Raw genomic sequence first — 57671 nt, forward strand, 5'->3', positions numbered from 1 at the left:
ATGGGCCGATTATCCCAACGCTTCCTCGTTCAGCTTCTTTGCATACATGCCTTATTCTGCCGCAGCTACGCTGACAAAGACCCTCGACGGCACCTGCACAATAGCCTTTCCATTCTCTATGGAGAACGCAACGGCGCCCGTAATATTCGACACTAAGGCAGCGCCCATTATCTGCGCTCTACCCATCAACAAGGCAGGAATAGATGTGGAGAATGTAGACCGCTTGGTCGACTTGAAGTTCGACCAGACCCTTACAGGCTACAACCTGTCCTTCCGACTCGATGCTAAGATGAACGCCATACGACATTTCCGCATACATAGCGTCTCGCTCTCGGGCTATCTCGCCACATCGTGTACCATCGCACGCTCTTACACATGGAACAACGGCACCAAAAGCTGGACTGCCTCAGCCATAAAATGGAATGACGTAAATCGTGCGACGTTCGTCGATACGCCCATCCCTTACAAGAGCTACGACGACAGCAAGGTGTACGACGATGCCACACAGAGTGCCATCGTAAACTCCACAGGCTATACACAATGGGGCGCCAACTTCTACACCATACCCGACAACGCCTTCACTCCCGAAATAAAGGTGACATACGACGTGGAGATGATAGCCGAGGACGGCTCTACGGTGGTGACACGAAAGGACGTAACATCCAAGATAACCCTTAACAAAGACAACTTCGGCAACCTGACAACGGGCAAGACAGCTATGCTCAACCCCATACGCATCCTCATACAGCCACGCTATCTGTATGTAATGGCAGACCAGGATGCCTATACTGGACATCTGCTGATAGACTGATTTAGAACATAGAAAACAGTTAAAACTTCAATATAAGTACTTGAAAATGAACTTACATTTATCAAATTGCATATATCGTAAACTATTCTTTCTACTTACCCTCCTGCTTGTCGGCACCCAAATGGTGTTGGCGCAGCAGGACTCCACTGTCGACACCGAACCTAAAGTGTATGGCAACGTGTATGACGGCACACCCTACTATGCCGACAGCTACGAGCCTTATACAGACGGCACTCAAGGCGACGGCTCTAAGAACAAGCCGTTCCTTATAAGCAACGACATGCAGCTGGCAAAGCTTGCACACGATGTAAACAACGGCAAGTCGTTCTCAGGCAAATACTTCAAGCTTACCAAGGACATCGACCTTGGCAAGGCGTTGTGGACTCCTATTGGCTCATGGAATCCAAAGACACCTAATTTCTTTGCCGGTAAGTTTGACGGTGACGGCCATAAGATAAGCAACATGCACATCTGCTGGACCAATGCAGACGGTCAGGAGGCTTCATGGGGTCTCTTCTCACGTCTGGCAGGATCAGCTGCCAACGAAGCTGGCTTCGCCTGCGTCACCAACCTGGTAATCGAGAAAGCCTGCGTGGAGAAGACAAAGGGTTATCGCCCCGTGGGCAGCGGTACCATAAAGCTTGGCGTCGTAGCCGCCGACCTTACCAAGAACGCCGAGATAAGCAACATCATCATACGCAACTCAAAGGTTACGGACAACGAGGAAGCGTATGACGCTAACGGCGTATACCGTATAGGCGGTATCGTGGGCTACATCAACGGCGGTTATCACCGCATCTTCAACATCTCTGCCGACGTAAGCATGAATATGCACAAGAACGCCAAATGCAAGAACGCGGTAACCATATCTGGCGGTATTGGTTGTGCCACCAGCTTCTCGTCAAACTCTTACACCATTCTCCCCACCAACATCTATGTGCATGGTCCGGGCATCATAACAAACGGCAGCAATAGTAAGGGAAGCGTCATTGCCTTCTATGGCAGCTCGTACCAGAAGATTTTTCCAGCATCCAATAAGGCTACATTATATTACTCTCATGCCAATGCTGTATCAGGTTCTACCAACTACAGCGACGGAACGGAGCACGAACCCACCGACACCGACCCCACAACGGGCAAGACATTCGGCAAGACCTTTACCGAAATAGCCAACGCTTACATCAACGACAAGAAGCTCGACCGCAAGACATGGGCTTTCTCCGCCACATCCAACAGCTTCGCTTTCAGCTCCATAGCTCTGAAGATGAAGCGTGGCAAAGAGGACGTGCTCACCGTTGTAGACGAGGAGGGCAATGCCATGACTGACGTTTACGACTGGTATGTCTCGCACGGCAATGCCAATCCGGTTAAGGTTAATACCGACAAGCTCAATCCCTTCACCCTACAACGTCAGACATACGTACAGTCTGTGTATGCCACCGACGGCAACTCCACCACTAATACTGTCATCGTAAACCCCATCACGCTTACGGCAAGTCTTACGACAAGCAAGCGCGAGTTCACTGTCAACGTCTCCAACGACTCGGAGGACGGGCTTACCAACGACGAGCTCGGTCTCGACATAACCTACGAATGGTACAACGGTACGGAGAGACTAAGCTCTATCCCTACTTCGCAGAACATCGTAACGCGCCCTACTGACAGTTCCAAAGGACGAAAGTATTACTGTAAGGTTACGGTCAAGAGCGGCTCATCTGTATTGCTTGAAAAGACGGTGAGCGTATCGGTGGTGGTTTATCTCTGCCCCGCCGGTGTAACCACGTCTGACGGCAAGACATACGCCAAAGGAACAGACAATCTTACGGACGACTCATGGGGCTACACTCCCGACAAGCCTATGCTTACATGGAAGGGAGCCTACAGCAAGCTGTCAGCCAAAGGCTCGTGGGACGAGAACACCATTGTGCTTATGGGCACCAGTTCGCCGGACGTCACCTATGTCGGATTCTGCCTCACCCCCAACTATCAGGGCGAGAACCTTCTTACCTACAACGATTGGGCAGGAGCTAAAAGCAACAATCCACAGCTCTTCCGCAACACCACCATTACAGGCGAATGGGATAAGGACTATAACGGCTGCATAGAGATAAAGGGTTCGTCGAGAGGTCTGCCTATATGGGGAGACACACGCTTCGAGAATCTTACATTCAACAAGAACAGTATAGAATCCTATAACATCATCTTCTGCCAGTACAACAACATCATCATGGATAAGGGCATCAAGATGACAGGCTTTGATGTCAACTCACCCGACTACGGCACCATCGACGGCGCCGTAACCAACGCCCTGCACATCTTCGGCGGCATCAACAACGACGGTCGCTTCTATCCGCTCAACAATCCGGACAGCATCGCAGCCTACAACAAGGCCATGCCTCATGGCAAGGAGGGATTCAGCATCATCGTCAAGTCGGGCTTCTATTCGTGTATCAGTGCCGGCGGTCGTCAGACGGCAAAACCAGAATTAGACGGCGCACCACCCAAGCAGAACGGCATCATGGGTACCCCCCAACAGCCCATAAAGTGTACCATCGACATCGACATCGACCGTACTTGGAACGACCTCCACAACAAAGAACGTGAGGTGAAGATGAACGACGGCACCATAAAGCCGAGCGCCAACGACTATGATGCAGGCGTTATACTTGCCGGCAACCACGAGGGCGCCATGTATGCCGATGTCAACATCATCATCAGAAGCGGCTATGTGGCTCGTGTTGTCAACGGAACATTGGGTGCCCAGACCGAGCTGACGCTGCCATACGGGGACTATACGTACAACGTGCCCTGCAATACGTTTATGGGTAGAGCCAACATCACGCTCGACCCGGCATCGTCTGTCAACAACAAGGACGAATACTTAGACAAGCGTGTCATCGTAACCGAGCTTTATGGTGGCAGTACAGGTCGTGGACATACGGGCGACGTTGTAGTCAACAATCCCTTCTATGGCATCAGCACCGTAACCATCAACGGCGGCACCTTCCGGGTTCTGCCTGAGAAAAACGACAAGAAGGACAACATCCTATGCGGCATCTTCGGAGCCGGAGCGGGCGGTATGAACGGCATCGGATATGGCGACGACACTGCCGACACCCACACGCCAGACGACCGCATACCTTACTGGAACGACTCTAAGGACGTGATGCTCTACGGACCTTACAGCACAGCCAAGGACCGTCTGGTGACATACCACTGCTACAACGCTGACACTCAGGACTTCAAAGAAATCAGTCCGAAGGACACCCGTTCCGTTATTGTAATCAATGGCGGCGAGTTTGGTTACGCTTCAGCTCCCATTGACGGCATCTACGGCGGCGGCAGCGGCTTTATGAGCAAGAGTCTGTGGACCAAGAGTACAGCCACACCGAGCCAGTACGGCGGCAACGTGTATGGCAATGGTGAGACTTCTAACGTCGTAACATCGCTTACCATCAATGGCGGTGAGTTCTATTGCCAAAAGGGAGTGTTCGCAGGAGGACGCGGCACCAACTACTTCTTCTCCACTAACGCGTACGGTGGCTACAGCAGCAACTATAAGGAATTAGGCAAGACCTACGGCAACGTGCAGCTTAACATTAATGGCGGCATCTTCCACTGTCCCGTCTTCGGTGGCGGCTATGGTGTAGCAGATGCCAAGCAGCTTAGCTCTAACAACGTGGAGACCCTCTCGCGTATGGCTCGTGTCTATGGCAAGGCGAGCGTGAACATCCAGGGCGGCGTCTTCTTTGACAACGTATACGGTGGCGGCGACATGGCTGTGGTGGAGAACCGCGGTGATGCCACCAACGTCGTTATCGGCAACAATGCCGACATCCGCGGCTCCGTGTTTGCAGGTGGCAACGGTCGTCGTCGTCGTCCTGACAAACAGACATTCGCTGCGGACGACAATATGACGCAGTATCCCGACTCGGTTGGCTTGGTTATTGGCAATACCAACCTCAGTCTCACCGGCTCGGCAGAGCAGGCACCATACGTATATGGCGACATCTTCGGTGGCGGCAATCTGGCTCAGGTCAGCGCCAACACAAACGTAAGCGTCTTCGCTGGCAACATGGCAGGTCAGATATTCGGCGGCGGCAACGGCTACATCAACGGCAACACCATCACCTCTGCCGACGTTCTCGGCAACACCAACGTTATGTTGGCGCAGGACGAAGGCGGTATGAGCGGCGAGGGCGGAGACAATAAGAATAACGAGTTCTCCATCAATGTGATATGGAACCGCAAGTGGGATGCCACGAATAACCTCTTCTACGTGTGGGATTCGGGCATCAACGATTCCTCAGACGAGCCTGCCATTGAGGGAGCTGTATACAAGAAGGACGAGTTCTTTGCCAACGGCAAGTTCCTCAATCCTCATAACATCTACGGCGGCGGCAACCTTGCCTGCAACGTCGGCACTTATACCAATGCCAGCAACATTCCTGCCGAGAGCACCGGACACGCCACCGTACTGGTGCAGAAGGGTACTACTCCATACGAACTGCTCAAGACAGACGAATGGAAGAAGGCTTATACGGACAATGACAATCCCCACTTCAGCGTATTCGGCGGCGGTTACGGTGCTCTGACGAAGGTGGGCAGCACCGACGTTACCGTCAACGTGGACGGCGACTACAGCAAGTACGACACTAATGTGGACACCAACAGGCAGCTCGTCAATAAGAAGAATCAGGGTACATTGCCTGTGTTCGACAGCTCAATGGGCATCCCTAACTTCACAGTTTGGGGCGTGCTTGGAGGCGGTTATGCAGGCACCGTGGCAGACAGCACCAAGGTTACGGTAGACGGCAACACCTTCGTACACCGTGTGTTTGGCGGTGGCTTCGGCGACCCTACATCCACAGAGGACAACACCACAGGACAGATTGGCGGCAACACGGAGGTATATGTACGCGGCGCACGCACACACGGCGACGTGTTTGGCGGTGGTGCAGGTCTTAAGCCGGCATCAGCCTCATCCGTACACTTCGTCAATGTGGCTCGCGTTGTAGGCACCACCAAGGTTGACATCTCTAACGATGCCATTATTTACGGCAATGTGTATGGCGGTGGCGACAACGCCAACGTGGGCGAATACGTCTCAACCAAGCCTGCCACATATTACTCTACCGACTCGCTTCGCAGCATAACAACGCTCAATCAGACCGACGGCACATTCGTCAGCTATAAGGCTGTGGGTTACCGCTCGTTCGTCAACATCTCCGGCGGCTCCGTATTCGGCAATGTGTATGGCGGTGGCAAGGGTCTGACGAAGGCAGAGGCTGACCATTATGAAAACGTAGGACGCGTCAACGGCAACACCCTTGTACACATCACCGACAGCAAGCCAGGCAACTATACAGACAAGGACAACATCGTGCCCTACGTATGGAGCAACATCTACGGCGGCTGTGCCTACGGCACGGTTGACGGCAACACGCTCGTACACGTCGAGGGCGGTCTGCTCGGCAACAGCGTATACGGTGGCGGATACGGCGACGTGCGCATCGACAACGAGCAGGACGCAACAGACGAGGTGCTCGGACGCAAGGACACAGACGGCAATGGCACCTATGCCAACATCCTTGGCAACACTAAGGTGCAGATGGACGGAGGCTCGTGGATATGGAACCGCAAAGCCGACATCCACGGCAACATAACCACATGGACCTCGGCAGACGCTGACAGCAAACGCGTATGCAGCAATAAGGAAGAGTTTTCGCATCTCGTCTTTACAATGGTTGCAGCCGCATCGCTCGACAGTATAACCGATACTGCCACCAAGGAGGTGATAAGCCGAATAAGGAACGACAAGAACACGAGCCTCTTCTTCGATTTGGACAGACGCTCCTTCATCAACAACCATAACATCTTCGGCGGCGGAAACCGTGCCTGCAAGGCGGGCATCGACGCCGATGCCAACACGGGCAAGGCTGTGGTCATCGTCAATCATTCGCCACTTGAGGACATTAAGGACTCGAAGGGAAAGACCATAAGCTTGTTCGACATAACCTCGCTTCAAGGCATGTGCTGGTACTTATGCGGGGCGGATGCCTCACGTCCACAGTTCTCTGTGTTCGGTGCAGGATATGGCGCCAACACAGAAGTAGGCAAAACGGAGGTGTATGCACAGCCTGGAACCAAGGTAGACGACAGTGGCGTTCTTACCATTGACGGCATCAAGTATCGTTATCTCAATCAGAACAAGGACTTTCAGACATATCTGAATTTAGAGTATTCCATGCTTGAGGACTTCCAGAAAGTGTCGAAGGAAGACAAGAAGCTCTATTACGGCAGCTATGACGGCAGCGACAGCGATCCTAATACGTTCCGCCGCTACCATGCCAGTCGTCTGGCATGGATGACAGGCGCAAGCGGACTGACCTTGCTTCAGATAAACGGCGGCGGTTTTGCCGGCTATGTAAGCGGCGACACCTACGTCGAGACCGACTGTCAGCTCACTGCCCATGACATATATGGAGCCGGATTGGGCGCCCTTCCTTACGGCAACTATACCGACGGCAGCACCTACGACTTCGGTACTGTTAATGGAAAGTCTACAGTTTTCGTCAAGGCTGGCACCTTCGAAGGCAACATCTATGGAGGCGGAGCCGGCATAGAGTCGGTATTTAAGAACGGCGCTTACGTCGACTTCCCCAATATGGCACACGTGGAGAAGACGGAGGTGCATCTTTACGGCAAGATGTTCACATACAATGGCACGAAGAGCCGCATTGACCGTACATTGGTGTTAGGCAGCGTTTATGGCGGTGGCGACGTGGCTAACGTAGGCTCGGCGAAGGCAGATGCTGCCACATTCTCACGCGACACCTATGCCAACCCGTCTAACCGCACCACCCTTCTCAACATCCGTGGCGGCTCAGTAATGGACGGCGTGTTCGCGGGAGGCAAGGGACGTTCCGTCTCGAAGTGTGCCAACTACAAGAGTCTTGGCGGCATCTACGGCAACACCTGCCTCATCATCGACCGCCCAGCAATGCACTATCCCTACTGGGACGACACGAAGAAGCAATATCTCTCGCCCTCGGACGATGCCAACATGGCTCATCCTGAGGACGACAACAACATGGATGTCTATTCCTTTTTTATGGAGCGCATTTATGGAGGCTGTCAGAACGGCACCGTCTATGGCAACACTCTAATGACACTCTACTACGGTTCCATCGGACATGGCATCTATGGAGGCGGCTTAGGCAGCACCGACACCGCCGAAGTGGAGGGCAAGAGCGTTCTAACCACCACATCAGCCGACGTCACCGGCAACACCAACGTGTTCATTCTCGGTGGCGAAGCCCTTATACATTCGTACTGGCGACCACGCACTCGCTCTTGGGAGCCAGCCAGCATCATTGACGGTGTGACCTACTCTCCACAGTACGACCACGAGAAGCTGAAGTTCAAGATAAACCATAACATCTATGCCGGCGGCAACGTGGCATGCAAGGTGGGCGGCAACACGTACCTCACCATGACAAAAGGATTGCTCCATAATTACACCGAAATGGTGTCTGGAAGAGACACGGGCAAAAACTTCTTTGAGAGCAACGAGTGGAGAGAGATTTACGAGAAGGTGGGATCGCCCCACTTCTGCGTCTTCGGCGGCGGCTATGGCGACAGCGCCATCGTCGTAGGCGATACTTACGTGAACGTGGATATGGGGAGTCGCGGAAACAACCACAGCGGCATCGACGTCTTAGAGGGTGAAGAATACAAGCACTTCCTTAGCGGCTATTCGGTTATGGACATCGTGGGTGGCGGCTATTCGGGCAAGGTCATTGGCGACACCCACATCATTGGTTCCGGCGGCGTGTTCTGCCGTCGTATATTCGGCGGTGGCTCGTACAGCTCGGTACGTTCTACAGACGTGGAGATAAAGGCTGTGGACTGCCATGATATCTTCGGTGGCGGCTTAATGGGCGACGTGCTTAAGAGCACCACGGTGCGCATAGGCACCAACACGCCCGACGCCACGTCGACGTTAAACAATTCGGACATCTACATCCATGGCAACATATACGGCGGCAACGACGTGTCGGGATATGTCAATATAGGCCTCAACAAGGACGGCTACTTCAAGGACAACGGCGGCAGCGGCACCAGCATCAGCATCTACGGAGGCCACATCTATGGCGACGTTTACGGTGCCGGCAACGGCAACTACCTGTACGCCAACGACCGCAACGGCAACCATAAGGTAACCGTGAACGAATATTATCCGCTCAATCCGGACGACCCTAAGTCGGAAACCGTACCCCTTGTATATACTGTGCCGATACGAAGCACCATGCCTTCGCTCAGAGCAGCGACCGATGCGGTTAAGATAGTGAACATCAACTCGTGGCGTCCGCTTACCAATAAGGTTAGCATCCACATCAACGGTACATCCGCCAAGGACACCATCTGCATTGACGGCAACGTGTATGGCGGTGGCAATTCGGCTACCGTGCAGAAGGTATTGGCACCCGACGAGGAAGACAGCACAGAGGTTTCGGACGAGATGGTTGGCGACGTGAGCGTCAACATAGGCAGTCATGTACGCATCGGTGGCGTGTTTATGGGTTGCAACGGCGACGATATGTTTGTCACGTCGGAGGACAACGACTTCATGAACATGTTCCAGAAGCTTAACGGCGACGTGGACGACCACTCTAAGGAGCTGAACCTTGCCGACTCCATCGACTGGAACAACGACCCTGCCAACATGGACATAAGCACCGTATATCTGCCTACGGAGACCAGCAAGCGCCCTCTTGTATATCCGCACCTCATCGACCTCTACTTCCAGCCTGTGGAGACCGATATCCAGGGCAGCCTGACATGGAACGGAAGCGTGGACGGCAAGGGACTTGAGGACTGCATTATAGGCACATTCTGCTGCGGCGGAAACCGTGGCAACATGAACGTTATGCCTTTGACAGCAGCCGACAACGACAGAAAGATAGGCAATGTGGTAGACTATACCTTCCCAGAAGGGCTCACCATCACGGAGAAGATAGTGGGCGGATGCAACAATGCCAACTACGACTATAAGGGCAAGGCGTTCCATGAGGGCGGCTATCTGCTCGGCATAGCCCACTCCATCTACCCTTTCATCAACCTCAACATACGCAACCGCTTCCAGCCTAAGGAGAAAAACGGGGCTTACGTGGGCGGCAACGTGTATGGCGGTTGCTTCAAGAGTGGCACCATCAAGGGCGACGTAACCATCAACATGCAGAGCGACATGTTGGAAGGCAAGGATAAGGCGAAGCTTGAGAAGTCAAACAGTCTGCTCACAAAGGACGCGGAGTATTCTGCCCTTAACGTGTATGGCGCCGGCTATGGTATGGAGAGCTACGTATACGGCAACACCGAGATAAGCTTCGGCGATGACGTTAAGTGCTCTGACCCAAAGATGAACGGCGGCAAGTTCCTGCCGTGCGGCGTTTCAGCCAACTTCGTATACGGCGGCGGTCAGCAGGGTAATGTCATCGGCGTGACCAACGTGGACATCCTCAACGGCCATGTCTTCCGTGCCGTTACGGGAGGATCGTATTCGGGCTACGTGTTCGGTTCCACTCAGGTGAAGGTGGGTTATCCTACCTACTATCATGTCAACTCAAACAACAATGTCAGCGGCAGATACGTGCTCAACCGCACAGACCAGAAGAATCTGCATCTGGAGAACAACAACGGCACGGAGACATCGCCCACCATCAAGCAGAACATCTGGCTGCTTACGGACGAACTGGTGTCGCAGGGCACTTACGAGGACATTGTAGCCATCGACAACGGCAAGCGCGACACGATAACCGAGGCTGACAAGGAACGTTACTTCACGAAGGTCACTCCCGAAGAACCGTCTGTGGGATGGGACAACGTGCATATCAACATTGACGAAGCTGTGTATGGCGGTGGATATTCCATCGCCCAGGGATCGTCTGTCCTTGCCAACAACACCACGGTGCTGAAGTTCACGGACGTGTATAACGCTGACAAATCCTTCACTTCCGAAGACGAGCTGGAGGAACTGAAGCACCTGCCTAATGGCACTACTGCTGGCTTCGGCGGCAACACGCTCATCCTCATCGGCGACAATAAGAACCACGAGCACATCACCATCTCACGTCAGGAGATGAAGGCGGTGACATTGCCTGAGGGCACAGACCTCTACGGCTATTACTATAAGCATTACGACAACGACGAGGCAGTGGCTAACGACGTATATACGTATCGCTACATATCGTTGCAGGACAAGTATTTCTATAAAGGTGGCAGTACGCCTCCCGCCGGACTTAACGGCATCCGTGAGAACGTCTTCTACGAGTATGACAGCGAGGGCGGCATCTTCGGCGACGGCCACCTCTCGTATGCGCAGGGATTCCGTAGCGCTGACGTGACGGGATATGGCTTTGCCGAACACACCATCGACAATCCGAAGATTCTGAATACGTTCCAGCGTCTGGACATCATACGCCTGGAGGACAACTGCTTCTCGCTGCTCGGCGCACGCGACTATACCGTCAACGAGATAAACAAGACGCCCTACTCCATCTCTCGTGTGGGCGAGATAAAGATGGTGGCTGACAACATCCGTCTGGACAGCAACGGCAACTTGGAGGCAAAGGCTAAGGCTGACAACGACGAGACGTTCAAGTACAGCCCCAAGGCACGCAACTACATGGGATTCTCCAACAACATCCATTATGTGGGTGCCGTTACGTCCAACGTCAGCTTCGATAAGGAGAAGTGGCACAACCGCAAGGGAGAGCTTGCCTCTGCCACGAACGAGGAGGACAAGGCGTTCGCAGGAATGTCTTATCAGGACGTGAAGCAGAAATACATCGACGAATATCAACAGAATAAGGACAAGCAGGACGCTAACGACCCGTTGGGCCAATTCCAGAAGCGCAACGACGGTACGGCGAAGAACATGATTGGCATCGCCTCGGGCTACGCCATGAAGATTCAGCTCTGCCAGGACACTTACGACGAGGACTATAAGAAGGTGGTGGAGAAAGAACATTACGGTCCGATTGTCGGCGTGGTGGAGATGAATCTGATAAACGTTCGTCAGGATGAGGGTGGCGGCTACGTGTATGCCGACAACAATCACAAGCGTCATGAGGGCGATTCGCACAAGGAGGACTTCCTCGAAACCACGGGCAACTTCGTCTTCCCCTATCATGAGGGACGCTACATCGTGGACGACTGTTTCCCGACGGGATATTATTCTGCTAAGAATGTGGAGGACGTCAAGGTGCACTACTGGTATGTCACGGGTTTCCACTATTATTATAATGTGAACATAACGGGCTATACTTACCAGTCGTCGAAGGACCATCCGCTCGAGTTCGACAGCGACAACAAGGACGGTCTGACGGTGCTCTCGGGTCTGAAGAGCGGACAGAAGGTGCGCATCCAGACATGGAAGATGCGCAGCGGACACCCGGCGGACAAGGATGCCTACTCAAGCGACCTCGAATACAGAAACTATCTTACGGGCAAGGAGACCGACGAGACGGACAGAAAGTATTACTCGGACAAGGTGACGGACGGCTATCGCCTCTATGTGGGCGGTGCTGCCACCAACTCATTCACCGGCGCTCGCACGGAAGATGACAAGGACAAGGAGACGAAAGGTTTTGCCGCACAGCTCTCGATGAGGGAAAAGGGAAAGAACGAGACCACGCTCTTCAACAATACGCTCCCTGCAGGTCTGAAGGAGGATGCCAAGATAGCGTTCAAATTAGTGGACATGGTGGATAACACCAACTACGTGGAGCCTGACTACTTCGACAAGCACCTCTCAAAGAAGAGCTTGGCTACGCTCGTGATAAAGGCTCCTGCCTACGAAGAGTATGTCAGCGACACCAACAACAAGCCCATCTATGCCAACACGGGCAAGCTGTATAAGAAGACAGCAGACGGTTACGAGGAGGTGACATCGGGCAAGCTGGACGCTGACAAAACCTACTATCAGCCACAGACGGAGGAGTTTGTCAAGATTGACAGCCTCTTCCAGTACGACATCAACAGCAAGAAGTACGAGAAGGTGAGCAACATCTCTGACATCACCATAGACAAGAACAATCCTACTGCGTACTACGTTCCGCGCGAATATACCTACACCATCTATCTCACCATCGAGTATGTACAAGGCCCGACGGTAAGCGGACACATCAACGTAGGCAACTGTGTGCTGCCGGGCGAGATGATACGCGTAACCAAGGACGACCTCGTGGTCAATGCCGACCAGTCGTTTGCTGTAAGCGGCTACTACTGGCGCATCGGCAAGCGTGTCAAGGCGGAGGACGGAACTTGGCACTTCGCCGATACCACTCCGTGGACAAAGGAGAACATCAAGGACGCCGTGGCTAAGGGATACGACACCTTCAACCAGGCTGACGAGAAGGGCAGCGGCCTGTTTACGGGATGTCATTACGACAAGACGGACGACTATCTCGACATACCGGCATACTACTATATGAACGGATACGGCATACAGCTCGGCGTTGCCATTACGGGCGTGAACGACATCATGCAGATAAATATGCAGGAGGGCGACCGCCTGACCGTACACAACTATCACCGCATGGATCCTCACAAGGCTGGCATCAACCTCCACCTTGCCGAAGCCATAAAGCGTGCTAAGGACGAAGGCTCCACCTTCGCCGAGCCTCGCATCTACATAGCCGACCAAAGCGACCTTACGGCGTTCGCCGCCTTTGTCGACTCCATTGGCAATGGTGGCACAGCACCACGCTATGGTGCCAATGCCCAGTTTGTGCTGCAAGACAATCTCGACTTGGCAGCCACGCCAAAGAACGGTGCTTACATATCCGAGTTTGCCGGAACCCTGCATGGCAACGGACACATCATCAACGCAGTGGGCTATAACAATGCTCTCTTCGGTAAGGTGACGGGCAACATCTACAACCTCGGTCTTTCCTCTGGACTACTGTCCGGCACGACTGGCGAGGGCAGTAAGCCCAACTATCATTGCTGCTTCGAGTATGCTCCAAGCGGCAGCGGCTCAACACCTGTGGTGTATCGTTGGGACGGCAGCGCCTACAAGGGATATACGCACGACGACTTCCGTCTCGGCAGAGTGGCGTACGACCTCAACGAGTATTATCTGCTTGCTCGCAACAATGCCGACAAGGACGTTCTGAAATACGTGGCCGACTATTATGCCAACGGCGATTATCAGTATGCTTGCCGTACTGATGCCATAACGGGCAAGAACACAGGCATTACCTATCTGCGCATAGGCAAGCTGAGCGACATACCCAACTATGAGCAGGTGGAGACACGTCACGACAAGACGCACCCCGTGGACGCTCCCCGCTTAGTTACTGAGGACGGAGCTACACACTACGTGCCGCTCTTTAACGACAACAAGAAAGGAGCCGAACTGATGAACGACTACCTCTTCTGGGGACAGTCGCTGCAGTCGAAACCGGATGATATGCCTAACGAGATAGCCTCTCACCAGCTATCGTTTATGAGCAACCGCGTGTATCGCACGGCGGCTTATTATGGCAGTACGGCGATGGACGCCTTCCACTACAATGCCTACAGCCAAGGCTCCAGCACCTGGTATACGTACGTGCTTGATCCTAAGACAACGGCTATCGACTTCACTTGCAAGGACGACCTTGTCGCAGCAACGGGCATGACAGAGCGCGGCATCTTCTATCCGCCGGTGAACGACAACGCCACTGCCTTCAGCGACTTCCGTGTAAAGGATGATGCCGGCATTACGCAGAACCTCCTCGTATACACGGCAGCCGACAACACGACAGCCGACAATGAGGCTTACGACGTTGTGGAGAACACGCTCGGTTATGACGCCACCAAGAGAGAGGCACTGATAAAGGGCCATCACGTGGTTAAGACTGCGGACGACAGCTACGCTACGTCGCTCCTCCACCTCGTCGAACGCACCTCCGACAATACGAACAGCGAGGGAGAGCAGTGTCTTAACAACGACCTCTGTGTGCCAATAGCCTTCAACGTAACCGACCGTGCTTGGTATGTGCGCAAGCCGATGGCATACGCAGAGGACTATTACGGAGCGTGGGAAGGCATCTGCCTGCCGTTTACGGCAGACAAAGTGGAGGCTTCGCTTAACGGTGAGATAACCCACTTCTATGGTTCGCCTTCAGCCGAGGAAACGGCAGACCCAAAGCAGAACATCCACACACTGCATCACGAGTACTGGCTGCGCAGCCTTACGTCGGTAGGAAAGGAGAACGGTGTGCCGGCGGCTGTGTTCCAGCGACCGGACAACGATGTCGCAAACGGCGTGAACTATAAGTTCAACAATAGGTTCTTCATCGACAACTACAGTGGCTGGCTCTACAATAAGGACGCTAACCCATACTATGCCGAGGAGCACGAATATCCTGAATATCCGCGCCTTGCAGCCGAGAAGCCTTACATTGTGCGCTTCCCCGGCGAACGCTATTACGAGTTCGACCTCTCAAGCGCGTTCTACAACAAGCTGTTGGGCGAGATGGAGGATGCTCAGACCATAGCCTTCAACGCTTACGGCAAGACCCAGGGCGGCAACACCTCGTACGGCACAGTAAGCGTTCCGGTAACCAAGACCATGCAGACCGCCGTCAAGGACGGCTATGCGCACAACGGAACATTCGCCGCCATGGATGTAAGCCAGGGCAAGGTGTACGGCATCAACAAGGGCGGCACTGCGTTTGACGACGCTTCTGCCTTGTCTACAGTTATGCCGTTCCGCACATATATGTCGGCAACAGCAGCTGGGGCTATGCCAAGTCCAGCCTACAGCCAACTGATAAACATATCGGAACTGAAGGGTGGAGCCATCAGTCCGGACACCATGGACGACGAAGACAACGCTCAGAACGACGGCATCATCGTACGTTCCATCGGCGCACAGCGTGTACGCGTGGAGAGTACGGTAAGCACAAGGCTGTACGTGGTGACGGCGGTGGGACAACTCTATCGCATACTTGACGTACAGCCGGGCGTCGCTACGTACAGCGGCTTCCAGCCCGGACTCTACATCTTCGGCAAAACAAAGCTTATAGTAAAATAAACATCTCATACATATTACATATATTATGGTAAAGACGGTCTTATCTTATAATAATACATTGCGTGCCTTGACGCTGCTGCTGCTCTCTGTCTGTGCCTTGCATGGTGCATGGGCGGAAGACAAACTGACACAGGACCCACTCGGCACCGTAGTGTTCCACATACCGGAGGGCATGGTGAACGGGGCTTCGGCAGCCACAAACGGCTCTTACAGCATCACGCCTTCGAAGCAGAGCGGCGTGCGCTCCTTCGTCATACCCACCAACTACACGTTCTTCAGAAACATGGACAAGGACGGATATGCCTCAACGCTGCAATACTGGGTGGAGGAGAATAGCGATAGCACCATGCATTACGTGCCGGGATATAGCTACACGTTTGCTTCAGAAGGTCAGACGCTGACGCTCGTTCCGGTCTTTAAGGACAATCCTGCTTCGGCGGTTAACCGCACAAAGGTTACTATTATGCGCTTCGACTTTACGCGCAAGCTGCACGATTATGACACCCCTGAAACCAATCAGCGCCGTCAGGTATGTGCCCCGCCAGTTAACTTTGGTAGCGGAAAGAAGCCTTTCTGGACCACGAAGGTGCACGTGAATGTCATCGAGAACGGTGAAGACAAGTCGCATGATCGCGACGTGGCGTTATGGTGCGACACGGGCAAGAATGGATATATACGCAACACGGCTCTCGAAGAATGGTGCGCCTTTGGTCCCGGCACGACGTTCTGGGTGCCGGGTGGTGTGGGAACAACCATATCTATGCTCACCTACTCGAAGATTTCGTCCACCACATTCGACGGCGTTGTGCCCAAGCTGGACGAGGAACAAACCCAAAAGGAACGTGAGAAAGCCGGACACAACAAGGTATACGTATACACCTACACCACCAACAACCCCAACAAGCGTGTGCCTATCGTTATCGGCGAGGACGACTATTCGTACTATCATTGGATAGAGGTACGCACAATGCCTGCCAATATGGTGGAGCTGCACGCCGAGATTGACAACCCCGAGCACGGAGTAGTAACCAATGCAGAGTCGGCTTCGGGCAAGTTTGAGGTTAAGAAGCTTGAGGATGGAGGCTATGCCTTCAAGAAAGGCGACCACGTCCGCCTCACCCTTAACAGACGATTCGGCTACGAACTCGACCGCATTGTTGACCTTGACCGTACCGACAATGACGGCAATAAGCTAACCATTGTGAAGAAGAACAACGACGGAACGTGGGAATACGACCAGACGGAGTTTACGCTGAAGGAGACTGCGCCTACTAAGGAGGAGTTGGCAGATAGCCTTTACACACGTTATGAGCTGGAGTTTAACATCACCGACCACCGCAACTTTATGGTTTACTTCAAGGAGAAAGCCACTTACTACGTCACATACAACGGCGGAAAGGTGGCGATGGGTACGCCTCCCGTAGCTGAGCTTGTGGAGGAGGGTGACGCCTTTGTCATCCCCACCAACCGCACGCTATTCTATAAAGGCAACACGCTGGACCATTGGGAGGACGAGGTAGGCAACATTTATAACATCGACAGTACATACATAGCCACAGCGAGCGACCTGCGCCTGTTGCCTGTGTTCAAGCCTAACAAGTTTAACCGCCTGGACGTGACTCAGGAGGTTACCGCCACATGGCACTTTGCCACCAAAGACGGAGCACCTACCATAGACCTTGAAAAGGCGAAGGGCATCCTCGTAACACAGCTTAAGTGGAACAACCAAGCCATAGACATAAAGATTGACCTTGACGCCACGAAGGGACGATTCACCAATATGAACGAGAAATACCCTGAGCGCATGCAGATTACGGCTGGTGCCGTAATCGTGTTCCCTGCCACAGCGGGGTGCTTGGCAAAGCTAACGCTTACGGAGAAGATAAAGAAGGGCGACAAGACAGTGAAGATTGATGGCAAGTCGTTGTCGCTTGTGAACAATATGGAGCCTCAGACGGTATGCCAAGCCGATACCGCCTATCTGAATGTGGAGTTTGTTAGCGGTTCAAACTTCCGCAATTTCAGCGTGACATACAAGCCGCAAACCGTCACAAAACCCACCATTGCCACCCTCTCCTGCGACGACAAGACGCTCAGCGCGGAGCAAATCAAGGAGCAGATGGCAAACAACGGATATATAACCTTTGACGCCTCGCCTTGGAAAAACGCCGACGAGGAGATGCCGGAGGTTACGGGTACAGCCACCGGCGACGGCATTGTTACTGCCACTAAGGCAGACATCAGCACGCAAGAATGTAACGTAACGGTGATGACGCACAGCAGCATAGCAGTGGAATCGTACCCCGTAAAGTTCAAGTTGACAACGCCGGACACGCCGCCCGTGTTTACAGGAGTTACGGTAGGAGGAAAGTTATACACCGGCACGTCCAACGAAATTTACGACGTTCCACGAAGCGGTGTCATCAAGGTTGGGTTCAGCCGAACCATGAAGCAAACCATGCTGAACGTGAACGGCACGTTGTATCTGTCCGAATCGGGTAAGGAACAGGTGTTTAGGTATTGGAATATAGCAGCAGGAGATGTCGTGAAGATTGTGGTTCCGGCGGGTAAACTAAAGGACATATATGGTGCTGCTTACGAGCAGAAGCTTTCGCTCACCCTGCATATTACGGAGGAGAAGGAGAAGTATCATCGCCATACGTTTAACTTCGTGGTGGGACGTGACGGCGACATCAATGAAGCCATCAACGCTGCCAACGCACACGACTATACCGACAGCCACCGCTTCTATATCTTCGTACCCGACGGCACGCATCATCTTACGGGTAACGCCGACTCGGACATAGCCGGCGTGGGCGTCATCAATAACGGCGTAACCAGGATTAACGCCTCTAATGTGTCGCTGATAGGGCAGAGCAAGGATGGCACTATTATCTACAACGAGCCTAAGTACGGCGGTAGTGCCTACACCTCAACCATAGCCTTGGACGCAGGCGTCAACGACTTCTATGCCGAGGACATAACTATGGACAACCGCTTCGACTACCTGAAGGCTAAGGACGAGAAGCTCAACACGCAAGCCATTGCCTTCCGCGACCGTGGAGACAGAACGGTGCTTAAGAACGTGGCGCTACGAAGCTATGAGTATACATACAACTCAAACAACCCTTCGGCAAGCTCTCGTGGCTACTTCGAGAACTGCGACATCACGGGAGCGGTGGATATGGTCATAGGCGATAGCAATGTATGGTTCGAGGGATGCAACCTTATACTGCGCGACCGTGCCGCCAACAACATCGCTGCGCCTACCACACAGGCCATGCAGGAATGGGGCTACGTATTTAACAACTGCACTATCAAGCCTGAAGCAGACCAACTGACGTTGCTTAAGAACAAGAACTGGACACTGGGACGACCGGGCAACTACTCGCCGGCTTGCACCTTCCTCAATACGAGGATGCTTATAGAGCCGCGCCCATACGGATGGACGAAGAAGAAGACGGACCTTATGCTGCGCTTCCACGAGCATAACAGCATGAACGCGGCTGGCAACAAGCTGTCGCTCAACGCCCGCACCATAGCTCTATGCGTGCCTGCCGCCGGCTCTGACGAGTGTGTGCTTAGCGACGTAGAGGCTGCTTCGTACAATGTGCGCAACGTTCTCGGTGGCGACGACGGCTTCGAGCCTAACGACCTGTGCTGCCAGATAGATGCGGCATCGGCTACCAATAAGGATAAGGATGCCAACAGCACGACGTGGAACGACAACATCTCCATTGAGGATGATATCCTTACGTGGGACGATGAGAAGATGGCGATGTGCTACTTTGTCTTTAAGATGGACGAGGGCACGGGCAAGTGGACTTACGTGGACAACATCACAACAACATCATACGACCTCTCGAAGCATGAGACGGGTTATTACTGTGTGCGTGCTGCCAACATGCGCGGTGGCTTGGGAGCTGCAACAAAGAGCGTATGGTATAAGAAACTCGATCCCTACGTGCTCACCATCAGTCAGACTGGCGACGAGATGGTGGACGGCAAGCCATACGGATGGAGCACCATCTGCCTGCCTTTCAATGCCCGTGTGCCTGAGGAGGTTACGGTATATGCTGCCACTGCACACAACAGCCAGAGTGCCGACGACAAGGTGAGCGACTACATCATGACGCTCACACCTGTAACGGTGACCGACAGCCTTAAGGGTTATGTGGTGTATGGTCCTGCCGGCAACCACAGCTTCTCCCCCACTTCGCTTACCTCCGGCAAGCCTACCATACTTGAGGGCAACGCCACGGATGCTCCCCTGTCCGCCCTCAACATCCATTGCTACGTTCTCGCCGACAAGAACTGGGGCATAGGCTTCTATAGGTTCACTGGCTCTTACCTCGCCGCCAACCGTGCATGGCTCCCCTACAGCGTGGTGACAGACAATATGAACGAGACGCTCTCTACCAATGCCCGTGCCATCCGCTTCGAGATAGCCCCCACCTCTGGCATCTCTTCCGTCCACTACAACACCCCACTGCCCGACGACATATACACCATCGACGGCAAGCGGGTAGACAGCATGACGCAACAGGGGGTGTATGTGGTAAGGAAGAACGGGAAAAGCAGTAAGATAATTAGGAATTAGAAGTTAGAAGTTAGAAGTTAGAAATAAGAAATTATTCTCGACTTCGCCTGCGATTTTTAGTTATTCAATTTAGAGTTTAAAATAAAAGGCTTTACATTAGGTATAACGAGAATATGCTCTCACAGACCTAATGTAAAGCCTTTTATTTTGCCGCTTGTCCATTTGTCATGGCTTTTTGGCATTTAAATATTGACCTACCAATAAATCTCCCTAAGTGGAATCATTACAAAGTCACGCTCTTCCATCAGCGGATGCGGCAGTGTAAGCTCTTTGGTACTGATGTGCAAATCGTCATACATCAGTATGTCAATGTCTATAGGTCGGTCGTGATAATGACCGTCTACCGACTTAACCATCCTTCCAAGCCCACGTTCGATACTCTGTGTTGCGGCAAGCAGCTGTAGTGGCGACAATGTGGTGAGCACCCTTACACACATATTAAGAAACTTATTGGCCGACTGAAATCCCCATGGTTCCGTTTCAAGCATTGACGATTGGCGGTCAACAATGCCTACCTCATTGCCAAGCATATCAATGGCTTTAAGCATTGTGGCGTACCGGTCGCCAAGGTTGGAACCGAGAGAGAGGTAAGCTATGTGTTGATAATCGCTTGACATTAGTCGTTTAAAATAAGTAGAGCGTCGCCGTAGCAACCGAACATGTATCCATGCTTAACAGCAAGATTGTATGCTTCCATCACGAGATCGTAGCCACCAAAGGCACAGGTCTCCATAAGCAAGGTAGATTGCGAATGATAGAAGTTGGATATCATCGAGTCGGCAAGACCAAAGTCATAAGGCGGGAAGATGAACTTGTTGGTCCATCCCTCATACTCCTTAAGCATACCATCTGTGCCAACAGCAGTCTCTGTAGCCTTAACTACGCTTGTACCAACGGCACATACACGATGTCCTTCCTGCTTAGTCTTGTTTACAAGAGCGCAAGCCTCGGCTCTAATGTACATCTGCTCTGAGTCCATCTTATGCTTGGTAAGGTCTTCCACCTCAATGTCGTGGAAGTTGCCCAATCCGCAATGCAGCGTGATATAAGCAAAGTTGATGCCTCTAATCTCCATACGCTTCATCAACTCACGTGAGAAGTGCAAGCCTGTAGCAGGAGCTGTAACAGCACCCTCATTCTTGGCAAAAATGCACTGGAAGTCATCAAAGTCATCCTCTGTAGCGTGATGTTCCTCACGTCGGTCAATGATATACCTAGGCAGAGGAGCCTCGCCAAGCGAATAGAGTTCGCGCTTAAACTCATCGTGCGGACAGTCGTAAAGAAAACGCAATGTACGTCCACGGCTTGTAGTATTGTCTATAACCTCGGCCACCATAGTACCGCTCTCGTCAAAGAACAACTTGTTGCCTATACGTATCTTACGTGCTGGCTCAACAAGCACATCCCAAAGGCGCATCTCCTCATTAAGCTCACGCAGAAGGAACACCTCAATCTTGGCATCGGTCTTCTCCTTTGTGCCATAAAGACGAGCCGGGAACACCTTGGTATCATTGAAGATGAACGTATCGTGCTCGTCAAAGTAGTCGAGTACATTGCGGAAGTCGAGGTATTCACCCTCAATAGGCTTTCCATCGGCGTCCTTCTTAAACATGTCGATAGTTTGAGATTTCTTATGCAAAACCATTAGTCGGCACTCGTCACGACGTGTTATGCGGAAGATTTCCTTCTCGCCTTTGTCGTTTTCGAACTCACGATAGATGCTGTGAGGATATAGTGCAATCTGATTTTCGGGTAATTTAAATTTAAACTGTGATAACTTCATAGTCCTTTTTTATTTATTCATCTTCTGTAGTTTCTATTGTCTGCTGTGCCAACCAGTCCTCAAACTGCTTCAGTTCGATGCAATTCTCTACGCGATATTCGCCTGATCGAGTTCGGCACAAAGCTGTGAGATAGGCACCAGAGTTTAAAGCTCTGCCTATGTCGCGCGCCAACGCTCGTATATAGGTACCCTTTCCGCAAGCCACACGTATAGACATCTGCATTGTCTCGGCATTGAAGTCGAGCAACTCTATCTCGTCAATACGTATCTGCTTGGCTTTAAGCTCCACGTCCTTTCCATTGCGTCGCAATTCGTAAGCACGCTGTCCGCTTACCTTGCAAGCACTAAATGTAGGTGGCACCTGCTCGATGTCGCCCTCAAACTGGCGCAACACCTCTTCTATACGTTCGCGTGTTATGCCGTCAGTAGGATAGGTCTCGTTTACTGGATGCTCCATATCATAACTCGGTGTTGTTGCACCAAGCTGCAATGTGGCTGTATATTCCTTGCCGTGCTGCTGAAATTCCTCAATGCGCTTTGTAAACTTGCCTGTACATAGCACAAGCACACCAGTTGCAAGAGGATCGAGTGTTCCGGCATGGCCCACCTTAAGTTTTTTCACCCCAAGACGCATACACAGACGCTTGCGCACATATGCCAAAGCGCTGAAACTCGTCATGTCAAGAGGCTTGTTTATGGCGATAACTTCGCCTTTGGTGAAATTCATATTGTCTTTGTTCTATTTTTTAGAGCATTGAACATACTATTGTTACAGCACCAGCTATGGCACAGTAGATGCCAAAGTAGATAAGCTTACCCTTCTTTACGATGTTGATCATCCACTTGCAAGCAAGACAACCGCTGAAGAATGCGGCAAGGAAACCTACAACAAGTGGCAATACGCTTATGTCGCCAAAGGCCTCTTCGCCCTTAACAGCCTTAAGCACGTCGAGCAAAGCCTCGCCTAAGATTGGCGGTATAACCATAAGGAATGAGAACTGTGCCAACTTCTCCTTCTTGTTGCCAAGCAACAATCCTGTTGCAATGGTAGAACCTGAGCGCGACAAACCAGGAAGTACGGCGCACGCCTGTGCAAGACCTATTATAAAGGCATCCTTCATAGAAATGTTATCACGCTGACGTGGCTTAGCATAAAAAGAGAAAGTGAGCAGAACCGCAGTCAAAAGCAAGCAGCAACCCACAATAAGCAAGCCCGAGCCGAAGATATCCTCTACAGTGTCCTTGAAGAACACACCTACAATACCTATAGGTATCATAGACACCACAATATTGAGAAAATACTTTGTCTCGTCGTTCATCTTGAACTTGAAAAGTCCCTTCAATATCCAGTCTATCTCCTTCCAAAGCACAACAAAGGTACTCATAACTGTTGCCACGTGCACCAATACGGTGAAGGCAAGATTCTCCTCGCCATCAATGCCGAAAAGATAAGAGCCTATGGCAAGATGTCCACTACTGCTTACGGGCAAATATTCGGTAAGTCCCTGTACGATGCCAAGGACTAAAGCTTGTAACCAATCCATTCTTTATTATAGTTTTATTATTATAAGTAACTGTTCAAAATTAATTTTACAAATATGAATAATTCACGAATAAGTTCGTACCCACAGAGGCCAAGGCCCTGTTCGTACAATAGAAAAGCGAGTCCGTAGTCTCGTAATCTATCGGTCTTATCCATTTGCCCTTAAGTATACGCCAAAGAATCTCGGCAGGATTAAGTTCTGGAGAATAAGGTGGAAGATAGACGAGGAACAATCCTCTATTCTCCCAAATTTTCCTCAGTTCTTTCACCTTCCGATTTCTATGAACAGAAGCATTGTCCAAGACAATTACAGTCTTCTTCGTGACATTGAAAGAGAATCTGTCAAGATAGTCCACAATCTTGTCTGCGTTGATGGACTCTTTTGTGGTAAAGCCTTTATATTGGTTCCTTTTGGTAATCATACCAAAGATATTAAGCCGGGCAGCTTTCTCGGATGGGATGTAAACATCCTCATTCTTGAATTGCCAGCCATATGGAACATATCCATTTGTACAGACATGGCTTTCGTCGGCATAATATAGCACAAGTTCCCCTTTGGAATCAAGTTCTTCAAGTTCTTGCAACTTCTCTTTCTTGTATGCATAGAGCGGAGGTGAGGGTTTGCCCCTTGGGCGTTTTCTTATACGCTTATATCTTGCACAGATGTTTCTAAAGAACGTTTGAAGGTAATGTCACTGGCTTCTTTGCCAGTCGCATTCTGCCATGCCTCACGTGCTTTAGACACGCTTTGACGGTCTTCCTCAATTGCCTTGCGGGCTGCTTCTTCATCAGAACAATCCATAATAGGCTTTCGACCCTGACCAGGACGTGTCTCCAAGCCTTTGATGCCATTTTCTTCATAACGTTTTACCCATGCGTAGACAGTAGGTACAGTCACCTCAAGCATTTCTGCTATTTTGGGAGCTGATTTACCTTCTGACTTCAGCAATATGGATTTGCATCTGATACGAAAACTATGAGTAGGGCCATTATGATAGCCTTTCTCTAATTTGAGGCGATCAACCTCTGATAATTCAAGTACTTTTATTGGTTTCATAATTCTACTTTTTCTATAAAACGGAAAATGAACCATATTAGTACTGATATATATAAATAATTTAGATCACTTACTTATGCATCTTTTTTATAGTCTTACTCCTCGCCCTTGTCTGCAGGCTTTCGAATAATAGCATATATTATTGAGATGAAACCGATGAAGCAAACCACCGGAGCAACCTTGATACGGCGCACGCTGAAGATGTCGTTATTGAACACCGACTCGTCGCTGCCTGCTCCACTCATCAGAATGAAACCAAGAATAACAACCAACATTCCTACCGCTAACAGTATGAAGTTAGTCTTGTCGAAAGCATAATTTCTTTTATCCACGATTCTATTATTATAATGTTGAATTTTAAATCTTATAAAGGTCGCCTGCCTTCATGCGCAAGAACTTGTTGACTGATATTGTGGAACATATTGCTGTGATGAAGAGTCCGAAGAACACTACCACACCAGCCGTAATTGCAAGCTCCAGCCATGTAAGCACCTCAAGAATGCCCGGCTCATACATATACAGTCCATATATAGCTCCGCCCAAGGCACAACATGCAATGAGTGCCGCAAGCAAACCAAGAGCCATATATCTGCGCACAAACGGACCTCTGATGAATCCCCATGACGCTCCAACAAGCTTCATTGTGTGTATGGAGAAACGTCGGGCATATATACTCAGACGTACGGTGTTGTTGATGAGCGAGAACGACACAATGGTCAACAGCAATGCTATAGATAGCAACACAACACTTATCTTGGCTATGTTGGCATTAATTTGGTCTACAAGGTCTTTCTCGTACTTCACCTCGCTAACCTTAGGATAGCTCTTAAGTTCTTTGGATATGTATCGAAGCGAGTCGCTGTTGGCATAATCGGCATTTAGCGTAAGCTCCACTGAAGAGAGGAAGGGATTTGTATCGGCAAACTCGCGAGGGTCGGCGCCCAATGTCTTTATGCCCTCTCGCAAGGCCTGCTCCTTACTTACATAAGCAAGCTGACATACATATGGACGCTGTTTGAGCTTGGCACAAAACTGCCTTGCCTCACCAGACGTCATGTCGTCTTGAAGCATCATTGTCACCACGATGTTCTGTTTTACATAATTGGAAAGGTTGCGGGCTATAAGCACCGAGAACACTACCATTCCCAACAGGATAAGCACCATTGCCGTGCTTATGCACAACGTTACTGCCTGCAATCCTTGACGATTGCCGGACTTAGTTCTTTTCTTTGCCATTTCGAAATGGGTATATTATACCAAATTTCTTGCAAAATAACAAAAAAAAAACCGGATTGGCGAGCGATTAACGACAATTAACATGCAATAAACCCACAGATAAAACGTTATACTATAAACAATAAGTGATATTATTATGTCTATAACACTTTATCCATCGCCTATCGTCGGACCGATACACAGTCGGCGATTGGGCATATCGTTAGGTGTGAACGTCAATCCAGCCGACTCAAAGTTCTGCACCTTCGACTGTATATATTGCGAAGTGGGCTACAATGACTGGCACTCGCCAATGTCCAAACGTCCAACTCGCGAGCATATTGCCTCTTGCCTTGAAGAGAAACTTAAGGAGATGAAAGCAAACAACTCCAACCTTGACGTCATTACTTTCTCGGGCAATGGTGAACCTACCGGACATCCCAACTTTCTCGAAATAGTAGAGGACACCATACAGCTGCGCAACAAATACTATCCTAAGGCTAAGGTGTCGGTACTTACCAACTCTACCTTAGCCCACAAGCCCAATGTACACCGCGCACTCAAGCTGGTAGACAACAATATTATGAAGCTCGACACCGTGGACCCTGAGTATATAAAAAAGGTGAACCGCCCGGAATCGTCGGCATTCAACGTCGAAGAGATCATCAAGCAGATGCAGTCGTTCAACGGACACGTCATTATACAAACCATGTTTATGCATGGGACAGACGACTTAGGCAATGATGTATCCAATACAGACGACCGCTACGTCATACCATGGCTCGAAGCTATACGCCGCATTAAACCAAGCGAGGTGATGATATATACCATCGACCGCGATACACCATGCACCCATCTTAGCAAGGCAACACACAACGAACTTAACGCCATACGCGATCGTGTAGCGGCAGAAGGCTTTGAGTGTATCGCGGCTTATTAAGCTTATCAGGCATTTATGCCCTGACTCAGTATGTCAGCAGGAGTATCCACCAATGTTGTTGCACCATGTTGCAACAGGAAGTCACGGTCGCGGAATCCCCACAACACACTGATACAGGGCATGCCCGAATTGCGTGCTGTCTCAATGTCTACATCGCTGTCACCTATATATACCGCACCTTCGGTCGTAACACCAAGCTGTCGCATAGCCTCGATAACCGTATCGGGAGCAGGTTTCTTGCGTATATCCTCGCGCTCGCCTATAGCCACCTGAACAAGATTGCCAAAGAAGTGGCGGCATAGTTCTTGGGTTGCTGCATAAAACTTATTGCTTACCACAGCTACCTTCTTGCCGCGACTATTCAACTCTTTAAGCAAGTCCATTACTCCATCATACGGCTTTGTGGTATCCAGATTGTGCTCCATGTAATGCTTACGAAAGTCGGAGTACGTCTTCTCAAATGCTGGATTGTCCTCACCATTAGGCACGGCACGCTCCATAAGCTTCTTTACTCCGTTACCCACAAATACCCTAACCTCGTCAATTGTACGTTCCGGCATACCGTTTGTGCGCAAGGCATAGTTGCAACTTGCGGCAAGGTCGCCAAGGGTGGACAGCAACGTGCCGTCCAAATCAAAAATATAAGTGTTGTACATACCTTATTATATATAATACCTTCTTTTTACTATATTAAACGATGCGAAGGTAGCCATAATAATCATAATACGTATAAAAAAAATAAATTTATTTTGCCAAATATTCCAATTCAGTTACCTTTGCATACGATTATAATAAAACAAAAACCATCTGAAACATCATGAGAAAGAAGAAAAACAACAAAAGAAAATACCTCATCATTGTTGGCTGCTGCCTGCTGTTGGCTGTGGTTGCAGTCTACTACTTTTTCTTTGCATCAATGTCGGCAAGCTCCGACACCAAGTATGTCTATATAGACAACGACGACAACATCGACTCGGTATACACCAAAATTGCCGAGGTGTCAAAGGCAAGCAGAATGACAGGTTTCAAGACTCTGGTACGACACAGCAAATATGCAGACAACATACGCACCGGACGCTATGCCATCCGACCAGGCGAAGGACCATTCATTGTATTCAGACATATGAAGAATGGATTGCAGACTCCTGTCAACCTTGTAGTGCCGTCTGTACGTACTACCGACCGACTTGCTGCCGAACTTTCCAAGAAACTTATGCTCGACAGTGCCACTATATATCACGCTCTTGCCGACGAAGCCACATGCAAGAAGTATGGATACGACACAGCTACCATTGCTGCCATGTTCATACCAAATACATACGACATCTATTGGAACGTTAGCACCGAGAAACTACTCGACCGTATGCAGAAAGAATACCATAAGTTCTGGAACCATGAGCGCACCGAAAAGGCTCGCCTTATAAAACTAACACCTGTAGAGGTGAGCACATTGGCAAGCATAATAGACGAGGAGACTGCCAACGATGGCGAGAAGCCCATGGTTGCAGGCATGTACTACAACCGTCTGATGCTGCGCAACGCAGAATATCCAAATGGTATGCCATTGCAGGCCGACCCAACCATCAAGTTTGCATGGAAACGCTTCGATCTAAAGCGCATCTACAACAACCTCCTGTACATCAACAGTCCATACAACACTTACAAGAACCCAGGATTGCCTCCTGGTCCTATTCGCATACCATCTATAGCAGGTATTGACGCTGTACTCAACCACGTGCACCACGACTATATATATATGTGTGCCAAGGAAGACTTCAGCGGAACACACAACTTTGCACGTACATACAACGAGCATCTGCAGAACGCCAAACGATATAGTGAGGCCCTTAACAAGAGGGGCATTAAATAGGATTTTAACGAATACGTATTCATCGGCTTACGAATACGTATTCGTTTTTCTCATATATTTTAGGTTTGCACCATTCCTAAAACAACACTAAATGAATATAAACAAAATGCCGGGCTCTTCTCAGAGTCCGGCATCATTATCAATAGGTATTAGTCTTTTCTTAAGGTAAAAAGATTGTATTCAGGATAACACCACAAAGGTAGCGCTTTTAAAACTAACCTCCAAATATATTATTATGTTATAAAGCATATTATTACTTTTATCCTCCACACAGCTTTCTACGACACATTTTTTATATATACCAATACATTTCTTTATACATACCTACATTTTTCCAAACAATACAGCCAGAACAAATGACATAAATCAATATATGACACATTTAAACTTAAAAACCAAGAAAAACACTCAAAACATTTGGTAGTATAAAAAGAAATGCCTACCTTTGCACTCGCAATTAAGAAACATACCCAATTGCAAATAAAGATTGGCTCCGTAGCTCAACTGAATAGAGCATCTGACTACGGATCAGAAGGTTGCAGGTTTGAATCCTGCCGGAGTCACCAAGTTTTACTAAATTACCCTTTAAAGAGAATGTTATTTATTTAACATTCTCTTTTTTGTATATAAATATCCGTTACTACAAACTACCAATAAGCAAGTTTTCACCCGTTAGATAATGCTCATGCCGAGCGTACCTAATAAAAAAAGCCGCTGACACGCAGCGACTTTTTAAACTATAGGGTGGAGCTGGTGGGATTCGAACCCACGTCCAAACAGGGAAACCATATGCTTTCTACATGCTTATTCCAGCCTTCGGTTTTCATGCTGCGACAAGACCCGGACCACCAATCGCAACCTTATCCTCTAAAACTTCATCTGAGCACCGAGGCATACACAGACTATTTCCGATTTACCTGCACCGCTTGACCCTTAGATTCGGAACAACATCCTTGGAGCGATGTCTCGTTCCGCCAACCTTGTGGCGGAATAAAGCTAATCTACTGTACTTCGATTAAGCAGCGAGAGCGTAGTTGTTTTCGCCAATTAAATTTTTGATCACTCAGATTAAGGAGCTAGCCATCGAGGCTCCGCATGCTTACATACCATTTCATCCCGCTGTCAAATCCAGTCAACCCCGAGATATTAGCATGATGCGTGACAATAAAACACAATATGCCACAAGTTAAATAATGAATGCAAAGATATAAATAAATACTGAAATATCAAAAAGATTAACTCTTTTTATTCGTTTATTATATAAAATATGTTACCTTTGCATAGTTAATGCAATATTTGAGCCATATTGCGGTTATTAAAAAGAAAAGCGAAAAAGCAATAGTGAGTAATCAAAAACGAAAGAGGTAGACAATCTCAAATGTAGCTATGACGATTGCTATGCTGCACAATATTTTTTAAGTAAAAAAAAAGTAGATAAAGACAATAGAAAAATGGAAGAACAAAAAAAGGATGTCATAAACCTTGCAGAGGTTTTCCAACACCTAAAGATGAAGAAGAAAGTATTCTTTATCGTATTACCCATTGTGTTTGTACTGTCGGGCTTGTATATATTTCCACAACCGCGATATTACCGTTGCAGCGTGATGCTTGCACCAGAAAGCACCAGTGAGTCTTCCGTAGGAGGATTATCATCTCTCGCATCGCAGTTCGGCGTAGATCTTGGTAGCGGAAGCCATGATGCCATTTATCCGCTGTTGTATCCCGATCTTGTCAGTTCAAATGGTTTTGTTATCGGATTACTCGGGATTAAAGTTACCACTGCTGACAACACTGTCCATACAGACTATTACACCTATATGCGCGAATACCAAAAGAAAAATCCTGTAATGGCACCATTCAGGACTATAAGGTATTCTATTGAGTCACTCTTTACAAAGAAGGACACCACACCCACTACAAAAAAGACTTCGGAAATAAACCCGTTCAGAATGTCGAAGAGGGATGCGGATCTACTTGGTACCATAAAAGGCAAGATAAGCTGTAATGTTGACAAGAAAACCGAGGTAATAACGATAGCGGTAGAAGATCAAGATCCGCTTGTGTGTGCTGTTATGGCAGACTCTGTGCGCTGTCATCTACAAAGCTTCATAACACGCTACCGTACAAACAAGGCCCGCATTGACGTGAAGCATTATGAACAACTCACATTAAACGCAAAGAAGGAATATGAGGCATGTGTGAAAAAATACAGTGCATATTGTGATGCGAATCAGGATGTGACGTTGCAGTCATTCATATCGCAACGCGACGAGCTTGAAAATGAAATGCAGCTTAAGTTCAACACATACTCTGCTCTGCGTACTCAGCTTGAGGCAACGAAAACAAAGTTGCAGGAAAAGACCCCTGCATTCACGACCTTGCAGAGTGCCACAGTGCCAGTGTTGCCAGCAGGTCCGAAGCGTATGCTCTTCATACTTGGTATGTGTTTCATTACAACATTCTTCACAGCCCTGTGGCTTGTACGCAAGAATCTGTTTATGAAGGATTAATGGCTATCACGATATGCAGAAAATAAGGATATTATCGCTTTCATTTAAAAAGATACCACTGTATTTCAAGCGGTTTTCGTTAAGTATCAATTTGCAAGAGATGACGTTATTACCATTCTGTATGGTATTCGTTAGTATTGTAAATATGTGTCTCAGTTTGGCTAGTCTTGAGATGCAGATACTGTCGTATATGGTGCTTGGAGGTGTCATTCTAAGTTTTCTGTTCATGCTTACGCTTATCATTCATAGCAATAAGATATCAAGGTACGGCTTTATGTATTTCCTTTTCATGTCGACACTAGTTGGGCTGTCGTTCGTGAATCAAGTGGACTACAAAAACGCTATATATTTCTCGATGGCAATATGGTTGAATTTGATGCTCTTTAGATACTTTAGCAACAGAATAAAGATGATACTTTCTTCATATGCGATAGCCCTGTCTTTCTGTGTATATGTCAATTTTGCCCATTTGCTTGCAAATCCGATGATGTGGGTGGTAGACGATACAAAAGAAGCTGTGGGGTATCTGTTGGGAGGCAACTACAACCAGATGGGATGCAGAATGATGATTGCTGTATTGACAAATTGGATGTGCGTAAAGTTTTCGCGTTTGTGGATGATAAACTTCATTCTGGTTTGTACGGTAGGAATAGCTACGCTTGCAATCGTTGGCTCAATGACATCGCTGTCAATGATCATTGTATTCTTCGCATTCTGTCTTGTGCCATCTGGAAAATTACGCAAGATAGGTATTTACAGTATATTCACAGCCTTTGTGCTGTTTCAGGTATTTGTTGTTTTCAACGGCAGAGGATTAGAGAACAACGAACTGGCTGTATATGTTATTGAAGATGTGTTGAAGAAGGATATGACATTCACATACAGAACGTATATGTGGGAAAGCGCGCTCAACATTATTGAAAAATCTCCAATCTTTGGATGGGGATTGCCAACCTCTGAATGGTATGATTCCAATATGTCATCATTTGCTATTGGTCCGCACAACTTCATACTGTCAATTCTGATAAACGGTGGTGTTGTTCTGCTTACATTATATATAGTTATATGCGTCATGACATGGAGATCAATAAGTTCATATATGGATAGGAAAGATGCTCAGATACTAGTTTTCGGACTTTTGGCCCTGTGGTTCATGTCGCTGATGGAAATGTATCCGTACACGATAATGTTTTTTGCCATGATGCTGGTGTCATATTATAAATATATGCCAGGTGTGGTGAATGAAAAAACAACAACAAACGGTGGGTTGAAAAACGAAAATACAGATTATGAAAGAAAATACCAACAAATCGATTGCCATTAACTCTATAATCCTAAACATCAGGCTAGTGATAGTCTCGGTGTGCGGATTGCTGTACACCAGATTCAGCCTGCAGGCACTTGGTGTTACCGACTATGGATTGTTTTCAGTCATAGCCTGTATCATATCTTTCTCGAGCATTATAAATACCATAATGGTGGTTACATCAAACCGCTTTATAGCTATGGCTATAGGCAAGGGAAACACTGAGGAAGCGTGCCGCACATTCAACGTGAATCTTGTGATACACTTACTTATTGCCATGTTGACATTAGTGGTGGCTTTGCCCATAGGACATTGGTATATAAGCAACTATGTGAACTATTCGGGAGATATGGCAAACGTATACGTGGTGTTCGACATATCTGTGGCGGCATCTGCAGTGTCGTTTGTAGGTGTACCGTATAACGGATTGCTTATGTCACGCGAACGCTTTTTCGTGTTTTGCGCAGCTGATGTGGTGGCTAGTGTGGTAAAACTTGTAGTTACATATCTGATGATATACCATTTTGAACACAAGTTACTTGTCTATGCTCTTGTAAACGCATTTATGACTGCTTTTCCAACAGTTGTATTCTTTGTGTATTGCAGTAAGTATTTCAAAGATATTGTGCGTTTCTGTTTCGTGCGTGAAATACGCAAGTATGTTGAGGTGTTGAAGTTCTCTGCGGCTGTAGGCTATGGTGCAGTGGCTTTACTGTTACAGACGCAAGGCGGCGCATTGATTATCAATATGTTCTTCAATACAGCGATGAATGCAGGACTTGCAGTAGCAAACGCCGTGAACAATATTTTGCAGACCTTCGCCAACAATGTGCAGAAGCCTATTTCGCCACAGATAGTAAAGAACTATGCAACGGGTAATATGCCGAGGTGCACCTATCTTGTATGCCTTGCCTCTAAGGCTACATATCTTTCTATGTTTATGGTGTCTATTCCGTTCCTCATAATTCCTGAAAGTCTGCTGAAACTATGGCTATCAGATGTACCTCCCTATGCTGAATGTTTTACCAGATTGCTTATAATTGATACGCTCATATTCAGCATAAATGCAGGAATCAATGACTTTGTGTTTGCCACTGGCAGAGTAAAACAATATCAGTTAATTGTGAACTCATTGGTGATATTATCAGTAATTGTCGGATATTTTGTAATAAGACATTATATGAAAGCGGAAACTCTATTCTATGTATACATCGCTTTTTCTTTTATAGTGTTTTTGGTCAGACCGTTCATACTTGTGCGCATTTCACATTTCGACATAAGGCGTCTTGTATATGATTCGTACATCCCTGTACTGATGGTTACAGCACTTTTCATGCCAATATTCTTGACAAGGTCGTTCATGCATCCAATAGCGTGTGTTGCTGTAGCTTACCTGTACTTCGCGGTACTTGTGTATTTCGTTGCGCTAAAAAAGAAAGAACGCAGCTGGATAGTAGCAGCCGTATTGGAACGTTTTAGAAGAAGCTTATAAATTAAAACAGAATAAACACAATAAGAATGACTATAGAGCGTTCATATGATAACGGTTCTATAAACATTAGAATAATATATATATTTAAAACATTTATGGATATAATAAAGTCATTATTGGTTATAAAGAAATTCCTGTGGAATATCAAAATATACATCTTGGGACACTATTTCCCCAAGCAGCTGATAGAATACCGCTTCAAGGGAGTATACAACAGAAAATTTGACTGGAATAATCCTCAGACATTCGACGAAAAGGTAAATTGGTCTAAATTGATGGCCGACACTACAGAGTGGCCGCACTTGGCTGATAAATATGCCGTAAGAAAATTTGTTGAGGAAAAAGGATATGCGGATTCACTGGTCACTTTGTATGGAAAATGGGATAAAGTTGAAGATATAGATTGGAGTAAACTGCCCGACAGATTCGTTATGAAGGTAAACAATGGCAGTGGTGATATTATTATATGCAAGGATAAGGCACACCTCAACATAGAGGAATGTAAGCGACATTTCAGTAAATTGTTGAAAAAGAAATTCGGATATGATATGGGGGAATTGCATTACAACAAGATAAAGCCATGTATTATAGCAGAAGAACTGCTTGACGCTGAATGTCAGGCGTTCAAATCAAGCTCTCTTATCGATTACAAGATTTTCTCCTATGATGGAAAACCTGCTTATATTTGGGTCAGCTTCAACCGTACACCGCATACACTTGATGTTGCTGTTTACGACACAGACTGGAAATTTCATCCTGAGTATTCCAGAACAACAGAACATTTTAGACTCTACAATCATGAACTGCCACGCCCTGCATCATTAGACAAGATGTTGGAAATGGCTTCAACCCTATCAAAAGGATTTCCATTTGTGCGTGTAGATTTATATGAAGTAGGAAACACTCCCTATTTTGGAGAAATGACTTTCACACCTGGTGCAGGATACAATGATGATTATCCTGAAGAATTCCAGAAGAAGCTGGGAGATCTTTTCCTGATTGAACGTAAAAGTTAACAATAACTTTTTTCGCATATGAGAAATATAGTCCAGACATCTTCTGATATAGTTCTATCCATCGTTATGCCCGTGTTCAACCATCACAGCGATGTGAGGGAAATGATAGACAGCATACTTGCCAACACTTTCGGTGATTGGGAATTGCTTACTGTAGACGATGGTTCTGACAGCGAAACCATTGAACTGATTGAACGTTATGCTGCTTCTGACAAACGAATACGCCTAATAAAGCGCGATAGGCAACCAAAAGGTGCCCAGACTTGCCGCAATATAGGACTGTGCGAAGCGAGAGGAGAATTTGTCGTATTCTTTGACTCCGACGATTTCATTATGCCTTATTGCCTGCAGCAACGAGTTGAGCAGATGAAGGCCCATGAAGAACTCGATTTCATGGTGTTCCCTTCGGGCATATATACGGATAGAATTTTCCATACCAAAGGCTATGCCTCAATGTATGGCTATCATATATATACAGATGATGTAGAACAGTTTTCCAGCCGTCAGCTACCATTTATAGTATGGAACAATATATACAGGCGTGATGCTTTGTTGTCACACAGTCTGTGTTGGGACGAGCATCTGCTTTCGCTTCAAGATGCCGACTTTAATATTTCGGCGATAGCGGCAGGTTTGCGGTATTCATATGCCGAGAATGCAAAGCCTGACTATGGATATCGTATAGCAAGCACCTCTTCTGTGTCAAAGAACATTAAAGGGGTGCGCCATCACGAAAGCCATGTATATGCCAACAGGAAAATGTGGAGCGTTATACAGAATGCCTATGGCAGAAAATACAACAGGGCATTGTACCACGGAACTTTGAACATATATAATGCAGGTTTGTCGGGTAGAGGGATTGACAGTAGATTTGCAAAGGCTCTTATGGAAAGTTTGAAAGGCAAAAGCTGTTTGTACCGTTTCGTTTTCGGTATTCAGATAAACACAACACTGATTTTGCAGAAAATCATACCATCAAAGATGGCGCGACAGTTGCCAATGGCATTCTATCTGACAAAAGCGACGAAACTGCGTAAGCGTAAGGCTGATATAATAAAAGCCCTGCTTGCAGGAAAAGATCAAAAAAACGAGAAATGACATGAAAAGGGTTTCTGTAGTTATAGTAACATACCGTTCGGAAAAAGACATATACGACTGTTTGGCCTCTTTGTTCAAATGGGCGGATATTCCGCGCGAAGAACTTGAAGTGATTGTTGTTGACAACAACAGTCCCGAAGCAGATCGTATGTTCAACGGCATTCGAAGAATCTACGGCGACGAGATTGTTCTTGTTAACAACACGAACAATGGCGGCTACGGACAAGGCAACAATGTTGGAATACGGCGTGCCAAGGCACCAGTGATAATGATTATGAATCCTGATGTACGGCTCAATTCACATGTCTTCAATCATGCCCTTTCCATCTTTGCTCAGAAACAATATGTAGGTATATACGGATTGACACAGATGGTATCGGAAAACAGAAAATGTGGAACGTCGTTCAACACCACACATATGATGAACGGTTATCTGCGTATACTGCTTACTGGTATTTCCAACCGTTTCAATATATTTTTACCATCATGTATGTATGTATCTGGGGCTTGCTTCTTCATACGTCGTGATTCATTTGAAAAGGCTGGGCTGTTTGATGAAAGTATATTTATGTATGGCGAGGAAGATGATGTTTGGTATAGAATGCGCAGAATCGGCCAAAAGACTATGTTCGATGCTTCATCGACATACATCCATCTTACGGAAGAACGCAAGACCGATGCTAATTACGAACTCAAGATGCTACGCTCCGTAATGTATGTGAACAGTAAATATGGTTTTCCTGTAATACGTACTCTTAGGGAAGAACGTCGCAGTCTGCAAATATTGCGCTTTCGCCAATGGCTGAAGTCTTTCATAAGTGGTCGCGGATACGAGCTTGATGTTTATCGTGAATACGACGGTCTTATCCGCCAAATGATAAAAGAAGAGAGAAAGCGTAAAAGCGAGAAAATATAATAATAACATTAAAGTAATTAAGATGTATAAGATTCCTGTATTGTTTGTTATTTTCAAGCGCAAGGACGTGTCGCTTAGAAGCTTAGAGAGACTCAAGGAGATAAAACCCTCTAAATTATATATTGCCGGCGATGGACCTCGTAAAGGTGTTGCTGGCGAAGCAGAGGCAGTGGCAGAAACACGCAAGGCAATACTTGATGCCATTAACTGGGATTGTGACGTAAAAACTAGGTTTCAAGAAAAGAACTTGGGATGCTCGTTGGGAGTATACTCTGCCATATCGTGGCTATTCGAGAACGAAGAATACGGCATCATTATAGAAGACGACTGCATTATGCAGAAGTCGTTCTTCCCATACGTGGAGGAGCTAATACACAAATATGCTTCTGATTCGCGTATTGGAATGATTTGCGGAGCTAATTACGCACAGCATGTTTCTGTTCCAGATTCATATGTTTTCAGCCGTTACAAATCGTGCCATGGTTGGGCCACATGGCGAAGGGCATGGAAACTAATGGATCTTGACATGAATTGGCGTTCCAGCAACTACTCGTATTCGGTAATAGCAAATATGGGATACAAGTCAAAAGATATAAGGTACTGGAAATACAGACTGAAAGCCATTGACTTGCATGACGTGAGTGCATGGGATTGGCAATGGTATTTCACGCTTGCTGCAAATAACATGCTTGCGATATGCCCTAAGTTCAGCCTTACTAACAATATAGGCTTCGGCGAAGAGGCCACACACACTTCAATGGGAAAAGTACCGTCGTGTTTTTCTACAGACAAGCAACTGGAATTTCCACTGAAACATCCGCCTTATGTCGTTCCGTACCAGCCTTTTGAAAAAGCTTTCTACCATTCGAACAATACTCTGTATAACCGAATAAAACAGTTGTTCCCGTTTTGGTTCAAGAATATATTAAAAAAAATAGTAAGAGGATAAATAGATATGAAATTGAAGATATATACAGACAAAGGAGTATACAAGTATAAGTTCGTTCCCATCTTTGAGGGAATAAAGCCTATTAACAAGGATATAGCAAGAGAAAATCTTGCTATACTGAAAAGGGTGTGCGAGAATGCTGGCATAACATTCATACTCTTCTACGGCACTCTTTTGGGAGCCGTAAGGGAACATGACTTCATCGACCACGACGAGGATATAGATCTCGTACTCTACAAGGACGAAATGAGAAAATTTGAGAACCAGCTATTCCGTCTACGTGAACTAGGATTCGAGGTGGCGCGCTATGAACGTCGCGGATTTATGTCGATAATCCGTAAGGGCGAATATATCGATTTGTACTTCTACAAGCAGTATCCTGGCAATCCTGACATCTACTACTGCTGTCAAGATATGTGCAAGAAAGAGTTCATTTTCGACCTAATGCCTTATACATTCCAAAACGACACGTATCTGGTTCCGCGCAACTACTTAGACTATTTTGAGTATTATTTCGGCAGTAACTGGCGTACGCCAATACAAAAATTCGACTTCAATATGAACAAGTTCGAACTGGCGAAGCAATATATGGTACAGTATGTGAAAAATCTGCTCCCCGTGTCGTTGATTGAAAAGATGCAGATGCGAAAGGACAAGCCACTACACGAAAAATGGTTGTCTAAAATACATCACTAGTGTACACAATATCTCTACAACTAACTATATTTAGATTATTCCAATGAGTACTCGGCGTTTTATTAAAATAGATATCAATAAGAATATTTGGTGACATTAAGTTTCAAACCTTCCTAAACCCAATTACTTACAAACTAACAACAATGAATATTAAGATTCTTTCTGGAGTGGTGGCTTCTATTGCTATGCTCCTACCCGCTATGGCATCGGGACAAACTGCCAACTTCAACATCATTCCACAACCACAAAAGGTGGAGGTTGCACAATCGGCTGCTCCATTTATACTCGATCAGAACACACGCATTAACATTGCTAAGGGCAACCTAAAGAACAATGCCAATATGCTGGCACAGTACATCGAGCAGTCTACCGGATTACGTCCTGTCGTAGGCAAGGCAACCAAAGGCGGTCTTACTATAACACTCGACATCGACAAGACCATCAGCAATGCCGAAGGCTACACTCTAAAAGTGGACAGCAAGCAAATACGTATCTGTGGTGCTACACCAGCTGGTGTATTCTATGGTATACAAACACTACGCAAGTCGTTGCCTATAGTTAGCGGCAAGGCAGCAAAGGTTGAGATTCCTGCTGTCAACATTACAGACGCTCCGCGATTTGCCTATCGTGGCACTCATCTCGATGTATCTCGACACTTTGTTCCTACCGATTCTATTCGTACATTCATCGATATGTTGGCTTTGCACAACATCAACCGATTCCACTGGCATCTTACAGACGACCAAGGTTGGCGCATAGAGATAAAGAAGTATCCTTTGCTTACTGCTGTTGGCTCCAAGCGTGCCCAGACAGTTATAGGTCACAATTCTGGCAAGTATGATGGCAAGCCTTATGGTGGATTCTATACACAAAAGGAGATTCGCGACATCGTTAAATATGCAGCCGACCGCTATATCACCATAGTTCCCGAGATTGATTTTCCAGGACATATGCAGGCTGCACTTGCCGCTTATCCAGATATGGGGTGCACAGGTGGTCCATATAAGGTATGGGAGATATGGGGTGTATCCGACAATGTGCTGTGCGCTGGAAACGATAAGACAATGAAGTTTATCGACGATGTATTAAGAGAAGTTGTGGGGTTGTTTCCTTCTAAATACATACACGTAGGCGGCGACGAGTGTCCTAAGACACAGTGGCAAAAGTGTCCTAAGTGTCAGGCACGTATCAAGGCTTTGCACCTTGAGGCTAAGGATGGACATACAGCCGAGGAGCGTCTGCAGAGTTATGTCATTACACATGCAACTAAGTTCCTTAAGTCACTTGGCCGAAACATTGTTGGTTGGGACGAGATACTTGAAGGCGGACTTGCCGATGGTGCTACCGTTATGTCATGGCGTGGAGAGAGTGGCGGAATAGCCGCAGCTAAACAGAACCACGATGTTATAATGACTCCTAACACATATCTCTATTTCGACTATTACCAGTCGCTTGACAAGGCTAACGAGCCTGAAGCCATAGGTGGATATCTTCCTCTTGAGCGCGTATACTCTTACGAGCCTATGCCTAAGGAACTAACATCCGAGGAGGCTCGTCACATTATTGGCGTACAGGCCAATATATGGACCGAGTATATGCCTACATTTAAGCAGATGCAGTATATGGCCTTACCACGATTGGCAGCATTGAGCGAGGTGCAGTGGAGCCAACCTGAACAGAAGAACTACAAGGACTTTGCCTGTCGTCTTATCGACTTAGCCCAGCGTTACGAGCAACTGGGCTACAATTATGCCAAGCATATGTACAACGTGGCTATTAATGTAGACAGCGACACCAAGTGGCAAGAGGATGTAGTGCGCCTTACAACTGCTGGCAATGCAGAGATACGCTATACACTCGATGGCTCTATGCCTACAATGTCAAGTGCATTGTATACTGGTCCGATGCATCTGCAGAAGTCGGCTGACATACGTGCTGCTGCCTTTCGCAACGGCAAGAGAAGCAATGTTATAAGCCAATCAATATCGTTCAACAAGGCCACTACCTGCCCTGTAACTCTGCTTCAGCCCACACATAAAAGCTATACATACGAGGGTGCAACAGTGCTTACAGATGGTATTATAGGCGATGCTGCATATAGCACTGGACGATGGTTGGGATTCTGTGGTAACGATCTTGAGGCTGTTATAGACCTTAAGAAACCTACCGACTTCTCTGAAGTAGGCTTCAATACTTGTGTGGAAAAGGGTTCATGGGTATTTGACGCACGTGGCATTGAGGTTAGCGTGTCGCAAGACGGCAAGACATTCACTACTGTTGCAACAAAGGCTCTGCCTGCAATGGAGGAGAAAGATGCCAATAAGATATACAATCACCAGATTGACTTTACTCCAACAAAGGCCCGTTATATAAAGGTTCTCGTTAAGTCGGAGCACAGCATACCGGCATGGCACGGTGGCAAAGGCAAACCAGGCTTCTTGTTTGTGGATGAAATTTGCGTGAAGTAAGGGATGTATAAAAGGGGAGTTATTGGAAGTTAAGAAGAAGTTAATCCATCTACGATGGATGGAAGTTAACAGACTTATGTTTTGTTTACAACAATATATACATATGTCTGCTAACTTCGGTTAACTTCTTCTTAACTTCCAATAACTCCCCTTTTTATATCTTCTCGTTTATATACGATACAATGTATTATTCAGCGCGGAAGCTTGAGAGATCTTCCTTGACAAAGTTGGTGATGTAAGCATGCTCGCCAAATACATTAGCCTGAGCCATGCGTACATATACATTAGCACTCTTGGCAAAGAGTTCAGCCGAACGTGTAGCGTCTTCGAGGATGAGGAGCGACATGATAATCTCGCAAGTCATATTATATAGACGACGTGCAAGGAAGTCGTGCATCTCCTGATCTTGAGCCTCCTTAACATACTCGAGAGCCTGCTCGTAGAGCTTAACCATCTCTTCTACACGAGCCTTCAATGGCTTCAACTCTTCGGCAACATCCTTCTCAAGCATCTCCTTGATGATACCGAGGTAAGTGCCATTAGAAATATAGCGTATAGCAGCCACTACCTGAAGCTGTGTTGTACCCTCGTAGATAGAGAAGATACGTGCATCACGATACAAACGCTGGCACTTATACTCCATGATGAAGCCCGAACCGCCATGTACTTGTATTGCATCATAGGTATTCTGGTTGGCATACTCAGAGTTCATACCCTTAGCCAACGGAGTAAAGGCATCGGCAAGACGCGAGTACTTCTTCAGTTCCTGACGTTCCTCGGCTGTAAGCTTGCGCTCACGCGAGATATCCTCAAGAGCCTTATAGATGTCTACATAGCGTGCTGTCTGATAAAGTATAGAACGACCTGCATCGAGCTTAGCCTTAATGCGGGCAATCATATCGTATACAGCAGGGAACTTTACTATCTCTGTATCAAACTGCTTGCGCTCACGTGCATACTTCAAAGCCTCATCATAAGCAGCCTGGCTTACACCTACCGACTGTGCCGCAATACCAAGACGCGCACCGTTCATAAGAGCCATAACATACTTGATAAGACCCAAACGTGTAGAACCGCAGAGCTCAGCCTTAGCATTCTTGTAAACAAGCTCACATGTAGGAGAACCATGAATACCAAGCTTATGCTCGATATGACGAACAGTTACGCCACCATCACGCTTGTCGTAGATGAACATAGACAAACCACGACCGTCACGTGTACCTTCCTCAGAACGTGCAAGTACAAGGTGAATATCAGAGTCGCCATTGGTGATGAAACGCTTAACACCATTCAAGCGCCATGTACCATCCTCGTCCTGTGTTGCCTTAAGCATAACACGCTGAAGGTCGGAACCTGCATCAGGCTCGGTTAGGTCCATAGACATTGTCTCGCCTGCGCATACACGAGGAATGTATTTCTGGCGCTGCTCCTCCGAACCGAACTCGTACAGAGTCTCGATACAATCCTGAAGCGACCAAATGTTCTGGAAACCCGCATCTGCACAAGATACAATCTCCGAAGCCATAGAGTACGGAGTGATAGGCATGTTAAGGCCATTGTAACGGCGAGGCATAGAGATACCCCATAATCCAGCCTGACGAGTAGCCTCAATATTCTCGTAGGTCTTAGATGCATAATGCATACGACCGTCTACGAGGTGTGGACCCTCAAGGTCTACATCTTCCGAGTTAGGCTCGATGATGTTGGCAGTGATATCGCCTGTAATCTCAAGCACACGCTTATAGTTCTCGATAGCGTCCTCAAAGTCAACGGGCGCATCCTCAAATTTATCTTTATCAGCATAGTTGCGCTCCTTGAGCTCTACAACACGCTGCATTTCCGGGTGATTAAGATAGAAATCGTACTCCGGATGGTCGGTATAATAGTTAGCCATTGTTTTTTAAAGAATTTAGAGAATTTAAAGAAGTTAGAGAAGTTAGAGCCATATGCTGTTCTCCTACATTCTTAAGAAGTTAGAGAAGTTAGAGCCATATGCTGTTCTCCTACATTCTTAAGAAGTTAGAGAAGTTAGAGCCATATGCTGTTCTCCTACATTCTTAAGAAATTAGAGAAGTTAGAGCCATATGCTGTTCTCCTACATTCTTAAGAAATTAGAGAAGTTAGAGCCATATGCTGTTCTCCTACATATTACTTGTTATCATAGCTACAACTCGTCTGCAAAGGAAGATTCTTTTATTTTTCTTCCATAGGCATTAAGGAGCCTACTGACATCTTCAATTAAACCATTAAGTTGTTCATATTCGTCTGTAGAAATGTATGCTAAGTCTTTTGACAGAATAACATAATATCTACATTCTTCCAAACTGCCTTGACTTATATTTATAAATCGCAGTTTGTCAGCTTTGCTCAGTTTCCTATATCCTTCTGCTATATTCGCAGGTATAGATACGGCAGCACGCTGAAATTGAGAACACAATCCAAATCTCTCTATGTTTGGGAATTTGCAGGATATATTATATACAAGCAAAACAAAAGCGTGAGCTTTTTGCCATACTATCAAGTCTTTGAATGAGGTACTCATATAACAATATTAATGATTATATTCAAGTGCCAAAAGTAAGATTTATATAGTAGTTAAAGAAGTTTTTGCTTGGCAAGCCGCAATGCTGAATTTAACCAATGGTTCTTTTGCAGAAAGACATATGGCTTTAACTTCTAACGACCGTAGGGAGCGATAACTTCTTCAACTTCTATAACTTCTTCAAAATCTACTTATTGTTCGCTTTATAATACTTGATGAGTTTCGGAAGCACCTCTTCAACAGTGCCTGTGATGACGTAGTCGGCAATCTTGTTGATAGGAGCATCTGGGTCGTTGTTAACAGAGATGATGATGCCTGAATCCTGCATACCAGCAATATGCTGAATCTGTCCTGATATACCGCAAGCTATGTACACCTTAGGATGAACAGTAACACCAGTCTGACCAATCTGACGGTCGTGGTCGCACCAACCAGCGTCTACAGCAGCACGACTTGCACCAACCTCACCATGAAGTTCCTTAGCAAGCTGGAACAGCATGTCGAAGTTTTCCTTTGAGCCAACACCATAACCACCGGCTACAACGATAGGAGCACCCTTAAGGTTGTGCTTAGCAGCCTCTACATGACGGTCGAGCACCTTAACAACAAAGTCTGCCTCTGGCACATACTTAGCTACATCTGGATAAACAACCTCGCCCTTAGACTCGCCTTCATAAATGGCCTTCTGCATAACACCGCTACGTACGGTAGCCATCTGTGGACGATGATCGGGGTTAACGATAGTTGCTACGATGTTTCCACCAAATGCAGGACGAATCTGATAAAGCAGGTTATCGTAGTGAGTACCACTCTTCTTGTCGTCGTAGTCGCCAATCTCAAGCTCTGTACAATCGGCTGTCAAGCCACTTGTAAGCGATGAAGATACGCGCGGACCAAGGTCGCGACCAATAACAGTTGCACCCATAAGTGCTATCTGCGGTTTCTCCTCCTTAAAGAGATTTACAAGGATGTCGGTATGAGGAGCAGATGTGTATGGGAACAATCCCTCAGCGTCGAAAACGAAAAGCTTGTCGACACCGTAAGGCAGTATCTGATCCTCCACCTTGCCCTTGATGCCAGTACCGGCAACAATAGCATTGAGGTCGACACCAAGCTGGTTGGCAAGCTTGCGACCCTTGGTGAGAAGTTCCTGAGACACTTCCTGAACCTGAGTGCCTTCTATCTCGCAATATACAAATACGTTGTTCATAATCGATTTTTTTTTAGAATTTAAAGAAAGAAAAGAAGTTATCGCTTCGCTAAGAATTTAAAGCCATTACCTTATTATATATACATATATGCAAAAGCATACGGCTATAACTTCTTCAACTTCTATAATTCCTTTAACTTCTCACTTTATCCAATGATTTTTTCGTCCAACAATTCCTTAATGAGACCCTCGATATCGGTGTCGCTGCCAGTAAGGCTCTTGCTCTCCTTAGCCTGGAACACAATGTTCTTAACAGCCTTTACCTTTGTAGGCGAACCGCTCAATCCACACTGCTGTGGGTCGCCATCAACATCGGCAACAGTCCACTGATTGAGTGTGAGATAAGGACGTTCTTCATAGAGATAGTTGTACTTATCCTCAGCCTTACGTTCCATAGGAGCTGTGGCACGCTTGTACTTCATAACAAGCTTTGCATTAGCAGGACGGCAAGGAGCTGCCGAACCAGTAACAGTAACCACGAGTGGCATAGGAGCCTCAACAGTTTCTACACCTCCATCAATATGGCGACGTATAGTAAGCTTACCGTCTTCGCACTTAAGTATTTCCTCAGCATATGTAACCTGAGACAATCCCAGCTTCTGTGCAACCTGCGGACCAACCTGTGCTGTATCGCCATCAATGGCCTGACGTCCGCCGATAACAACATCCACATCGCCAATCTTCTGAATGGCAGTAGCAAGAGCATAAGATGTGGCAAGTGTATCAGCACCAGCAAACAAACGGTCTGTAAGCAACCATCCTGTATCTGCTCCGCGATACAAACCTTGGCGAATAACCTCGGCTGCACGGGGAGGACCCATGGTCAATATACCTACTGTTGAGCCAGGATTCTGCTCCTTAAGACGCAGAGCCTGCTCCAACGCATTAAGATCTTCGGGGTTGAAGATAGCCGGCAATGCAGCACGATTGACAGTACCTTCGGCTGTCATAGCGTCCTTGCCGACATTTCGTGTGTCGGGTACTTGCTTGGCAAGTACAACAATTTTCAAACTCATGTTGTTAATAAATTATTGTAGTTTCAATGTTGCAAAAGTAATAACTTTATGTTACGCAGCCAAATATAAGCCTCGAAAAATACACAAAACCATCCGTATTTGTGTACAAAAGAAACACTTTCCACCTTATTATATATTATATATTTACAATTTATTTATATCAAGTAGATTACAATAATCATAAAAAATTCATACGTTTCTCGTATATTATACGTAACTTTGCAGCACAAATTTTCAATAAGAAAGCATAATATTAGAATTTATGGGAGGCATATTCGGCACCATTACCAAGAAGAGCTGCGTGGCAGACGTCTTCTATGGCACTGACTACAACTCACATCTCGGAACACGCCGTGGCGGTTTGGCGATGTACAGTAAAGAAAAGGGGTTCGTACGTTCGATTCACAATTTGGAAAGTTCTTACTTCCGTTCCAAGTTTGAACCAACACTCGACCGTTTTAAAGGTTGCACAGCGGGTATCGGCGTTATAAGCGACACCGACGCTCAGCCGCTTGTAATCAACTCTCACCTCGGACGTTTTGCCATCTGCACAGTTGCTAAGATTGCAAACCTTGAGGAACTAACTCAGAAACAGCTTGAAAACAATATGCACTTTGCCGAACTATCGCAAAGCGCTACAAACCAAACCGAACTGGTGGCCTTGCTCATTATTCAAGGCAAAACGTTCAAGGAGGGTATAGAGAACGTATACCACAACATCAAGGGCTCATGCACCATGATGATTATGACCGAAAACTCGATTATCTGCGCCCGAGACGCATGGGGACGCACACCTATAATTATAGGCAAGAAGGATGGAGCTTATGCTGCTTCGAGCGAGTCTACATCATTCCCTAATCTTGATTACGAAGAATGCTACAACGTAGGACCAGGCGAGATTGTTGAGCTTACTGCCGACAGCATGACTCAGCTTCGTCCTGCCAACAAGAAGATGCAGATTTGCTCGTTCTTGTGGGTATACTATGGATTCCCTACATCCACATACGAGGGCAAAAATGTTGAGGAGGCACGTTTTGCCAATGGATTCAACCTTGCCCAAACAGATGATATTGATGTAGACTGTTGCTCGGGTATACCCGACTCGGGTACTGGTATGGCTATGGGTTATGCCGCAGGAAAAGGTGTGCCTTACCAGCGTTGCATAGCAAAGTATACTCCTACATGGCCACGCTCATTTACACCTGCCAACCAAGAGATGCGTTCGCTCGTTGCCAAGATGAAGCTTATCCCCAACAAGGCTATGCTTAAAGGCAAGCGTGTACTATTCTGTGACGACTCTATTGTACGCGGCACCCAGCTACGCGACAATGTAAAGGTTCTGTTCGACCAGGCTGGTCTTAAGGAGTGCCATATGCGTATTGCATGTCCACCATTGGTATATGGCTGTCCATTCATAGGCTTTACATCGTCAAAGAGCGATATGGAGCTTATCACACGCCGCATAATCGAGAAATTTGAAGGCGATGCCAACAAGGACCTCGACAAATATGCCACTACCGACTCACCTCAGTACAAGCGTATGGTAGAAGAGATTCGCAACCAGTTGGGACTTACCTCTCTTAAGTTTAACACTATAGAGCAACTAATCAAGGCCATTGGTCTTCCAAAGTGCCAGGTATGCACCCACTGCTTCGATGGTTCAAGCCAGTACACGCTTGAGGAGCAGGCAGACGAATAAAATACTGGAAACAGCGGATGATTTAAATTGAAATAATTGACATTCCATCCAAAACAATAATAAATAATGAAGCCGGTTTCAGATGGCATCGAAGCAAACCTCGAAAGCCAATGAAACCGGCTTCTTGAATATTGGAAACAACAAACCTTGTATAACTAAAAGCAATAGTTTATAATGCAAAAAGGGCGGGATTTCTCACGAAGTCCTACCCTTTTGTCTTGATTTTTTCAAGTGTTCCTTTGTTGTAACTAACAACAATCAAACAAGTCTTTTTACCTCATTAAAACTAACTACCAAAATTTCTCTTATAAAACAAACCTTAATTCAGTAATTAACAAAATCTATAACCAAACCTTCTATTAACTAATACGATACTACTTTCTTTTTTTACACTTGCAAAGTTACAACTTCCACGTAAGATGTAAGCAAAAAGTATATAAAAACTATTGTTTTAGCTGTGCAAACGTTTGATATCACCCATGATTCATACTTTTTTCTTACCTTTGCAATTGGTTTTACTACTACAAGCTGTATATAAATGCAACTTGCTGAAACCAAAACAAATAACATAAACAATAAAATAATGAGAAAGAAAGAGCTCTGCTACATATTGGTAGTGGCAGTATTGGGCGTTTCGTTGTTATTGGGATTCGCCGTTGAAGTGTTTAATTTGAACTTGGGCAGCGCCGCTTGGATAGCCCATTGGGTTTCGTCGCCAATAGCCCTTGCCATTGGTTTTGTATTTGCCTTGGTCTTTGGCAAGGCTTTTCCCGACTTCAACAAGACAATGTCGAAGAAACTCCTGCAATACTCTGTCATAGGTCTTGGTTTCGGCATGAATGTCGACAAAGCCCTTGCTTCGGGTTCGGAGGGTATGCTTTTCACCATAGTAAGTGTGTTTGGCACACTGGCTTTAGGTTGGTTTTTCGGCAGAAAGCTCCTTGGTGTCGACTCGCAGACAAGCTATCTGCTATCGTCGGGCACCGCTATATGTGGCGGTTCGGCCATAGCAGCAGTAGGTCCGATAATTAAGGCAAAGGCCGAAAGCATGTCGGTAGCACTGGGCGTGGTATTTGTGCTCAATGCCATAGCCCTATTCGTATTCCCCTATATAGGCGACGCCATAGGCATGACAATGAAACAGTTTGGCATGTGGGCAGCTATAGCTATACACGACACTTCATCTGTAGTAGGTGCCGGTGCAGCCTACGACCAAATGCACCCAGAGCTTGTTGCATCACAAGGTGTAAGTGCGCTTGAAGTAGCAACAACCATCAAGCTTACGCGTGCCCTGTGGATAGTAGTCTTGGCATTGGTAACACCTTTCTTCTTTCGCAAGTCGTTGGCTGCATCAACCGATGGTGGCTCAAAGCCTTGGTATAAGTGTGTACCACGCTTTATAGTATGGTTTATTGTGGCTATATTATTCAATACATACATCTTGAGCAATGCTTCGCTTATAGGCGATACAGCAGCAAGCGCAGGCAGCATGTTCAGTGGAGCCGTTAACAAGCTTGCCAAACACCTCATCACACTATCGCTGTTCTTTATAGGTGCTTCGCTAACACGCGAAACACTACGTAGCGTTGGCTTGAAACCTTTGCTGCAAGGCGTAATGTTGTGGATAAGTATAAGCGTGGTTAGCTTGGGATATATATTCTGGGTAGAATAAAAAGGAAGATAAGAAATAAGCCCGTAGGCTTCTGTGTTTTCAGTGAGTTCTGTAGGAACTATATACTAAATGGGCAAGTATATTATATTAAATGGCAAAGTATATTATATTAAATGGCAAAGTATATTATATTAAATGGCAAAGTAATATATATTACTTTTAAAAGAGACTAATACCGCATAATAATGCCCCGAATGGTAAGGAGTTGGAACATCCTGCCATTCGGGGCATTTCACTTTCAAGATTTTTATGAATGCTATATTTTAGTCTTGATAATAGACTCTCTTTACGCGGTTGCTGATGCCAGTAAGCACCTCATACGGTATTGTGTCTATAGCATCAGACAGCACTGTAACTGGCAATTCCTCGCCAAATAGAACAACCTGATCGCCCTCTTTGCAGTCGATATCAGTAACGTCAATCATCGCAACATCCATGCAGATATTGCCCACATACTCGGCTTTCTTGCCGTTGACAAGGCAATAGCAGTGGCGGTTGCCGAGATGTCTGTTCAGTCCATCGGCATAACCTATAGGAATAGCAGCAATACGCGAGTCGCGTGTCAAAGTTCCGCGGCGGCTGTATCCTATGGTCTCATTGGCCGGAATATCGTGAATCTGCAGGATTGTAGTCTTCAGCGTTGTCACGTTATTTATCATAGAGTTGTCGCGAGAGTCGTATCCATACAGTCCCAATCCCAATCGGCACATATCGAGCTGTCGTTCAGGGAAGTGCTCAATGCCAGCCGAATTGTCGATATGTCGCAATATCTTGTGTGGGAAAGCCTCACACAGTTGCTTGCTGCCCTTATCAAAGAGTTCGAACTGATGAGCAGAGAACTCGTCGAACGAATCGCTGTCGCTGCCTACGAAATGCGAGAACACCGAGCGTGGAATAACGGCCGACTGATGTTTTAGTCGGTCAATAAGCTCTGGCATATCCTTCAACGGGTCGAAGCCAAGGCGGTGCATACCGGTATCGAGCTTGATATGCACGGGGAAGTTGCTTATACCATTCTTCTGAGCCTCACGCACCAGAGCGTCGAGCAAGCGGAATGAGTACACCTCAGGTTCCAGGTCATAGTCGAACATAGTCTTGAACGCCGACATCTCTGGATTCATTATCATTATGTTGGATGTTATACCATTCTTTCTTAAGGTTACGCCCTCGTCTGCCACAGCCACGGCAAGATAGTCCACACGATGGTCTTGCAGCGTCTTTGCTATCTCTACCGCTCCGGCTCCATAAGCGTCTGCCTTAATCATACATACAAGCCTGGTCTCGGGTTTCATAAACGAGCGATAGAAGTTTAGGTTCTTAACCACGTTGGATAGGTTAACCTCAAGTATCGTCTCATGTACCTTCTTTACCAACAGCTCTGTGATGTTGTCGAAACCGAAACGTCGTGCGCCCTTAATCAGAATAACCTCGTCCCTAAGATTCTCGAACACCGTGCTGTGTATGAACGACGTTACGTCGTGGAAGAAGAACTTCTCTGGCACCTTTATAATGTCGGCATGAGCCATAATCTGCGGACCTATGCCTATAATCTTATTCACTCCACGCTTTAGCGAGAGGTTTGAAACGCTGGTATAAAGCTGCTCCAAAGGCTCGCCTGTTTGATAGATGTCGCTTAATATAAGCGTTCGGCCAAGACCCTTATGGTCTGGTCGGCGACTCATAAAGTCGAGCGCAATGTCAAGCGAGTTGATGTCCGAGTTGTACGAGTCGTTGATAAGTGTACATCCATGCTGACCCTCCTTTACCTCAAGGCGCATAGCCACAGGCTCAAGATTCTTCATACGTTCGGCAAGATGCTCCTTTGACAGACCTAAATACAGCGCCACTACAGCCGTTGTGGCAGAGTTGCGCACAGAAGCCTCGTCGATGAAAGGCAGCTCATACTCGCCCTCCTCACCCTTATATATATAATGTATAGTAGATGTTAGACCGTTCTTATCCACCTGTTTTACATACAGCGCAGCCTCAGGATCCTTCATCGACCACGAAAGATTCTCGCCCTTATAGTCGAAGCTCTTTACCACATTGTCTACCAAAGTGTCGTCCTTGCAGTAGACAATGGTCTTGGCATCGTGGAATAGAATTATCTTTTCGCGGCATTTCTCCTCGAGCGATGCAAAGTTTTTCTGATGAGCATCGCCTATGAAAGTAAGCACAGCAATGGTAGGCTGTATAATGTCGCGCAACGCAAGCATCTCTCCAGGCTCGCTTATACCAGCCTCGAACACGCCCACTTGGCTCTGTTCGTTAAGTAGCCATACCGATAGAGGCACACCAATCTGCGAATTATAGCTGCGAGGCGAACGTGTTACATTCATCTCTGGCGACATAAGCTGGTACAGCCATTCCTTAACAATGGTCTTGCCATTCGAGCCTGTTATGCCAACTACTGGTATATTATACTCGTCGCGGTGTCGCTCGGCAAGTCGCTGCAATGCAACAAGCGAGTTCTCTACTTTTAGGAAATTGGCGTCGGCATATGCGGTTGCATAGTCGGCAGGAACATCCTCTACCACAAAGTTGCGCACACCACGGCGGTAGAGGTCGGAAATATAATTATGACCGTCACCACGTCCCGACTTCAAGGCGAAGAACAATGTCTCCTCGGCAAAGCAGAGAGAGCGGCTGTCGGTAAGCAGGAACCCTATGTTGGCATCAGCAGTGCCAAATCGGTGGGAACCTATAAGAGTTGTAACTTTTTCGATAGTGTAAGTCATTATTCCGATATATTGAAATTAATGTGCAAACTTACTTATTTTCTCGCACATAAAGGCAGAACAAAAGTTTTTTCTCTATTTTTTCAATGATTTTATTCTTAATCACCACTACTTTTGTATCTTTGCGGCCATATTTATATAGGTATGATATCGCGCCTTTTTATGCGATGGCCAAATTTTTATTACATCACGACTAAGGGTTTTGTCCATGATTGGCGTCTTAGTGGTGAACCGTCAACGAAACAGACGGCAAAACATATACAAAATAATACAAGAACAAGAAAATGAAGAGAATCGGTAACAGCCTGCTCAAGATGTCGCTCTGCATAGCATTGAGCGGCGCATCAATGGTGCCTACAATGGCACAGTCGAAGTTTCATGTAGATCTCGACTATCATTACAATTTAGGTCTGTCTATAAAAAAGTTTGGACATACCTATGGACGTAGCGACTACGACATGGGAGGTCATTCGCTGCGCCTAGGAGCACGCTATGATGTGGCAGAGAAATGGTCGGTTGGCGGAGGCATCGGACTTGACCGCTATACCAACGACGACTACAATACCATGCCTATATATGCCACACTAAGATACAAGCCTTTAAAGAAACTTGCGGGAGCCTATGCCTTTACCGACTTGGGCTATGCCATAGCCCCATCGTTTGGCGACTTCTATAAAGGTTTTACAGGAAAACTTGGTGTGGGATACACGGTTAACTTGGCAAAGAACTTTGGGCTGAACTTCCAGGTGGCATACGATTATAAGGACTTCCGTGACATATACTATGGATACATCAACGCCGACACCCAGATGCCAATATTCTACAAGAGCAACTCAACACGCCATTCGTTGTCGTTTGGTGTAGGCGTTACATTCTAACAAACATATATGAGTATTGAACAACTATTCCGCCAATACTATCGCGCCCTATGTCTATATGCCGTACACTTTATAGGCGATATCGACACAGCCGAGGATGTGGTAATGGACTGCTTTGTGCGTTTTGCAGAGAAGACAGATGGCGGCGAAGAGTTTGCCGCACCTAAAAGCTATCTATATAGTATGGTGCGCAACTCCTCTCTCGATTATGTGCAACGCAACCCCTACCACAATGCTACATACACAGACGTATCGCTTGCCAACCTGCCCGCAGACGATACCGACCTGCAAGAGCAAAGCGAACGCGAAGCACGCCTGTGGGCAGAAATAGACAGTCTGCCCACTATGTGCCGCCGCGTATTCCTTATGAGCAAGCGCGACGGCAAACGCAACAGCGACATTGCATCAACACTCGGCATAAGCATAAAGACGGTTGAGGCACACATGCACAAGGCTTACGCCACATTGCGTGGACGGGCCAAGGCGATATACCTACTGTTGTTACAATTGTAACATTAAGGAGCACGAAACACATATATAATAAGGTAAGAATTATGAACAATATAAATGACGATGAACTGCGTTTTGTTGTAAAACACTATAAGCCCAATTGTCTAGATACAAAGCGTGCATGGCAGCGCTTCAAGGCGATGAGAGGAGTAGACACAAGCAACCGACGCAAGATAGCCGTTGCCGCATCTATAATATTGGCAGTAGGCATTGCCGTAGCTGCCGGAATAATAGGCTATCACAACTATATGTTGCCACAAAAGCCTATATCAAAGCCAATACCTGTAGATACAGCTTATGTGATAGAGGATTATGAGGAATGCGACACTACAGACGTTTTCAGATTTGACCACACACCTATAAACCAGGTGCTTGGCGAATTGTCGCGACACTATAACATCAATCTCTATGCAAGCGACACCACAAAGAGTGTTACTGGAGAAATAGAAGCATCGAAGGTGGAGGATGCAATAGAGGTGCTCGAAACAACGTTGGGCATAAAGATTGAGCGAAAATGAAAACATACAGCTATCTGTTTCTCATTCTAACTACTCTGTTTGTTGTCTCTCCCTCATCTAAAGCCGCGCCTACATATAGAGAGATTTCCACCGCAAAACGCACCGTCCTTACAGAGATGCAACGCTTGCAAAAGCAGCATGGCATTCACTTTGTATACAATTCGGCATTGCGTCTTGACATGCCGTATACTGGTACAGACCTAAGCCACTTGTCAATAGACAAGGCTCTCAATGCACTTTTCGGACATATTGGTATAGAATACAAGATGCACAACCGCAACGTTATGCTGCGACAGACAACTGCATCTCTACAGCAAACAGCAGAAATAAAAGAGAGAAAAACCACATTCACAATAAACGGACGCATAACCGACACTCATGGCGAACCTATTGTCAACGCTACCGTTTTCGACCTTACATCCAAGGACGGCACACTATCGGATGGTCGTGGCAGATATATTATGCACCTTGCCGAAGGACATCACGTGGTGCGCGTATCAAGCATAGGATGCGATGCCGACACAATTGTGGTGAATATGCATTCGGACATTTCGCACAACTTCAGGCTTAAGCAAGCCGTGGAGCTAAAAGAAGTGGTGGTGACTGAGGACATGAACTCGCCCGTACTTACCACACAAACAGGCAAGCGCACATTTACATCCAAAGACATAAACAACGGATTTGCCTTACTGTCATCGCCCGACCTCGTGAAAACAATACAGCGTATATCGGGTGTAACATCTGGTGTTGACTTTGTGTCGGGCATGTATGTACACGGTGGAGGGAGCGACGAGAATCTGTTTCTGCTTGACGGTACCCCACTCTACCAAACCAATCATTCGCTGGGACTGTTCTCGGCTTTCAACTCGGACATTATAAAGAATGTGGATTTCTATAAGAGTGGTTTTCCGGCACGCTACTCAGGTCGTGTATCGTCTATTACCGATGTGCGCACACGCGATGGCAATATGGAACAAGTGCACGGAACGGCTTCGCTTGGCTTGCTAGACGGACGCATACAGGTGGAAGGCCCGATAAGTAAGAACCGCACATCGTTCAATGTATCGCTTAGACGCAGCTGGATAGACCTGCTGCTACGCCCTGTATGCGCCATAGCCAATAAAGGCAACGACGACAAGTACACCTTGGACTATATGTTTCACGACTTCAATGCCAAGCTTACACATCATATAAACAACAAGGCCACAATTTGGACAAGTGTGTATTCGGGCTACGATAGCTATCGGGTAGACGACAAGAGTATGTGGGGAGACAACGTAAACGATACAGAGAACCGTATGACTTGGGGCAACTTGAGCGGTACGATAGGCGGCGACTTTATGCTGTCGCCCACTATGTCTATGGCCTCAATGCTAACCGCAACATACAGCCACTCACGACAGAAGTATAGTGAGGAGGACTATGAAATAGTAGATAAGGGCGGACATCTTCGCAACTATCTCGACACACGTCTAAACAGCACAGAGATGATAGACGTTGCGGCACACGCCAATTTCAGTTGGCAACCTACAGACAGGCAGCACATCCACTTCGGCATAGCATTTACACGCCACCAGTTTCGTCCACAAACCAAGCGGCAAGCATTCTATTACGGCGACCCGCAAGAGGGATGCGACACTACAGATATACGCTCGCGTGTAAACATAGTGTCGCATGAGGCTGTAGTGTATGCCGAAGACGAGATGAGGATAAACAAGTTTCTGTCTGCCAACATAGGCACAAGTTTTACCGCCACTATGGTGAACGGACGCACATACCTGATGCTCGACCCGCGTTTTGCATTTAAATGGCAACTTGCAAACAGCACATCCTTCAAGATGTCATACACACACATGTCGCAGAGCATACACCGTATGGCAAGTAGTTTTCTGGAATTGCCAACCGACTTTTGGGTGCCCACAACCAATGAGATAAAGCCAACTATGTCGCACCAAATAGCTGCCGGCATATACACACAGCCATCTACACACCTCACGCTATCGCTTGAAGCCTACTACAAGCTTTCGTCACATCTGCTGCAATACCGTCATTGGATGGGATTTCAACCGTCTGCAGCTACGTGGAACCGCGATGTGGCAGATGGAAAAGGCAAGAGTTACGGCATGGAAGCCGATGCTACTTATACCACTGGCAGCACTACAATGTCGATGGCTTATACCCTGTCGTGGAGCAAGAGACTGTTTAAGGATATATATCCAACGTGGTTTGACGACCAGTTTGACAACCGTCACAAGATAAACATCTCGCTAAGCCACGACTTCTCACAGCGCATATCGTTATACGCCGCATGGACTTGCCACAGCGGCAACCGTGTTACAATGCCTGTGGGATACACTATTCAGCCAAATATTCCAGGCGACAACAAGTATAGCTACGACTATATATTTGACCGTCCTAACAACTTCAGCCTACCTGCTTATCACCGTATGGACATAGGAGCAAACTTCCGCCACACCACACGCCACGGAAAGGAGGGAATATGGAACGTAAGTCTGTACAATGCCTATTGCCACCTTAACACCATGTATGTAAAGGTGAGACTCGACGATAACAATAAGTTCCAGATAAAGAGCCATGGCTACATACCGATTATTCCATCTGTAAGCTATACGCTGAAATTCTAAAAACTGTGGATACTGAAGTATAACGGCACAGATAAAAATAGTATATGACAAAAGCAATAAATATCATACTTACGCTCATTACGTTTGTCGCTACTGCCTGTAGCGACAACGTGAGCCTTGACCAGCTGACCCACAACCCCAGCAAGCTGGTTGTATACGCCTTTCCTACCAAAGGCGACACCATTGACATAACCATATCGGCCACCTACCCCATTAGTGGAAAGATGCCTACAATAAATATACAGAGCCTAAGCTGCACTACCAACGGCATTGCAGACCGAATAATACCGCTTGGCGACAGCATTATAGACAACAGTATACCCATTATGCGATTTGCCGCAATAGGCACTCACAGCTATGGCGACCGGATAGACATAAAGGTGAAAGCTACTGATTTTCAAGAAGCTTACGGCAGTACCGTGATACCTCAAAAGCCAACAATAGAAAACGTATGGCTTGAAACATCGTCATTCAAAGGCAGCAACTATCCTGTGGTTCGTCTGAATATGATAGACAATATGTCGACACCATATTATGCAGTTTGCATTGAAGGCAAATATAAAGAAAATCCATACGACATAAACAACTATATGCCACTATTAGTAGCTGCCGAACCATTGCTGGGCAACTCGTCTAATACCGACATCGACCTAAGCGACTGGGACAGCAACTTCTACCGCAACATATACAATTTTGATAATACATCCTTCAACAACGGCAAAGCCTCAATGCACCTATACGTGGAGACTTGGCTTAGCGAGAGCATTATATATCGTCCGCACCTATTTGCCCTGTCAACCGAATACAACTCTATGCTGCGCTCGCTAAACGATATAAGCAACAACGACCTTGGCAAATACGGACTGGCCTTTGCCTATTCCACAT

Annotated in this window: 35 protein-coding genes, 1 tRNA gene and 1 other RNA gene (2 of these 37 cut by a window edge); 22 read left to right on the forward strand and 15 right to left on the reverse strand. The window is 47.0% G+C overall.

The features are described from left to right. The 3 genes in view from C9991_RS00215 to C9991_RS00225 are tightly spaced (at most 46 nt apart) and all read left to right on the forward strand, a layout consistent with a single transcriptional unit that may run on beyond the window. Positions 1–811 carry the 3' portion of a hypothetical protein gene (locus C9991_RS00215; protein ID WP_106810650.1) on the forward strand. 296 nt of this gene lie to the left of the window's left edge, so the window shows 811 of its 1107 coding nt (coding positions 297–1107); its start codon lies beyond the left edge, outside the window; the stop codon is at positions 809–811. Positions 812–857: 46 nt separating this feature from the next. Beyond that, positions 858–15899 carry a hypothetical protein gene (locus tag C9991_RS00220; protein ID WP_157949312.1) on the forward strand — a complete coding sequence of 5014 codons (15042 nt, stop codon included), beginning with the start codon at positions 858–860 and terminating at the stop codon, positions 15897–15899. 25 nt (positions 15900–15924) lie between these two features. Beyond that, complete coding sequence (locus C9991_RS00225) at positions 15925–20499, forward strand: pectinesterase family protein (RefSeq protein ID WP_106810652.1); 4575 nt, start codon at positions 15925–15927, stop codon at positions 20497–20499. Positions 20500–20693: 194 nt separating this feature from the next. Here C9991_RS00225 and folK read toward each other — a convergent pair whose 3' ends face one another. From folK to C9991_RS00265, 8 genes are all read right to left on the reverse strand, one after another. Further along, complete coding sequence (gene folK / locus C9991_RS00230) at positions 20694–21116, reverse strand: 2-amino-4-hydroxy-6-hydroxymethyldihydropteridine diphosphokinase (RefSeq protein WP_106810653.1); 423 nt, start codon at positions 21114–21116, stop codon at positions 20694–20696. Continuing rightward, entirely contained in the window at positions 21116–22282 is a 1167-nt protein-coding gene (gene queA / locus C9991_RS00235; RefSeq protein WP_106810654.1) for a tRNA preQ1(34) S-adenosylmethionine ribosyltransferase-isomerase QueA, read from the reverse strand. Before queA ends, folK begins: the two co-directional genes overlap by 1 nt. Positions 22283–22295: 13 nt before the next feature. Next, positions 22296–23009 (reverse strand): tRNA pseudouridine(55) synthase TruB, encoded by a 714-nt coding sequence (truB, locus tag C9991_RS00240; protein ID WP_106810655.1) that lies wholly within the window; start codon positions 23007–23009, stop codon positions 22296–22298. A gap of 19 nt (positions 23010–23028) precedes the next feature. Beyond that, positions 23029–23826, reverse strand: coding sequence for an undecaprenyl-diphosphate phosphatase (locus C9991_RS00245; RefSeq protein WP_106810656.1), 798 nt, complete (start codon positions 23824–23826; stop codon positions 23029–23031). Positions 23827–23872: 46 nt separating this feature from the next. Beyond that, the gene (locus tag C9991_RS00250; protein WP_106810657.1) at positions 23873–24490 is read right to left on the reverse strand and encodes an IS630 family transposase; all 618 of its coding nucleotides are present in this window, start codon (positions 24488–24490) and stop codon (positions 23873–23875) included. Beyond that, positions 24466–24882, reverse strand: a complete 417-nt coding sequence (locus tag C9991_RS00255) for a helix-turn-helix domain-containing protein (protein WP_106811700.1) — start codon at positions 24880–24882, stop codon at positions 24466–24468. Before C9991_RS00255 ends, C9991_RS00250 begins: the two co-directional genes overlap by 25 nt. 95 nt (positions 24883–24977) lie before the next feature. Beyond that, positions 24978–25214, reverse strand: a complete 237-nt coding sequence (locus C9991_RS00260) for a DUF3098 domain-containing protein (protein WP_106810658.1) — start codon at positions 25212–25214, stop codon at positions 24978–24980. 25 nt (positions 25215–25239) lie between these two features. After that, entirely contained in the window at positions 25240–26118 is an 879-nt protein-coding gene (locus C9991_RS00265; protein WP_106810659.1) for a cell division protein FtsX, read from the reverse strand. Positions 26119–26254: 136 nt separating this feature from the next. Here C9991_RS00265 and C9991_RS00270 point away from each other — a divergent pair, with 136 nt between their 5' ends. Next, a complete protein-coding gene (locus C9991_RS00270) occupies positions 26255–27037 on the forward strand; it encodes a radical SAM protein (protein ID WP_106810660.1) in 783 nt (260 codons plus the stop codon). A gap of 5 nt (positions 27038–27042) precedes the next feature. On the opposite strand, the gene C9991_RS00275 is transcribed toward C9991_RS00270, so the two are convergent. Further along, positions 27043–27693, reverse strand: a complete 651-nt coding sequence (locus C9991_RS00275; RefSeq protein WP_106810661.1) for an HAD family hydrolase — start codon at positions 27691–27693, stop codon at positions 27043–27045. 161 nt (positions 27694–27854) lie between these two features. On the opposite strand from C9991_RS00275, the gene mltG reads away from it, so the two are divergent. Both mltG and C9991_RS00285 read left to right on the forward strand, forming a co-directional pair. Then, entirely contained in the window at positions 27855–28907 is a 1053-nt protein-coding gene (gene mltG / locus C9991_RS00280) for an endolytic transglycosylase MltG (RefSeq protein WP_106810662.1), read from the forward strand. Positions 28908–29396: 489 nt separating this feature from the next. Next, positions 29397–29473 (forward strand) — tRNA-Arg (locus tag C9991_RS00285). Between the two features lie 176 nt (positions 29474–29649). Here C9991_RS00285 and ssrA read toward each other — a convergent pair. Further along, positions 29650–30047: a transfer-messenger RNA gene (gene ssrA, locus C9991_RS00290) on the reverse strand. Between the two features lie 311 nt (positions 30048–30358). Here ssrA and C9991_RS00295 point away from each other — a divergent pair. The 9 genes from C9991_RS00295 to C9991_RS00335 all read left to right on the forward strand — a co-directional run bounded on the left by C9991_RS00295 (position 30359) and on the right by C9991_RS00335 (position 41358). Next, positions 30359–31417: a chain-length determining protein gene (locus tag C9991_RS00295; RefSeq protein ID WP_106810663.1), complete on the forward strand. Its 1059-nt coding sequence runs from the start codon at positions 30359–30361 to the stop codon at positions 31415–31417. Between the two features lie 100 nt (positions 31418–31517). Then, positions 31518–32741: an O-antigen ligase family protein gene (locus C9991_RS00300; RefSeq protein ID WP_198643719.1), complete on the forward strand. Its 1224-nt coding sequence runs from the start codon at positions 31518–31520 to the stop codon at positions 32739–32741. Further along, on the forward strand, positions 32707–34215 hold the full coding sequence (locus tag C9991_RS00305; RefSeq protein WP_106810665.1) for a lipopolysaccharide biosynthesis protein: 1509 nt from the start codon (positions 32707–32709) through the stop codon (positions 34213–34215). The genes C9991_RS00300 and C9991_RS00305 overlap by 35 nt, the downstream gene beginning before the upstream one ends. A gap of 95 nt (positions 34216–34310) precedes the next feature. Beyond that, positions 34311–35231 (forward strand): ATP-grasp fold amidoligase family protein, encoded by a 921-nt coding sequence (locus C9991_RS00310; RefSeq protein ID WP_157949314.1) that lies wholly within the window; start codon positions 34311–34313, stop codon positions 35229–35231. 18 nt (positions 35232–35249) lie between these two features. Then, positions 35250–36329, forward strand: a complete 1080-nt coding sequence (locus C9991_RS00315) for a glycosyltransferase family 2 protein (protein WP_106810667.1) — start codon at positions 35250–35252, stop codon at positions 36327–36329. 1 nt (position 36330) lies between these two features. Then, positions 36331–37245, forward strand: a complete 915-nt coding sequence (locus C9991_RS00320; RefSeq protein WP_106810668.1) for a glycosyltransferase family 2 protein — start codon at positions 36331–36333, stop codon at positions 37243–37245. A 22-nt stretch (positions 37246–37267) separates the two neighbouring features. Beyond that, positions 37268–38194: a hemolysin hemolytic protein gene (locus C9991_RS00325; protein ID WP_106810669.1), complete on the forward strand. Its 927-nt coding sequence runs from the start codon at positions 37268–37270 to the stop codon at positions 38192–38194. A gap of 6 nt (positions 38195–38200) precedes the next feature. Then, positions 38201–38890: a LicD family protein gene (locus C9991_RS00330; RefSeq protein WP_106810670.1), complete on the forward strand. Its 690-nt coding sequence runs from the start codon at positions 38201–38203 to the stop codon at positions 38888–38890. Positions 38891–39033: 143 nt separating this feature from the next. Continuing rightward, entirely contained in the window at positions 39034–41358 is a 2325-nt protein-coding gene (locus tag C9991_RS00335) for a glycoside hydrolase family 20 protein (protein WP_106810671.1), read from the forward strand. Positions 41359–41545: 187 nt separating this feature from the next. Here C9991_RS00335 and C9991_RS00340 read toward each other — a convergent pair whose 3' ends face one another. The 4 genes from C9991_RS00340 to C9991_RS00355 form a co-directional block, all read right to left on the reverse strand. Continuing rightward, positions 41546–43252 (reverse strand): acyl-CoA dehydrogenase family protein, encoded by a 1707-nt coding sequence (locus C9991_RS00340; RefSeq protein WP_106810672.1) that lies wholly within the window; start codon positions 43250–43252, stop codon positions 41546–41548. A gap of 270 nt (positions 43253–43522) precedes the next feature. Next, positions 43523–43900 (reverse strand): four helix bundle protein, encoded by a 378-nt coding sequence (locus C9991_RS00345; RefSeq protein WP_106810673.1) that lies wholly within the window; start codon positions 43898–43900, stop codon positions 43523–43525. Between the two features lie 187 nt (positions 43901–44087). Beyond that, the gene (locus tag C9991_RS00350; protein WP_106810674.1) at positions 44088–45110 is read right to left on the reverse strand and encodes an electron transfer flavoprotein subunit alpha/FixB family protein; all 1023 of its coding nucleotides are present in this window, start codon (positions 45108–45110) and stop codon (positions 44088–44090) included. Between the two features lie 146 nt (positions 45111–45256). Further along, positions 45257–46126, reverse strand: a complete 870-nt coding sequence (locus C9991_RS00355; RefSeq protein ID WP_106810675.1) for an electron transfer flavoprotein subunit beta/FixA family protein — start codon at positions 46124–46126, stop codon at positions 45257–45259. A 262-nt stretch (positions 46127–46388) separates the two neighbouring features. Between C9991_RS00355 and C9991_RS00360 the strand changes: the two genes are divergently transcribed. Both C9991_RS00360 and C9991_RS00365 read left to right on the forward strand, forming a co-directional pair. After that, entirely contained in the window at positions 46389–47825 is a 1437-nt protein-coding gene (locus C9991_RS00360; RefSeq protein WP_106810676.1) for an amidophosphoribosyltransferase, read from the forward strand. Positions 47826–48363: 538 nt separating this feature from the next. Further along, entirely contained in the window at positions 48364–49497 is a 1134-nt protein-coding gene (locus C9991_RS00365) for a YeiH family protein (RefSeq protein WP_374685145.1), read from the forward strand. A gap of 263 nt (positions 49498–49760) precedes the next feature. Here C9991_RS00365 and C9991_RS00370 read toward each other — a convergent pair whose 3' ends face one another. Continuing rightward, a complete protein-coding gene (locus tag C9991_RS00370; RefSeq protein ID WP_106810677.1) occupies positions 49761–52235 on the reverse strand; it encodes a bifunctional UDP-N-acetylmuramoyl-tripeptide:D-alanyl-D-alanine ligase/alanine racemase in 2475 nt (824 codons plus the stop codon). Between the two features lie 284 nt (positions 52236–52519). On the opposite strand from C9991_RS00370, the gene C9991_RS00375 reads away from it, so the two are divergent. The 5 genes in view from C9991_RS00375 to C9991_RS00395 are tightly spaced (at most 44 nt apart) and all read left to right on the forward strand, a layout consistent with a single transcriptional unit that may run on beyond the window. Beyond that, positions 52520–53113 (forward strand): porin family protein, encoded by a 594-nt coding sequence (locus C9991_RS00375; protein ID WP_106810678.1) that lies wholly within the window; start codon positions 52520–52522, stop codon positions 53111–53113. Positions 53114–53122: 9 nt separating this feature from the next. Next, complete coding sequence (locus tag C9991_RS00380; RefSeq protein ID WP_106810679.1) at positions 53123–53626, forward strand: RNA polymerase sigma-70 factor; 504 nt, start codon at positions 53123–53125, stop codon at positions 53624–53626. A 41-nt stretch (positions 53627–53667) separates the two neighbouring features. After that, entirely contained in the window at positions 53668–54141 is a 474-nt protein-coding gene (locus tag C9991_RS00385; protein ID WP_106810680.1) for a FecR domain-containing protein, read from the forward strand. Then, on the forward strand, positions 54138–56786 hold the full coding sequence (locus C9991_RS00390; protein WP_106810681.1) for a TonB-dependent receptor: 2649 nt from the start codon (positions 54138–54140) through the stop codon (positions 56784–56786). Before C9991_RS00385 ends, C9991_RS00390 begins: the two co-directional genes overlap by 4 nt. A gap of 44 nt (positions 56787–56830) precedes the next feature. Further along, on the forward strand, positions 56831–57671 hold the 5' portion of the coding sequence (locus tag C9991_RS00395; RefSeq protein ID WP_106810682.1) for a DUF4249 family protein. 83 nt of this gene lie beyond the right edge of the window; the window shows 841 of its 924 coding nt (coding positions 1–841); it begins with the start codon at positions 56831–56833; its stop codon lies off the right edge, out of view.

Origin of the sequence: Prevotella merdae, assembly GCF_900290275.1 — a bacterium.
Classification (GTDB): Bacteria; Bacteroidota; Bacteroidia; order Bacteroidales; family Bacteroidaceae; genus Prevotella; species Prevotella merdae.

What these genes read in the sequence shown, in the direction of transcription:
- C9991_RS00360 (WP_106810676.1), top strand. Translation starts at nt 46,389, where the DNA reads ATGGGAGGCATATTCGGCACCATTACCAAGAAGAGCTGCGTGGCAGAC.
- C9991_RS00390 (WP_106810681.1), top strand. Translation starts at nt 54,138, where the DNA reads ATGAAAACATACAGCTATCTGTTTCTCATTCTAACTACTCTGTTTGTT.
- truB (WP_106810655.1), bottom strand. Translation starts at nt 23,009, where the DNA reads ATGAATTTCACCAAAGGCGAAGTTATCGCCATAAACAAGCCTCTTGAC.
- mltG (WP_106810662.1), top strand. Translation starts at nt 27,855, where the DNA reads ATGAGAAAGAAGAAAAACAACAAAAGAAAATACCTCATCATTGTTGGC.
- C9991_RS00225 (WP_106810652.1), top strand. Translation starts at nt 15,925, where the DNA reads ATGGTAAAGACGGTCTTATCTTATAATAATACATTGCGTGCCTTGACG.
- C9991_RS00355 (WP_106810675.1), bottom strand. Translation starts at nt 46,126, where the DNA reads ATGAGTTTGAAAATTGTTGTACTTGCCAAGCAAGTACCCGACACACGA.
- C9991_RS00295 (WP_106810663.1), top strand. Translation starts at nt 30,359, where the DNA reads ATGGAAGAACAAAAAAAGGATGTCATAAACCTTGCAGAGGTTTTCCAA.
- C9991_RS00245 (WP_106810656.1), bottom strand. Translation starts at nt 23,826, where the DNA reads ATGGATTGGTTACAAGCTTTAGTCCTTGGCATCGTACAGGGACTTACC.
- C9991_RS00345 (WP_106810673.1), bottom strand. Translation starts at nt 43,900, where the DNA reads ATGAGTACCTCATTCAAAGACTTGATAGTATGGCAAAAAGCTCACGCT.
- C9991_RS00335 (WP_106810671.1), top strand. Translation starts at nt 39,034, where the DNA reads ATGAATATTAAGATTCTTTCTGGAGTGGTGGCTTCTATTGCTATGCTC.
- C9991_RS00220 (WP_157949312.1), top strand. Translation starts at nt 858, where the DNA reads ATGAACTTACATTTATCAAATTGCATATATCGTAAACTATTCTTTCTA.
- folK (WP_106810653.1), bottom strand. Translation starts at nt 21,116, where the DNA reads ATGTCAAGCGATTATCAACACATAGCTTACCTCTCTCTCGGTTCCAAC.
- C9991_RS00305 (WP_106810665.1), top strand. Translation starts at nt 32,707, where the DNA reads ATGAAAGAAAATACCAACAAATCGATTGCCATTAACTCTATAATCCTA.
- queA (WP_106810654.1), bottom strand. Translation starts at nt 22,282, where the DNA reads ATGAAGTTATCACAGTTTAAATTTAAATTACCCGAAAATCAGATTGCA.
- C9991_RS00315 (WP_106810667.1), top strand. Translation starts at nt 35,250, where the DNA reads ATGAGAAATATAGTCCAGACATCTTCTGATATAGTTCTATCCATCGTT.
- C9991_RS00275 (WP_106810661.1), bottom strand. Translation starts at nt 27,693, where the DNA reads ATGTACAACACTTATATTTTTGATTTGGACGGCACGTTGCTGTCCACC.
- C9991_RS00320 (WP_106810668.1), top strand. Translation starts at nt 36,331, where the DNA reads ATGAAAAGGGTTTCTGTAGTTATAGTAACATACCGTTCGGAAAAAGAC.
- C9991_RS00310 (WP_157949314.1), top strand. Translation starts at nt 34,311, where the DNA reads ATGGATATAATAAAGTCATTATTGGTTATAAAGAAATTCCTGTGGAAT.
- C9991_RS00375 (WP_106810678.1), top strand. Translation starts at nt 52,520, where the DNA reads ATGAAGAGAATCGGTAACAGCCTGCTCAAGATGTCGCTCTGCATAGCA.
- C9991_RS00325 (WP_106810669.1), top strand. Translation starts at nt 37,268, where the DNA reads ATGTATAAGATTCCTGTATTGTTTGTTATTTTCAAGCGCAAGGACGTG.
- C9991_RS00385 (WP_106810680.1), top strand. Translation starts at nt 53,668, where the DNA reads ATGAACAATATAAATGACGATGAACTGCGTTTTGTTGTAAAACACTAT.
- C9991_RS00365 (WP_374685145.1), top strand. Translation starts at nt 48,364, where the DNA reads ATGCAACTTGCTGAAACCAAAACAAATAACATAAACAATAAAATAATG.
- C9991_RS00300 (WP_198643719.1), top strand. Translation starts at nt 31,518, where the DNA reads ATGACGTTATTACCATTCTGTATGGTATTCGTTAGTATTGTAAATATG.
- C9991_RS00370 (WP_106810677.1), bottom strand. Translation starts at nt 52,235, where the DNA reads ATGACTTACACTATCGAAAAAGTTACAACTCTTATAGGTTCCCACCGA.
- C9991_RS00380 (WP_106810679.1), top strand. Translation starts at nt 53,123, where the DNA reads ATGAGTATTGAACAACTATTCCGCCAATACTATCGCGCCCTATGTCTA.
- C9991_RS00340 (WP_106810672.1), bottom strand. Translation starts at nt 43,252, where the DNA reads ATGGCTAACTATTATACCGACCATCCGGAGTACGATTTCTATCTTAAT.
- C9991_RS00265 (WP_106810659.1), bottom strand. Translation starts at nt 26,118, where the DNA reads ATGGCAAAGAAAAGAACTAAGTCCGGCAATCGTCAAGGATTGCAGGCA.
- C9991_RS00270 (WP_106810660.1), top strand. Translation starts at nt 26,255, where the DNA reads ATGTCTATAACACTTTATCCATCGCCTATCGTCGGACCGATACACAGT.
- C9991_RS00255 (WP_106811700.1), bottom strand. Translation starts at nt 24,882, where the DNA reads ATGAAACCAATAAAAGTACTTGAATTATCAGAGGTTGATCGCCTCAAA.
- C9991_RS00330 (WP_106810670.1), top strand. Translation starts at nt 38,201, where the DNA reads ATGAAATTGAAGATATATACAGACAAAGGAGTATACAAGTATAAGTTC.
- C9991_RS00350 (WP_106810674.1), bottom strand. Translation starts at nt 45,110, where the DNA reads ATGAACAACGTATTTGTATATTGCGAGATAGAAGGCACTCAGGTTCAG.